At 64.2% G+C, this 56,715-nt stretch carries 57 protein-coding genes (1 of these 57 only partly in view); 29 read left to right on the top strand and 28 right to left on the bottom strand.

Annotation, left to right across the window (positions count from 1 at the left end):
* The 5 genes in view from GOPIP_RS22845 to GOPIP_RS22825 are tightly spaced (at most 25 nt apart) and all read left to right on the top strand, a layout consistent with a single transcriptional unit that may run on beyond the window.
* On the top strand, window positions 1–141 hold the 3' end of the coding sequence (locus GOPIP_RS22845; RefSeq protein ID WP_006372197.1) for an enoyl-CoA hydratase/isomerase family protein. The gene continues 669 nt to the left of window position 1, outside the view; only the last 141 of its 810 coding nucleotides appear in the window; its start codon lies beyond the left edge, outside the window; it ends in the stop codon at window positions 139–141.
* Between the two features lie 25 nt (window positions 142–166).
* Window positions 167–967, top strand: a complete 801-nt coding sequence (locus tag GOPIP_RS22840) for an SDR family NAD(P)-dependent oxidoreductase (protein ID WP_006372196.1) — start codon at window positions 167–169, stop codon at window positions 965–967.
* Window positions 964–1,968, top strand: coding sequence for a phosphotransferase family protein (locus tag GOPIP_RS22835; RefSeq protein ID WP_231386703.1), 1,005 nt, complete (start codon window positions 964–966; stop codon window positions 1,966–1,968). Before GOPIP_RS22840 ends, GOPIP_RS22835 begins: the two co-directional genes overlap by 4 nt.
* On the top strand, window positions 1,965–2,414 hold the full coding sequence (locus GOPIP_RS22830; RefSeq protein ID WP_006372194.1) for a hypothetical protein: 450 nt from the start codon (window positions 1,965–1,967) through the stop codon (window positions 2,412–2,414). Before GOPIP_RS22835 ends, GOPIP_RS22830 begins: the two co-directional genes overlap by 4 nt.
* The gene (locus tag GOPIP_RS22825; RefSeq protein WP_006372193.1) at window positions 2,411–3,349 is read left to right on the top strand and encodes a PDR/VanB family oxidoreductase; all 939 of its coding nucleotides are present in this window, start codon (window positions 2,411–2,413) and stop codon (window positions 3,347–3,349) included. Before GOPIP_RS22830 ends, GOPIP_RS22825 begins: the two co-directional genes overlap by 4 nt.
* A 375-nt stretch (window positions 3,350–3,724) precedes the next feature.
* On the opposite strand, the gene GOPIP_RS22815 is transcribed toward GOPIP_RS22825, so the two are convergent.
* The 5 genes from GOPIP_RS22815 to GOPIP_RS22795 all read right to left on the bottom strand — a co-directional run bounded on the left by GOPIP_RS22815 (window position 3,725) and on the right by GOPIP_RS22795 (window position 8,383).
* Window positions 3,725–4,762 carry an Rv3169 family protein gene (locus GOPIP_RS22815; RefSeq protein WP_006372191.1) on the bottom strand — a complete coding sequence of 346 codons (1,038 nt, stop codon included), beginning with the start codon at window positions 4,760–4,762 and terminating at the stop codon, window positions 3,725–3,727.
* A 20-nt stretch (window positions 4,763–4,782) separates the two neighbouring features.
* Window positions 4,783–5,853 (bottom strand): phosphotransferase family protein, encoded by a 1,071-nt coding sequence (locus GOPIP_RS22810; RefSeq protein WP_006372190.1) that lies wholly within the window; start codon window positions 5,851–5,853, stop codon window positions 4,783–4,785.
* A 3-nt stretch (window positions 5,854–5,856) separates the two neighbouring features.
* A complete protein-coding gene (locus GOPIP_RS22805) occupies window positions 5,857–6,669 on the bottom strand; it encodes an enoyl-CoA hydratase/isomerase family protein (RefSeq protein WP_006372189.1) in 813 nt (270 codons plus the stop codon).
* 49 nt (window positions 6,670–6,718) lie between these two features.
* Complete coding sequence (locus GOPIP_RS22800) at window positions 6,719–7,531, bottom strand: enoyl-CoA hydratase/isomerase family protein (protein ID WP_006372188.1); 813 nt, start codon at window positions 7,529–7,531, stop codon at window positions 6,719–6,721.
* Window positions 7,532–7,600: 69 nt separating this feature from the next.
* Window positions 7,601–8,383, bottom strand: a complete 783-nt coding sequence (locus GOPIP_RS22795; protein ID WP_006372187.1) for an enoyl-CoA hydratase/isomerase family protein — start codon at window positions 8,381–8,383, stop codon at window positions 7,601–7,603.
* A 206-nt stretch (window positions 8,384–8,589) separates the two neighbouring features.
* On the opposite strand from GOPIP_RS22795, the gene GOPIP_RS22790 reads away from it, so the two are divergent.
* Window positions 8,590–9,351, top strand: coding sequence for a FadR/GntR family transcriptional regulator (locus tag GOPIP_RS22790; protein WP_006372186.1), 762 nt, complete (start codon window positions 8,590–8,592; stop codon window positions 9,349–9,351).
* A 57-nt stretch (window positions 9,352–9,408) separates the two neighbouring features.
* Here GOPIP_RS22790 and GOPIP_RS22785 read toward each other — a convergent pair whose 3' ends face one another.
* The 10 genes from GOPIP_RS22785 to GOPIP_RS22740 all read right to left on the bottom strand — a co-directional run bounded on the left by GOPIP_RS22785 (window position 9,409) and on the right by GOPIP_RS22740 (window position 20,874).
* Entirely contained in the window at window positions 9,409–10,458 is a 1,050-nt protein-coding gene (locus tag GOPIP_RS22785) for an LLM class flavin-dependent oxidoreductase (RefSeq protein ID WP_006372185.1), read from the bottom strand.
* Between the two features lie 23 nt (window positions 10,459–10,481).
* Window positions 10,482–11,324 carry a 1,4-dihydroxy-2-naphthoyl-CoA synthase gene (gene menB, locus GOPIP_RS22780; RefSeq protein ID WP_006372184.1) on the bottom strand — a complete coding sequence of 281 codons (843 nt, stop codon included), beginning with the start codon at window positions 11,322–11,324 and terminating at the stop codon, window positions 10,482–10,484.
* Window positions 11,325–11,326: 2 nt separating this feature from the next.
* Window positions 11,327–12,085: an SDR family NAD(P)-dependent oxidoreductase gene (locus GOPIP_RS22775; protein WP_006372181.1), complete on the bottom strand. Its 759-nt coding sequence runs from the start codon at window positions 12,083–12,085 to the stop codon at window positions 11,327–11,329.
* 47 nt (window positions 12,086–12,132) lie between these two features.
* Window positions 12,133–13,359, bottom strand: coding sequence for an acetyl-CoA hydrolase/transferase family protein (locus GOPIP_RS22770; protein ID WP_006372179.1), 1,227 nt, complete (start codon window positions 13,357–13,359; stop codon window positions 12,133–12,135).
* Window positions 13,359–14,555: a thiolase family protein gene (locus GOPIP_RS22765; protein ID WP_006372178.1), complete on the bottom strand. Its 1,197-nt coding sequence runs from the start codon at window positions 14,553–14,555 to the stop codon at window positions 13,359–13,361. Before GOPIP_RS22765 ends, GOPIP_RS22770 begins: the two co-directional genes overlap by 1 nt.
* 1 nt (window position 14,556) lies before the next feature.
* A complete protein-coding gene (locus tag GOPIP_RS22760) occupies window positions 14,557–15,354 on the bottom strand; it encodes an SDR family NAD(P)-dependent oxidoreductase (RefSeq protein ID WP_006372176.1) in 798 nt (265 codons plus the stop codon).
* The gene (locus GOPIP_RS22755; RefSeq protein ID WP_006372175.1) at window positions 15,354–16,520 is read right to left on the bottom strand and encodes an acyl-CoA dehydrogenase family protein; all 1,167 of its coding nucleotides are present in this window, start codon (window positions 16,518–16,520) and stop codon (window positions 15,354–15,356) included. Before GOPIP_RS22755 ends, GOPIP_RS22760 begins: the two co-directional genes overlap by 1 nt.
* A 67-nt stretch (window positions 16,521–16,587) precedes the next feature.
* The gene (locus GOPIP_RS22750; protein WP_006372174.1) at window positions 16,588–17,664 is read right to left on the bottom strand and encodes an acyl-CoA dehydrogenase family protein; all 1,077 of its coding nucleotides are present in this window, start codon (window positions 17,662–17,664) and stop codon (window positions 16,588–16,590) included.
* 11 nt (window positions 17,665–17,675) lie between these two features.
* Window positions 17,676–19,664, bottom strand: a complete 1,989-nt coding sequence (locus GOPIP_RS22745) for an AMP-binding protein (RefSeq protein WP_006372173.1) — start codon at window positions 19,662–19,664, stop codon at window positions 17,676–17,678.
* Window positions 19,665–19,677: 13 nt separating this feature from the next.
* Entirely contained in the window at window positions 19,678–20,874 is a 1,197-nt protein-coding gene (locus GOPIP_RS22740; RefSeq protein WP_006372172.1) for an acyl-CoA dehydrogenase family protein, read from the bottom strand.
* Window positions 20,875–20,942: 68 nt separating this feature from the next.
* On the opposite strand from GOPIP_RS22740, the gene GOPIP_RS22735 reads away from it, so the two are divergent.
* Both GOPIP_RS22735 and GOPIP_RS22730 read left to right on the top strand, forming a co-directional pair.
* The gene (locus GOPIP_RS22735) at window positions 20,943–21,407 is read left to right on the top strand and encodes an FAS1-like dehydratase domain-containing protein (RefSeq protein ID WP_006372171.1); all 465 of its coding nucleotides are present in this window, start codon (window positions 20,943–20,945) and stop codon (window positions 21,405–21,407) included.
* Window positions 21,404–21,808, top strand: a complete 405-nt coding sequence (locus GOPIP_RS22730) for a MaoC family dehydratase (RefSeq protein WP_006372170.1) — start codon at window positions 21,404–21,406, stop codon at window positions 21,806–21,808. Before GOPIP_RS22735 ends, GOPIP_RS22730 begins: the two co-directional genes overlap by 4 nt.
* 5 nt (window positions 21,809–21,813) lie before the next feature.
* Here the strand turns inward: GOPIP_RS22730 and GOPIP_RS22725 are convergent, their stop codons facing one another.
* From GOPIP_RS22725 to GOPIP_RS29290, 4 genes are all read right to left on the bottom strand, one after another.
* A complete protein-coding gene (locus GOPIP_RS22725; RefSeq protein WP_006372169.1) occupies window positions 21,814–22,791 on the bottom strand; it encodes a quinone oxidoreductase family protein in 978 nt (325 codons plus the stop codon).
* Window positions 22,788–23,582: a PaaI family thioesterase gene (locus tag GOPIP_RS22720; RefSeq protein ID WP_006372168.1), complete on the bottom strand. Its 795-nt coding sequence runs from the start codon at window positions 23,580–23,582 to the stop codon at window positions 22,788–22,790. The genes GOPIP_RS22725 and GOPIP_RS22720 overlap by 4 nt, the downstream gene beginning before the upstream one ends.
* 7 nt (window positions 23,583–23,589) lie before the next feature.
* Entirely contained in the window at window positions 23,590–25,284 is a 1,695-nt protein-coding gene (locus tag GOPIP_RS22715) for an AMP-binding protein (RefSeq protein WP_006372167.1), read from the bottom strand.
* Window positions 25,285–25,387: 103 nt separating this feature from the next.
* The gene (locus GOPIP_RS29290; RefSeq protein WP_211602032.1) at window positions 25,388–25,540 is read right to left on the bottom strand and encodes a hypothetical protein; all 153 of its coding nucleotides are present in this window, start codon (window positions 25,538–25,540) and stop codon (window positions 25,388–25,390) included.
* Between GOPIP_RS29290 and GOPIP_RS22710 the strand changes: the two genes are divergently transcribed.
* The 3 genes from GOPIP_RS22710 (at window position 25,539) to GOPIP_RS22700 (ending at window position 28,704) form a co-directional block, all read left to right on the top strand.
* Window positions 25,539–26,993, top strand: a complete 1,455-nt coding sequence (locus tag GOPIP_RS22710) for an aldehyde dehydrogenase (RefSeq protein WP_006372166.1) — start codon at window positions 25,539–25,541, stop codon at window positions 26,991–26,993. The genes GOPIP_RS29290 and GOPIP_RS22710 overlap by 2 nt on opposite strands.
* 73 nt (window positions 26,994–27,066) lie before the next feature.
* A complete protein-coding gene (locus GOPIP_RS29755; RefSeq protein ID WP_006372165.1) occupies window positions 27,067–27,933 on the top strand; it encodes a helix-turn-helix transcriptional regulator in 867 nt (288 codons plus the stop codon).
* 9 nt (window positions 27,934–27,942) lie between these two features.
* Window positions 27,943–28,704, top strand: coding sequence for a helix-turn-helix transcriptional regulator (locus tag GOPIP_RS22700; RefSeq protein ID WP_006372164.1), 762 nt, complete (start codon window positions 27,943–27,945; stop codon window positions 28,702–28,704).
* 2 nt (window positions 28,705–28,706) lie between these two features.
* On the opposite strand, the gene GOPIP_RS22695 is transcribed toward GOPIP_RS22700, so the two are convergent.
* Window positions 28,707–29,024 carry a 2Fe-2S iron-sulfur cluster-binding protein gene (locus GOPIP_RS22695; protein WP_006372163.1) on the bottom strand — a complete coding sequence of 106 codons (318 nt, stop codon included), beginning with the start codon at window positions 29,022–29,024 and terminating at the stop codon, window positions 28,707–28,709.
* A gap of 304 nt (window positions 29,025–29,328) precedes the next feature.
* Here GOPIP_RS22695 and GOPIP_RS22690 point away from each other — a divergent pair, with 304 nt between their 5' ends.
* Genes GOPIP_RS22690 through GOPIP_RS22680 form a run of 3 tightly spaced genes read left to right on the top strand, consistent with a single transcriptional unit; the run spans window position 29,329 to window position 33,061 of the window.
* Window positions 29,329–30,669: a cytochrome P450 gene (locus GOPIP_RS22690; RefSeq protein ID WP_006372162.1), complete on the top strand. Its 1,341-nt coding sequence runs from the start codon at window positions 29,329–29,331 to the stop codon at window positions 30,667–30,669.
* Entirely contained in the window at window positions 30,666–31,907 is a 1,242-nt protein-coding gene (locus GOPIP_RS22685) for an NAD(P)/FAD-dependent oxidoreductase (RefSeq protein WP_006372161.1), read from the top strand. Before GOPIP_RS22690 ends, GOPIP_RS22685 begins: the two co-directional genes overlap by 4 nt.
* Window positions 31,908–31,960: 53 nt before the next feature.
* Window positions 31,961–33,061, top strand: coding sequence for an NAD(P)-dependent alcohol dehydrogenase (locus tag GOPIP_RS22680; protein WP_006372160.1), 1,101 nt, complete (start codon window positions 31,961–31,963; stop codon window positions 33,059–33,061).
* A 77-nt stretch (window positions 33,062–33,138) separates the two neighbouring features.
* Here GOPIP_RS22680 and GOPIP_RS22675 read toward each other — a convergent pair whose 3' ends face one another.
* The gene (locus GOPIP_RS22675) at window positions 33,139–33,405 is read right to left on the bottom strand and encodes a hypothetical protein (RefSeq protein ID WP_006372159.1); all 267 of its coding nucleotides are present in this window, start codon (window positions 33,403–33,405) and stop codon (window positions 33,139–33,141) included.
* Between the two features lie 160 nt (window positions 33,406–33,565).
* Between GOPIP_RS22675 and GOPIP_RS29750 the strand changes: the two genes are divergently transcribed.
* Both GOPIP_RS29750 and GOPIP_RS29745 read left to right on the top strand, forming a co-directional pair.
* Entirely contained in the window at window positions 33,566–34,240 is a 675-nt protein-coding gene (locus tag GOPIP_RS29750; RefSeq protein WP_006372158.1) for an AMP-binding protein, read from the top strand.
* A complete protein-coding gene (locus GOPIP_RS29745; protein WP_006372157.1) occupies window positions 34,237–35,151 on the top strand; it encodes an AMP-binding protein in 915 nt (304 codons plus the stop codon). Before GOPIP_RS29750 ends, GOPIP_RS29745 begins: the two co-directional genes overlap by 4 nt.
* On the opposite strand, the gene GOPIP_RS22665 is transcribed toward GOPIP_RS29745, so the two are convergent.
* The 4 genes from GOPIP_RS22665 to GOPIP_RS22650 all read right to left on the bottom strand — a co-directional run bounded on the left by GOPIP_RS22665 (window position 35,119) and on the right by GOPIP_RS22650 (window position 38,558).
* Window positions 35,119–35,367 (bottom strand): hypothetical protein, encoded by a 249-nt coding sequence (locus GOPIP_RS22665; RefSeq protein ID WP_006372156.1) that lies wholly within the window; start codon window positions 35,365–35,367, stop codon window positions 35,119–35,121. The two genes, GOPIP_RS29745 and GOPIP_RS22665, sit on opposite strands and share 33 nt — an antisense overlap.
* Window positions 35,368–35,426: 59 nt before the next feature.
* Complete coding sequence (locus tag GOPIP_RS22660) at window positions 35,427–36,893, bottom strand: NAD(P)/FAD-dependent oxidoreductase (RefSeq protein WP_006372155.1); 1,467 nt, start codon at window positions 36,891–36,893, stop codon at window positions 35,427–35,429.
* Between the two features lie 5 nt (window positions 36,894–36,898).
* Entirely contained in the window at window positions 36,899–37,336 is a 438-nt protein-coding gene (locus tag GOPIP_RS22655; protein ID WP_006372154.1) for an ester cyclase, read from the bottom strand.
* Window positions 37,337–37,439: 103 nt separating this feature from the next.
* Complete coding sequence (locus tag GOPIP_RS22650) at window positions 37,440–38,558, bottom strand: NDMA-dependent alcohol dehydrogenase (protein ID WP_006372153.1); 1,119 nt, start codon at window positions 38,556–38,558, stop codon at window positions 37,440–37,442.
* A 444-nt stretch (window positions 38,559–39,002) separates the two neighbouring features.
* Here GOPIP_RS22650 and GOPIP_RS22645 point away from each other — a divergent pair, with 444 nt between their 5' ends.
* Genes GOPIP_RS22645 through GOPIP_RS22600 form a run of 10 tightly spaced genes read left to right on the top strand, consistent with a single transcriptional unit; the run spans window position 39,003 to window position 48,784 of the window.
* Window positions 39,003–39,755 (top strand): MlaE family ABC transporter permease, encoded by a 753-nt coding sequence (locus tag GOPIP_RS22645; protein ID WP_006372151.1) that lies wholly within the window; start codon window positions 39,003–39,005, stop codon window positions 39,753–39,755.
* A 25-nt stretch (window positions 39,756–39,780) separates the two neighbouring features.
* The gene (locus GOPIP_RS22640; protein ID WP_006372150.1) at window positions 39,781–40,650 is read left to right on the top strand and encodes an MlaE family ABC transporter permease; all 870 of its coding nucleotides are present in this window, start codon (window positions 39,781–39,783) and stop codon (window positions 40,648–40,650) included.
* Window positions 40,650–41,816: an MCE family protein gene (locus tag GOPIP_RS22635; RefSeq protein ID WP_006372149.1), complete on the top strand. Its 1,167-nt coding sequence runs from the start codon at window positions 40,650–40,652 to the stop codon at window positions 41,814–41,816. Before GOPIP_RS22640 ends, GOPIP_RS22635 begins: the two co-directional genes overlap by 1 nt.
* The gene (locus tag GOPIP_RS22630) at window positions 41,813–42,826 is read left to right on the top strand and encodes an MlaD family protein (RefSeq protein ID WP_006372148.1); all 1,014 of its coding nucleotides are present in this window, start codon (window positions 41,813–41,815) and stop codon (window positions 42,824–42,826) included. The genes GOPIP_RS22635 and GOPIP_RS22630 overlap by 4 nt, the downstream gene beginning before the upstream one ends.
* Window positions 42,823–43,830 (top strand): MCE family protein, encoded by a 1,008-nt coding sequence (locus GOPIP_RS22625; protein WP_006372147.1) that lies wholly within the window; start codon window positions 42,823–42,825, stop codon window positions 43,828–43,830. Before GOPIP_RS22630 ends, GOPIP_RS22625 begins: the two co-directional genes overlap by 4 nt.
* Complete coding sequence (locus GOPIP_RS22620; RefSeq protein WP_006372146.1) at window positions 43,827–44,969, top strand: MCE family protein; 1,143 nt, start codon at window positions 43,827–43,829, stop codon at window positions 44,967–44,969. The genes GOPIP_RS22625 and GOPIP_RS22620 overlap by 4 nt, the downstream gene beginning before the upstream one ends.
* The gene (locus tag GOPIP_RS22615; RefSeq protein WP_006372145.1) at window positions 44,966–46,063 is read left to right on the top strand and encodes an MCE family protein; all 1,098 of its coding nucleotides are present in this window, start codon (window positions 44,966–44,968) and stop codon (window positions 46,061–46,063) included. Before GOPIP_RS22620 ends, GOPIP_RS22615 begins: the two co-directional genes overlap by 4 nt.
* The gene (locus GOPIP_RS22610; RefSeq protein ID WP_006372144.1) at window positions 46,060–47,472 is read left to right on the top strand and encodes an MCE family protein; all 1,413 of its coding nucleotides are present in this window, start codon (window positions 46,060–46,062) and stop codon (window positions 47,470–47,472) included. Before GOPIP_RS22615 ends, GOPIP_RS22610 begins: the two co-directional genes overlap by 4 nt.
* Entirely contained in the window at window positions 47,448–48,224 is a 777-nt protein-coding gene (locus tag GOPIP_RS22605; protein ID WP_006372143.1) for an Rv1363c family protein, read from the top strand. The genes GOPIP_RS22610 and GOPIP_RS22605 overlap by 25 nt, the downstream gene beginning before the upstream one ends.
* The gene (locus GOPIP_RS22600; protein ID WP_006372142.1) at window positions 48,221–48,784 is read left to right on the top strand and encodes an Rv1363c family protein; all 564 of its coding nucleotides are present in this window, start codon (window positions 48,221–48,223) and stop codon (window positions 48,782–48,784) included. Before GOPIP_RS22605 ends, GOPIP_RS22600 begins: the two co-directional genes overlap by 4 nt.
* A gap of 332 nt (window positions 48,785–49,116) precedes the next feature.
* Here GOPIP_RS22600 and GOPIP_RS22595 read toward each other — a convergent pair whose 3' ends face one another.
* Both GOPIP_RS22595 and GOPIP_RS22590 read right to left on the bottom strand, forming a co-directional pair.
* On the bottom strand, window positions 49,117–50,445 hold the full coding sequence (locus GOPIP_RS22595) for a cytochrome P450 (protein WP_006372141.1): 1,329 nt from the start codon (window positions 50,443–50,445) through the stop codon (window positions 49,117–49,119).
* Window positions 50,446–50,703: 258 nt separating this feature from the next.
* Complete coding sequence (locus tag GOPIP_RS22590) at window positions 50,704–52,155, bottom strand: aldehyde dehydrogenase (protein ID WP_006372140.1); 1,452 nt, start codon at window positions 52,153–52,155, stop codon at window positions 50,704–50,706.
* 362 nt (window positions 52,156–52,517) lie between these two features.
* On the opposite strand from GOPIP_RS22590, the gene GOPIP_RS22585 reads away from it, so the two are divergent.
* Window positions 52,518–53,660, top strand: coding sequence for a response regulator transcription factor (locus GOPIP_RS22585; RefSeq protein WP_138944166.1), 1,143 nt, complete (start codon window positions 52,518–52,520; stop codon window positions 53,658–53,660).
* A 379-nt stretch (window positions 53,661–54,039) separates the two neighbouring features.
* On the top strand, window positions 54,040–54,768 hold the full coding sequence (locus GOPIP_RS22580) for a helix-turn-helix transcriptional regulator (RefSeq protein ID WP_231386706.1): 729 nt from the start codon (window positions 54,040–54,042) through the stop codon (window positions 54,766–54,768).
* Window positions 54,769–54,832: 64 nt separating this feature from the next.
* On the opposite strand, the gene GOPIP_RS22575 is transcribed toward GOPIP_RS22580, so the two are convergent.
* Window positions 54,833–56,071 carry an NAD(P)/FAD-dependent oxidoreductase gene (locus tag GOPIP_RS22575; protein ID WP_035728767.1) on the bottom strand — a complete coding sequence of 413 codons (1,239 nt, stop codon included), beginning with the start codon at window positions 56,069–56,071 and terminating at the stop codon, window positions 54,833–54,835.
* Window positions 56,072–56,462: 391 nt separating this feature from the next.
* Here GOPIP_RS22575 and GOPIP_RS22570 point away from each other — a divergent pair.
* Window positions 56,463–56,715 (top strand): ATP-binding cassette domain-containing protein (locus GOPIP_RS22570; RefSeq protein WP_006370749.1); only part of this gene is annotated, 253 nt, incomplete at its 3' end.

The raw sequence follows: 56,715 nt of genomic DNA, 5'->3' as shown, positions 1-56,715 counted from the left end.
TGGGTACAGAGCGCATGGCCCGCATTCGAGGCGTCGCTCGCATTTGGCATTCTCGGATTCACCGGACCTGAAGCCGCAGAAGGGCTTTCAGCACTACAAGACAAGAGAGCCCCACAGTTCCCCCAACGCTCATTCATCTGATTTCCCACCACCGATCGGAGAATCCATGACCACCTTCATCGCACCACCCCGGCTCGATCTCCCCCTGGATCAGCGGACCTATATCGTCACCGGTGCCGGCGGCGGAATAGGCCGCGCAGCCGTCGCCAGACTCCTGGGGGCAGGCTCCAGGGTCGTGGGTGTCGACCTAAGCTCGCGACGCCTCGCCGAGACCGAGACCGAGACCCGAGAACTGCCGGGAACCCTGCGGACCATCAAGGTCGATGTTACCTCCGAGTCCGACGTCGCCACAGCGGTGGACTACGCGATCAGCGAGTTCGGCGCCGTGCACGGGGTGGCCAACGTCGCAGGCGGAATGGTGAATATCGACCGTGACGTCTACGACGTCAGTTTGGAATCGTTCACCTTGGACACCTGGAACCAGATGTTCGCTCTCAACGTCAACAGCGCATTCCTCATGTGCCGCGCGCTCGAAAAGCACTTCGTGGCACAGGGCTACGGCAAGATCGTCAACGTTGCATCGCTGGCCGCCTTCGCGAACCGTCTCGAGCTCGGCAACGCCGCATACAACTCTGCCAAGGCCGCCGTCGTCGCCCTCACCCAGAGCCTGAGCATGCAGATGGGCCGCCAAGGCGTTCGCGCCAACTGCATTGCGCCCGGACTGGTGCTCAGCGATCGCGTTCAGCAATGGATCGACGAGGGCTACCGGGATCGACACCTCGCTTACACCGCACTGGGTGACCTGGCAACCCCGGCCGATCTCGGCGAGGGAATCGCGTTCCTCCTCGAACCGCAGTCCGACGCGGTGACCGGAGAGACACTCCGGGTCGCTGCCGGCGTCCGATGAGCGCGGCCCTACGAGATCCGACCGACTCCGCGGCGATAGTCGACGGCGTCCGAGAAATGCTGGCCGACAGCATCCCGGATGCGGGCGAAGTGTCGATCAGCGAGCCGCAGCGGGTGTTCGGCGGTAATGCTCGGCAAGCCTGGACACTCACGGCATCGTGGACCACCGACGGCGAGCGTCGTGTCGAGGAGATGATTCTCCTCGTCCGCCAGCAGGGCTCGCAGGTACTCGCCGATCCGACGCTCGAATACCAGGTGCTCGCAGCGCTGTCCGAGCATCCGGTGCGCTCGCCACGAGTGTGGGCACAGGATCCCGATGCCCGGTGTTTCAGCGGATCGGCGGTCCTGCTGCAGCGCCTGTCCGGTCACACCGACGCCGTCTCGTTCCTCAACGCGGACCCGTCCATCGGACGCGACCGGACGCTCGACCTCGCGCACGCACTCGCCGAGCTTCATCAGGTTCCGGTACCTGAGATGACGGCCGTCGATGAACCGGTCGAGCGACTGCGACACGAGTTCCCCCAGGTTCGACGAGAGCCACTGCCCACGGTGTCATGGGCGTTGGATTGGCTCGAGGACAACCGGCCGGACATTCATCGCACCACGCTGGTGCACGGCGATTTCCGTCCTGGGAACGTCCTCTACGAAGCCGGTGCGATTGTCGGCATCCTCGACTGGGAACTGGCGCACATCGGTGACCCGCTCGAAGACATCGCCTGGGCCTATCGTGCACTGTGGAGCCCCGAGCGATTCGTCCCGTTGACCGAATTCGTTGCGGCCTATGAATCGGCCACCGGGGTCCCCGTGGATCTGACCGCGCTGCGGTGGCACCGGATACTGGCCGAGCTCAAGTACGTGATCATCAGTCTGCGCGGCGCGACGTCGTTTTCCACCGGCTCCGTGCACAACCTCCGATTGATCGACCGCACACGCACGGTGGCACCTTCACTCAGACGTTGTGTCGATTGGATCGCCGAAGCTGAAAGCGAAGTGGAGCAATGATCCTTCCCACGCCCGGCGAACTGCTGACGGGAGTACACCGTGAGCTCCGAGACCAAGTGCTTTCCGAGCTCCCTCCGGGAGTGGCGACCCGCCAGATGCGCGCTGCCCTTCACGTACTCGAGCAGGTCGCGCGCAGCTGGGATCGCCAACACGGTTACATCGTGTCCGACAACGCCGACCTGGACGAAACCCTGACCACGTTGTCCCAGTTACTGGGTCGAACCCGCGACCGGTCGCCTCACGACGCGCAGATGACAGCGCGTGCGGCCTCGACCGACTTCGACGAGGCTGTCGAAGTCAATATCGCCCTGCAGACCGAGCTCGAGAAGATCCAGCGCGAGATCCGCCACACCAGCACCCGGGATGCCCGGGCTCGCGCCACTCTCATGGCACTGCACACGCGAATGGTCCATCGCGCGGAATACGCACTCGGGGTGGCCGAATGACCACGAACGACATCCGTGAAGTACGCGTGGGCGCCCGCACCGTCGAAGCGAGTGGTGTCGCCTCCTTCGAGCTGACCGCGATCTCAGGAGCTCCGCTCCCGACGGCCGCGCCGGGATCTCATATCGACATCCATCTACCCGACAACGGGATCCGCCAGTATTCACTGTGCGGCGGCGACAACTGGACCATTGCCGTCCTCCGCGAACCAGCCGGACGCGGCGGGTCGGAGTGGATTCACGACAACCTGCACGCCGGAGATCCCATTTCCGTGAGCGGCCCCCGTAACCATTTCGACCTGGTGGACGCCGAGGATTACATCTTTGTCGCCGGTGGGATCGGTATCACCCCGATTCTGTCGATGATCCGAAACTTGGAAGCCGAACAGCGCAATCAATGGCGACTCGTCTACGGGGGGCGGACTCGAGAATCGATGGCGTTCGCGGACGAGCTCGCCGGTTTCGGCGATCGGGTGGTACTCGCGCCGCAGGACGAATGCGGACTGATCGATATCGACACCGCCTTGGGGACACCGAAATTCGGCACCGCCGTGTACGCCTGCGGTCCGGAACCCCTACTGCAGGCGATGGAGCGGGGTTGCCGTTCCTGGCCGCCTGGGAGTCTTCATGTCGAACGCTTCGTGCCGGTGCAAGTCGACAGCACAGCTGATCGATCATTCGATGTCGTCGCGCAGAAGTCGGGGTTGACCGTGACCGTCGACCCCGGCGTCAGCATACTGGAGGCCCTCGAAGCACAGGGAATCTCCGTCACGTCGTCCTGCGGCGAGGGAGTCTGCGGGACCTGCGAGACAAAGGTTCTCGCAGGAGAAGTCGATCACCGGGACGCGGTCCTCACCGAAGAAGAACGAGCGACCAACTCGTCGATGATGATCTGTTGCTCTCGCACCACGAAAGATCGGATCATCCTCGATATCTAGTGGTTCTTGTCGTCGATTCCGCAACGGCGTGGTGTGTGGGAGCGTGCCGCCATATCGCGAACTCCATCGCCGACCATCACCAGCAGCTGGCCGACACGAACCGACAGGACGCCGCCGCACGACAGGAGATGAGCGTGCGGAACAGAGTGAGGCTCTGCGCGGGTGGTCCGAGGAGCGGCGTGAGTGCGGTGTTCGACGGCTCCGTGCCGGGTCGGAAGCATGGGGGCGATCCCGCCCCCGGGCGCGCCGCGCGCGCCCACCAGGTATGGGGGGTATACCCCGGGGTCGGTGGCGACCACGAAGCACAACAACCGTCGTGCGCCCATCAGCCGATCCGACGGTGTCAGCCGGATGGCGCCGGAGCGGGATCGTCGGTCAACTCAACGTCGCCGAGTAGCTGAATCGGCGACTGCGCGTGAGGGCGAACTCGAAGATCCCGCTGCCCTGCTGCCCATTCCAGTCGAACCGGCACAGCCGATCGGTCAGTGCGGAGTCGACGGTGCTGGGATTCACGGTGCCGTCCAACGGATACCGGTCGGATTCGACGTGATCGCGGCCGAGTTGCTTTCCGTGATGCCCGCCGTAGCCGGCACCGGCCATGTAGCCGCCCCGTGCTCGGGCATCGGCGTCGACGGTGAAGACCTGACCGGACTCGGTGGTCACCTCGACCACGCCCTCGACGAGGTCGCGGTTGTCGTCGAAGGTGAGACGATGACGAACGTCGGTGACGTCATCGACCAGGCCGTTCTCGTGCATCACCGCTCCCTCGAGGAGCAGCCGCTGATGATCCCGGGTTTCGACGAGCAGGAATCCAATGGACAGATCCGGGAACTGCGCCTGGTACCAGATGTGGAGACCTTGGCCGCCGGACATCGTGCGCACTCCCCGCGAACGGTCGCGTTGTCCGTACCAACCGTCGACGGCGTGAGTCGTGCCGTCGATGGTCAGGGTGCCCTCGTAGCGACCGGACTGGAAGAGATGCTCGAAGGAGGTCGACTCGCCACCGGCATTGTCGACCGCAACTGTGCCGAACCACGCAGGTGTGCGGGCGCGCCAGGTGAGATCGAAGGCGACCCCGATGGGGTTGTCCGCCAACGTCAGCCGCCAGACCCGGTTCGGCTCGACAACGGCGAAACGGAACGGCCCCCCACCGTCGCCGTCGGTGTCGGAGAGTTCGGTGGAGAATCGGAGGTTGCGCTGATCGGTCTCGTCGGACACGACGACGAATCCGTCGACGGTGTTCTTGGTCGGGTACATCCCGAACCCCATGAGTATCGACGGCACGGTCGCCGATTCGGGGTGCAGGTTGAACACGAAGCGGTCGAAGAACTTGTCCGGCAGGTCGGTTCGTGTCGGGTCCACGAGCGGGTCGTGAAACTCGCGCTGCGTCATGGTGTTCGACTGTTCGGCCATGAGATCTCCTTCTGGTGCGGTCATGTGCGTCGGCTGTCGGAAGCACCGGCGTGCAGACCGGTGGTCCCGCTCAAACCTGCTGCGCGGCGTGCGTCGGCGAGAAATGCCGTCACCAGTGACGGGTCGGCGTAGTACGGGTCGCCGATGCCGTTGAGCACTCGGCGACGGCTGTACTCGTAGAGCACGGCCAGTTTCCACAGCGCGAGGGTCGTGTACCACGCGAGGGTGCTCAGGTCGCGTCCGCTGCGATCCGCGTAGCGCTCCAGGAGCTCGGCGCGGGTGGGAAATCCGGCTTCGAGCATCGCTGTGCCCAGGGCTGCGGTCGGATTCGGGTCGTGCCCGGGCTCGGGGATGGTCGCGGCGAGGTATCCGACGTCGAGCAGCGGGTCGCCGAGGGTGCACAGTTCCCAGTCGAGCACGGCCGCGACGCGGCCCGGTGGGTCCGGCTCGAGTACCACGTTGCCGATCCGGAAGTCACAGTGCACCAGGGTCGCACCGGATTCGGGCGGCGTGTGAGCCAGGAGCCAGTCGTCGATGTCGGCGAACTCGGCCGGCGCATTTCCCTCGGCGTCGGCGACCAGTCGCCGCATCCGTGAGACGTGGCGTGCGTTGAATCCCTCAGGTCGCCCCAGGTCGCCCAAACCGATTGCGTGCCAATCAACATCGTGGAGCGCTGCCAGGGTGTCGGCCATCGCCAAACCGATCTCCCGCCGTGTCTGCGTGGTGCTCAGCGAGTGCGGTGTCTCGGTGGTCACCACCGGGCCTTTCGCGAAGGTCATCACATAAAGGGGCACATCGATGACCTCCCCCTCGCCGGCGGTGGCCAACACCCGCGGTACCGGGACGTCGGTGGTGCTCAGGGCCGACATGATCCGCGCCTCGCGCAACATGTCGTTGGCGCCCGGCGGAATCGGAGGCGGTGGCGGACGCCGGACGACGACGGTGTCGGTACCGTCGGTCACCAGATACGTGAGGTTCGAGTGGCCGTCACCGATCCGCCGAGTGCTGATCGGGCCGGACATCAGCCCTCGCTCGGCCAGGAATGCTTGCAGTTGCGCGAGCTCCTGGCGGCTCCAGTCCCAGTCGGTCACTGCTCAGTTCCCGTGGAAGACCGGTGCGCGCTTCTCTTTGAAGGCGGCAAGGGCTTCGGGCATGTCGGCGGTGCGGGTGAGCAGTGCTTGGCCACGGTTCTCCAATTCCAGAGCGGCCTCATACGAACCGATTTCGGCGTTGCGCTGAATGGCGCGTTTGGACATGCGTACCCCACCCGGCGAGTTCTGCGCGATCTGGCGTGCCATCGCCAAAGCCTCGTCCAGCAAATCCTCGGACGGAACGACGGCGTTGACCAAACCGATGCGCAGGGCTTCCTCTGCCTCGACGACCCGTGCGGTGAAACCGATATCGGCCGCGCGGGCCGGGCCGACCAGCCTGGTCAGGTTGAACGACGTGCCGAGTTCACCGCAGGAGAGTCCAACCTTCACGAACGCGGCGCTCATCTTGACGGTCGGAGCGGCGAGCCGGATATCGGCAGCGAGGGCGAGCGAGAATCCGCCACCCGTCGCCGGCCCGTGAATCGCCGCGATCACCGGGAACGGTAGATGTCGGATGGATTGGATTCCGCCGGTGGCGGTTTCCTGGAACTTGAGGAACTCCCGCACCCCCATGTCGGCGATGACATGGATCTCGTCGAGATCGAAACCCGGGCAGAAGGCCCGGCTCCCGGCTCCGGTGACGATCAATGCCCGCAATCCGCTGTCGCGCAGCGCCCGGCCCGCCGCGAGGAACTCCGAGAACATCTCCACCGTTTGCGAGTTCATCCGCTCGGGGCGATTGATGCGGAGTATGCCGATGCCGGGCTCGGCCTCCTCGAACGTCAGGGTTTCGAGGTCGGGGAATGGAATGGACATCCGGTGACACCTTGCCTTGTGAGATGGTCGAGAACGATCGGTGGTCTACTCACTTGCCCTCGAACACGGGGCGACGTTTCTCCTTGAATGCGTTGAGCGCCTCGACCATGTCGGGACTGCGCGTGAGCAACGCCTGTCCACGATTCTCCAATTCGATTGCGGTGGCATAGGACCCGACCTCCAGGTTGGCCTGCAACGCACGCTTGGACAGCTGTACGCCACCGGGCGAATTGGCAACGATCTGCTCGGCGAGACCGAGTGCATCGGCGATCAGGTCGTCGGGGTCGCTGATCGAATTGATCAGTCCGAGTTCCGCGGCTTCCTCGGCGCCGACGATCCGCCCCGTGAAACAGATCTCGCTGGTCTTGGCCGGTCCGATGAGCCGGGTCAGCAACCAGGATGTGCCGAGGTCTCCTGCCGACAGTCCGATGCGAACGAACGCCGCATTGAATTTCGCAGCGGGACTGCCGATTCGGATGTCTGCGGCCAGTGCCAGGGAGAAGCCACCACCGGCCGCCGGGCCGTTGATCGCGCCGATCACCGGTACGCGCAGCGACCTGATTGCCGCGAGCGCCCGGGCTGCGCGCTCCTGCTGGTCGAGCATGCCCAACGCTCCCAGGTTCGGCAGATCGTCGGCGTCGGCGAGGTCGTAGCCGGAACAGAAGGCCTTACCTGCACCGGTGAGGATGACGACGCGGAGGTCGTCCTCACCGTCGAGACCCCATGCGAGTCGTTCCATCTCGACGAACATGGTGTTGGTCATCGCGTTGTAGCGGTCTGGACGGTTCAGCGTCACCTGCACGACGCCCGGTGTGACCTCCTCGGCGAGGAGGGTGTCAAAGTTCTCATCCAAGGTCTTCATGGCACTCCTTGCGGCGGTATGTGGTGGTGTGCGGACTCAGGAGGTGCGGCTTGGCCGGCGTGTCCGTACTCAGCGGAACCGGGGTTTGCGCTTGTCGACGAACGCCGCAATCCCCTCGGCCGCCTCGCCGTCGGTGAACAGCTTCCCGATCTCGTCGACCTCGACGCGCGCGCCCTCCGACAGCGGAAGATCGAATGCCGCGTCCACGGTCCGGACCACGGCCACCTGCGCGGGCAACGACGGGCCGACGAGCTGATCGGCCAACGACAGCGCCTCGGCGACCGCATCGCCGTCGGTGAGACGGTCCACCAATCCGATCCGATACGCCTCGTCGGCGGGTACCTGACGCGCAGTGAGCATGATGTCGAGCGCGCGACCGCGCCCGACGAGGCGCGGGAGTCGTTGTGTGCCTCCGGCACCGGGAATCAGACCGAGCTTGACCTCGGGTAGTCCGAATGCGCCGCGCGGACCCGCGACTCGCAGAGTGCAGGCCATGGCGAGTTCCAGTCCGCCACCGAGAGCGACGCCGTCGACCGCGGCGATCGACAGCAACTCCGACGCGGCGAGACGGTCGTTGATCTCACGCATCTTGTCGCCGTAGGCGGTGAAGCTCGCCGCGTCGATGGACGAGAGGTGTTTGATGTCGGCGCCGGCGGCGAAGAATCCGGGAATGGCCGAGGTGATCACCATGACCTTGACATCCCCGGCTTTCTCGGCCGCGTCCATGGCCAGGTGCAGACCGTCCAATAGCGGGATACCCAGTGCGTTGGCCGGCGGTCGCTCGAGCGTCACCGCGGTGACACCTGGCGACGCCGTCTTCCAGGTGACCACGTCCTGAGCTTGATCCGCCATGTCCATCCTCACATTTCGCCCGCACCGGACACCGGGTTCGTCGGCCACTCCGACGTCTCGACGCTATCGGCAGACCTATCTTTAGTCAACCATTATTTTGGTACGACCAAAATACCTAAGCTTGACGTCAGGGCGAGTTGAAGTCGCCCGCGCTGGCAGAGGACTGGTAAATTGGGTCCGACCATATGCACAGAAAGCAGGTACCCATGCCCGAGCCGAGCGCGGTCGCACGCCACCCGGTTCAGCTGCAGCCGATGCAGGTGCCCAAGGCCTCCGATGTTCTCGCCAACGACCTGCGGGAACGTATTCTCCGCGGTGAATTCCCGTCCGGCACTGCTCTCCCCCCGGAACGAGAACTCGTCACCCAGACCAAGATGAGTCGCACCACCGTCCGCGAGGCGTTGCGCATTCTCGAAGTCCAGGGATTGGTGGCGATCAGGACCGGGCGGTCCGGCGGCGCGTTCGTTCAGCAACCGGGCGGCGACTCGGTGGCCACCTCGGTCAATCTGCTGATCCGCGGACAACAGCTGCGTCTGACCGACCTCCTCGAAACCCGCGAGGCGATCGAACCGGCGTGTGCCGGACTCGCCGCCAAGTACCGCAACGACGAGGACATCGCAGCGCTCGAAGCGGCCAACGCCGTCATCGGCGATCTCGACAATCCGCTCGAGAAGTTCTTGCAGGCCAACGTCGATTGGCACATCGGGGTGGCCGTCGCCAGTCACAACGAGCTTCTGACCGGCTTCATGACTGCGCTGTCCAATGCGATCTACAGCTCGACCGAGAACAAGGCGTTCGTCGACGACGAGGTCCGCAAGGTCACCTTCAAGGCACACAAGACCATCACCGACGCCATCCGCGCGGGAGATTCGGCCGCGGCCACCCGGCGCATGACCAAGCATGTGCACGGTTATGCCGAGGCGGTCGTGCAGGTCGAGGAGCGCACGGAGATCGAGATCCGCGACTGAGTGCGCACCGCCATGACGGGGCCGGGCAACACAACCCGCGACCGGACGCCGATGTGCTCAGGCCTTCACCGGAGCCGACAGGTGCGTGCGCAGGCCGTCGAGGATGTGACTGTTGACAACTCTCGTCTCCACATCCGACAGCCCCCAGGGGGGCGCGATGAGGTCAAGATGATCGAAGCCCTCGCCGATGCCGGCGATCGCCTCGGCGAAATCCCCGGGAGCACAGGCAATGGTGATGGTGTCGATGATGTCGTCGGTGACGGCATTGATCACGCCCTCGCTGTCGCGGTTGCGTGCGGCGTCGCGGATACGCTCCTGTTCCGCGGTCCAGCCGTGCAGCGCGAACAGTTTGTCGTACACGCGTGAGGCCGCGTACTGACCGATCGCGTAGGCGGCCTGGCGACGGGCCCTGTCGACGTCGTCGTCGATGGCGCACATGCGGATTCCCATGATGGTCACCTCGGACGGGTCACGCTCGGCAAGCTGCGCGCCCGTGGCGATCTCCTCGGCGACCGGCCCGCGCACATACTCCGTCGTGTACATGGGATGCCCGACCAGTCCATCGGCGTATCGGCCGGCGGTCCGCAGCATCAGCTTGTTCACGCCCGCCACCCAGATCGGGATTTCCGCCCGAACCGGTTCGGGCACATCGGAGGTGGGTGCGACATGCACCTGGTAGAAGCGTCCGTCGTGATGTACCGGCCCCTCGTGCAGGCGCCAGAGTTTCTTGAGCACCACCAGCAACTCGGCCATCCGCTCCGCGGGTGCCTCACCGGTGACCCCGTGCCAGGCTTCCATCATCTTGGGGGTGCCGTTGCCGAGTCCGAGAATGACGCGACCGCCGGACAATTCGTCGAGATCACGGGCCTCGGCGGCCCACATCAGCGGACTCCGTCCAACTCCGTAGGCGATGTTGGAGCCGATCGCGATCGTCTCGGTTCCGGCAGCCAGCATCGCCATCGGGACGGTGGCCGACCGGCTGTAGAGTTCGCTCGTCCACACCGCCGCACAACCGATCTCCTCGGCGACCCTGGCGAACTCGACCATCGAGTCGAATCGCTCCCGTCCGGTTCCGATGCCGAACGCGTTGACTCCGAAGGTGGTCATGTCGATGGTCCTCTCACGTGTCGTCAGGATCGGCGCGGGAATCGGCCGAAGTCCGGAGTTCGCTTGGCCTTGAACGCCTCTCGGCCCTCTTGTGCCTCGTCGGTCGAGTAGAACAGCAGATTGGTGTCATGTGCCAATTGCTGGATTCCGGCGAGTCCGTCCTCGGCGGCGTGGAAACTCGCCTTCATCAGACGTAACGCCATCGGCGAGAGCTGGAGCATCTCTCGGCACCATTGAACCGTCTCGGTTTCCAGATCGGCCAGCGGCACCACCGTGTTCACCAGCCCCATGTCCAGCGCCTGCAGCGCGGTGTACTGGCGACACAGGAACCAGATCTCCTTCGCCTTGCGGGTGCCGACGAGGTCGGCCAGCAGTCCGGCGCCGAAGCCGCCGTCGAACGACCCGACCCGCGGACCGACCTGACCGAGGCGTGCGTTGTCGGCGGCGATGGTCAGGTCGCAGACGATCTGCAACACGTGTCCGCCGCCGATCGCATACCCGGCAACCATGGCCACCACGGGTTTCGGTAGTCGCCGGATCTGTACCTGGAGATCGGTGACGTGGAAACGCCCGACGGCCGAGGGGTTCTCCGGGTCGGTGAGATAGCCGGTGTCGCCGCGCACCCGTTGGTCACCGCCGGAACAGAACGCCTTGTCGCCTTCCCCGGTCAGCACGATGACACCGATACCCGGATCCTCGCGCGCGTGGGTGAGCGCGTCGGAGATCTCGATGAGGGTTTGTGGCCGAAAGGCGTTGTGTACCTCGGGCCGGCAGATGGTGATCTTGGCGATGCCGTCGTCGGTGCGGGAGTAGTCGACGTCGTCGTAGCGACGGACCGTCGACCAGTGCACCTGTGTGTCGCCCACCCTCAGGCCATCGTGAGGCCGCCGCTGACCGACAGCGTCTGGCCGGTGATGTAGCCGGTCTCGTCGGAGGCGAAGAAGGCGACCGCCGCTCCGATATCGGATGGCTGCCCCAGTCGCTTCATCGGCACCGATCGGGTCATGCCGCCGAGCACCTTGTCCGCGTCCTGGCCGGAATTGTTGGCGAACTTCCGCAGGGCCGGGGTGTCGGTGGGTCCGGGACAGACGGTGTTGACGGTGACGCCCTTGGTGGCGACCTCACGCGCAAGCGTCTTGGTGAAAGCGATGATGCCGCCCTTGGCACCGGAGTACACGGCCTCCAGCGACGAACCGACACGCCCTGCATCGGAACCGATGTTGATCACCCGACCGAAACCGCGCTCGATCATGCCCGGGACAACGGTGTGGTTGACGCGCAGCGCGCCCTTGAAGTTGATGTCGAGGATCTTGTTCCAGAAGTCCTCGTCGGTATCGAGGAACTTCATGAAATCGTCCCAGCCGGCGTTGTTGACCGCGACCTCCACCGGACCGAGATCCGCGGTGATCTTCTCCACGGCAGCTTTCACCGACGCGGTGTCGGTGACGTCGATGGAGACCGCGATGGCCTCTCCCCCGGCGGCGACGATCTCCTTGGCGGTCTGCTGGGCGGCGTCGAGGTTGAGGTCGGCGATCGCGACCCGGAAGCCGGCCTCGCCGAGCCTGCGCGAGATGCCTTCGCCGATGCCTTGTGCGCCGCCGGTGACGAGCGCTACGCGGTTGGTCATGGTGATCCTTTCGTGGGGTGATCGGAGTTGTTGCGGATGAGAGCAATTCAGGCGGCGAACACCGCTTTGGAGAGTTCGTCGCGGAATTCGGGCGCTGCGATCTCGATGAGTCGCCTGCGGCGTTCGGCCAGGGGCTGACCACGCAGATGGGCGATGCCGTGTTCGGTGACGACGCAGTCGACATCGGCCCGCGCCGTGGTCACCACACCCTCATCGAGGGCGAACTTGATGGACGAGCGTCCACGCATGGTGGAGCGCAACGCGACGATCGACCGTTTTCCGGTCAGCGCGGCCGCGCGGGCGAAGTCGACCTGCCCGCCGACGGCACCGAGGTAGGTGCCCCGGCTCATCTCCGCGCCGACCTGGCCGGTGAGGTCGACCTCGATCGCGAAGTTCACGGCGACCAACGACGACAACTGCGAAAGGACCTGCGGGGCATGGGTGTAGCTGGTCGGACGGAACAGCATCGGCAGGTCGGCCACCCGCGCGTACAGTTCGGCCGACCCGAGAGCCGTACCGGCGACCGCGAGTCCGACGTCGACCTGCTTGCGGGCACCGGTGATCACACCTTTGTCGATCAGACGCATCACACCGTCGGTGAGCATGCCCGAATGCACCCCGAGATCACGGTGTCCCGACAGCGCGTCGAACACCGCCGCGCCGGTGGAGCCGATACCCACCTGGACGGTGTCGCCGTCGTCGACGAGGGTCGCCACATTGGCCGCGATCGCACGATCGAGGTCACCGGGGGCGCGCACGCTCTCCTCCTGCAACGGCCGATCGGTCTCGAGGGTTGCGGCGAAGCGGGTCAGCGGGATTCGCGGTGAGCCGGGCAGCGGCGGCATCTGCGCATTGATCTCGGCGAACAACAGCGAGGTGTGTTCGGCGGCGTCGGCCATGTAGTCGACCCCGATGCCGAGCGAACACATACCGTCGACGTCGGGAGGTGAGACCTGCAGCAGGCCCGCATCACACGGGAGCCGGTGTTCGGCGAACATCCGCGGCAGCGCCGAATAGTGGCACGGGACGACGTCGAGTTGGTCGGTGGCCCCGAGTTCCCGCAGCGAGCCGAGCCCACCGTAGGACACCATCGTGTCGGTCGGTGACATCTGGTGCGCGAGTTGGTCGTTCCAGCTCAGACCGGTGAACAGGCGCAGCGGGCCGAGTTTCGGGGCCTGCGCCAGGAGTTCGTCGACGAGCGGGCGTGGTTCGGCCGCGGCCTGTGACCACCACACACCCATTCCCGGACGCAACACGCCACCGAAATCGACCATCAGTCGACCCGCTCGATCAGCGTTCCCGTACCGAGACCGCCACCGCAGCACATCGTCACCAGCCCAAGGTGGGTGTCGCGACGTTCCATCTCCGAGAGCAGGGTGGCGATCAGCCGAGAGCCGGTCGCGCCCACCGCATGTCCGAGCGCGATCGCACCGCCGTTGACGTTGACCCGGTCCTCGTCCGGCTTGAGTTCACGCTGCCACGCCAGCACCACCGACGAGAAGGCCTCGTTGACCTCGAACAGGTCGATGTCGCTGACGGTCAGGTTGTTTCGGCTCAAGATCTTGTGCGTGGCCGGGATGGGGCCGGTGAGCATGATGATCGGGTCGACGCCGACGGTGGTCTGATCGGCGATCCGGGCGCGGATGCGCAGGCCGTACTTGTCGGCTGCCTCACGCGTGCACAGCAGGACCGCGGCGGCACTGTCACAGATCGGGCTCGACGTTCCGGCGGTGACCCGACCGTTCTCCTCGCGGAACACGGTCTTGAGCTTGGCGAGACTCTCCAGCGATGTACCCGGGCGCACGGTTTGGTCGCCGATCCGGATCTCGCCGTCGAGTTCCATCTTCACCATCTCGTCGACGAAGCGACCCGCCTCGATGGCATCGGTCGCCAAAGCGTGTGAACGCACGGCGAACTCGTCCATCTCGGTGCGCGAGATATCCCATCGTTCGGCGATGAGTTCGGCGCTCTCACCCTGGGTGACGAAGTCGTAGCGTGCGCGCAGTTCGGCGGGCCACGGCTCCCCGTAGAGTTCGCTGATCTTGGCCGGGGAGTTCATCGGCACATGGCCCATGTGCTCGACGCCACCGGCGATGACGACGTCGTGTACGCCGGAAGCCACCAGCGCGGCAGCGAAATTCACCGAGGTCTGAGCCGAACCGCACCTGCGGTCCAGGGTGGTGGCCGGCACCTCGGCGGGATAGCCGGCCTGCAGCCATGCGTTGCGGCCGATGTTGCGGGACTGTTCGCCGAACGGTGCGGTACAGCCGATCACCAGATCCTCCACGACTGCCGGGTCAAGACCCGAACGCGCGATGAGGTCGGTGTAGCACGCGGCGAGCATCGCGTTGGGGTGGGTTGTGCGGAACCATCCCTTCTCCGGGTGTGACTTTCCGATCGGGGTACGTACAGCCTCGGCGATGACCACCTCGTGGCCGTTGTTGACGAATGGTCCGGATACGGTGGCCATCTCAGATCACCGTCCCGCCGTCGACCGGGAGGATCTGCCCGGTGATGTAGCCGGCGGCGTCGGAGGCGAGGAAGACGAATGTGGGCGCAATCTCGTCCGGATATGCCCAGCGCCCCAACGGGATACGAGCCAGGGTCTTGGCTGCGAGTTTCTCGTTGTTGCGAATGTTCTCGGTCATCGCGGTGGCAGCCAGCGGCGCGACCGCGTTGACCGTCACCGACTGCCTGGCAAGCTCTCGCGCCAGCGACTTGGTGAGACCGACGATCGCGGCCTTGGCTGCGCCGTAATTGGCCTGTCCGATGGTTCCGGTGAGTCCGGCAGCCGAGGTCACGTTGATGATGCGGCCGGTGCCGTCCTCGGGGAGGGCGTCGAGCGCGGCGTGGCTGCAGTGATAGCTACCCATCAGGTGGGTGTCGAGAACTTTGCGGAAGCGATCCTCGTCCATCTTGGGGAACATCGCCGGCGCGATGACGCCCGCATTGTTCACCAGGATGTTGAGGGTGCCGTTGCCCAGGGCGGCCGCCGCAGCGACCGCATCCCGTGCGTTGTCGCCGTCACACACGTCCAACGCGAAAGGCTCTGCGGTACCGCCTGCCTCGGTGATACGCGCGGCGACCGTCGCCGCGGCGTCCTTGTTGATGTCGGTGACCAGCACCGCCGCACCGGAAGCGGCGAAGGCTTCGGCGACGGCGGCACCCACGCCGCCGCCGGCGCCGGTGACCAGTGCGGTGCGTCCGTCGAGCCGGAACACGTCAGGCCCCTTGGGGCCGTGGGTCTGCTTGCTGGTGTTCTCGCTCATCAGTAGCTCCTGGGCATTCCGAGCACGTGCGATCCCAGATAGTTGAGGATCATTTCCTGGCTGATCGGCGCGATCCGGGTCAGACGTGCCTCCCGGAAGTAGCGCGAGACGTTGTACTCCTCGGAGTAGCCCATGCCGCCGTGGGTTTGCAACGCGCGGTCGGCGGCATCGAAGCCGGCGTCGGCGCAGAGGTACTTGGCGGTGTTGGCCTCACGGCCACAAGGCTTTCCGTTGTCGTAGAGCCACGTCGCCTTGCGCAGCATCAGCTCGGCGGCGTCGAGGCGGGCGAGCGAGTCGGCGAGCGGGAACTGGATTCCCTGGTTCTTGCCGATGGGCCGGCCGAAAACCTCGCGGTCGTTGCCGTAACGGACACCCGCGCGCAGTGCCGCCCGGCCTACGCCCAGGGCTTCAGCCGCCACGAGACAGCGTTCGGGGTTGAGTCCGTCGAGGATGTAGGTGAATCCCTTGCCCTCTTCGCCAACCCGATCGGCGACCGGGATCTCGAGGTTGTCGATGAACAATTCGTTGGAGGTCACCGCATTGCGTCCCATCTTCTTGATGGGTCGGATGTCGACCTTGGAGCGGTCGAGGTCCGTGAGGAACAGAGTCATACCGTCGGTCTTGCGTGGCGACTCGTCGAATTTCTGGGTGCGGGTCAGCAGCAGGATCTTCTCGGACTCGACGGCCTTGGAGATCCACACCTTGCGGCCGTTGACGATGTACTTGTCGCCGTCGCGCTTGGCGAAGGTGGTGATCCTGGTGGTGTCGAGGCCCGCACCGGGTTCGGTGACGCCGAAGCACACGTGGAGATCGCCGTTGACGATGCGCGGCAGCGTCCGCTGCTTGAGCTCATCACTGCCGTGCACGATCACCGGGTGCATACCGAAGATCGACAAGTGCATCGAACTCGCACCGTTCATCCCCGCGCCTGAGGCCGCAACCTGTTCGAGCAGGATGGATGCCTCGGTGATGCCGTAGCCGTGACCACCGTATTCCTCCGGCGTGGTGATCCCGAGCCAGCCACCTTCGGCGAAGGCATCGTAGAACTCCCGCGGGAATTCATGCTTCTCGTCTTTCTCCTGCCAGTACTGGTCGTCGAACTTGGACGCCAGCTCTGCGACCGCGTCACGGATCGTGACCTGGTCCTCGGTCAGTTCGAAATCCACGTCGGCCCTCCTTCGCACTTGTTCGTGTAACTATACATATGGACTGACCAAATAACCTAACGCCGGGTCACGACTCGGACGGTGCGGTATCGAGGACCGCAGCAGCAATGCGTTCATTCCATGTCGCCGGCGTCCCGAACAGAACGCGATCGAGCTTCGCGCGCTTGTAGAACAGATGCAGATCGTGCTCCCAGGTGTAGCCGATCGCGCCGTGCACGGTCAGTGCAGAATCGGCCAGGTCGGCCACGGGCGCGGTGACCTGTGCCTTCGCGACGGCCGCGATCGTGTCGGCGTCGGCGAGTTCGGCATCGGCGGCGGCAGCCGCATAGAGAGCGATCGAGTATGCGGACTCGACGGTCACCAGCATCTGCGCCGCCGCATGTTTGACCGCTTGGAACGACCCGATGAACTGCCCGAATTGCTTGCGCTGCTTGCTGTATTCGACGGCGAGCTCGAGCATCCGCTCGGCACTGCCGAGTGCGTCGGCGGCGATGAGCACTGCAGCGCGTCGACCGACCTGCTGCAGTGACGATCCGTCTGAGGAGACCGCCGATACCGGCGCCGCATCGAAGTCGACGGTCGCCGCCGAGCGAGAACGATCCAACAGGTGCTCGGCATGGGTGGTCGCCCCATCAGCGGGTACGCGGGCGATGGCCAAGCCCTCGGGCCTTTGCACCGGCACGAGGAACACGTCGGCGTCCGAGGCTGCGAGAACGTGCGAGACCGATCCGGTCACCGTCGATCCGTCCGCCGACAGGCGCAGCGTCCTGCCCCCGTCACCGGGCGCCCGGTCGGCGCGCACCGCGACGACGAAGAGCTTCTCCCCCGCGACCTGTGCGGCGAGCTCCTCGACCGAGAGCAACGGCGCGCTGAGCGCCGCGGCCAGCCATCGCGAGTCGGGCACCGCGGCACGGCCGAATTCGCGAGCGGCAAGCGCCAGTTCGAGGATTCCGCCACCCTGACCGTCGACGTCTTCGGCATAACCCACGCCCCACCAGCCCTCGCCGACGAGTGCCTCGGCGAATCCGGCGGTGTCGCCGGCATCGACGAGTTCGCGGACGGTGTCGGTGGGGAACTTCGCAGCAAGCCATTCCCGCAATGACGAGGCGAACAGTTCCTGCTCGTCGGACAATTCCCAATGCATCTCGACGTCTCCTAGTTCTCGGCCGCATCGCGTACGGACTCGCCGTCGGCGCCGGCGGTCACGCCGTGGACCACGAGACGAATGGCGTCGACGGCCTCCGGGTTCTCCGCACTCGACAGATCACCGGGGTCGGCGCCGATCGCCGCGGCACGCACCGCGCGACGCAGGATCTTCGCCGATCGGGTCTTGGGTAGGGCCGAAACAACCCACACCTTGGCCGGCGCGAACGGCTTGCCCACCCCGGTGGCGACCAGGGTGCGTAATTCCTCGGAGACGCCGTCGGTCTCGGCACCGGCACGCGGAACCCAGAAGGCCCACACGGTCTCGCCCTTCTTGGGGTCCGGGATTCCGACGGCCGCAGCCTCGGCGACGGCGGGGTGGGTGGTCAGGACCGACTCGACCTCGGCCGGGGCCAGACGCTTTCCGGCGACGTTCATCACGTCGTCGGAACGGCCGAGGATGTACCACTGATCATCGTCGTCGATCAGGGCGAAGTCACCGTGGCACCACATTCCGGGAAATGTGGACCAGTAGGACTCGAGATAGCGCTCGCGGTCGCGCCACACGCCGCGGGTCATGGCCGGCCACGGTTGCCGGCACACCAATTCACCGATGCTGCCGCGCAACGGTTTTCCCTCGTCGTCGACCACGTCGACGTCCATCCCGAGGGACGGCCCGCCGAGGGAACAACTCGGGATGCGCTCGACCGGATAGGGCGCGAGGAACGAGCCCCCGACCTCGGTACCGCCGGAGAAGTTGATCACCGGAACGCGTCCGCCGAACACCGTGTCGGCGAGCCAGTCGTAGGAGTCGGGATCCCAGGGTTCACCCGTCGATCCCAGCACATGCACCGACGACAGGTCGTGTGCGGTGATCTGTTCGAGCGCAGTCGATTTGAGCGCACGGATGAGCGTCGGCGAGACTCCGAGCATGGAGATCCGGTGGCGGGCCACCAGATCCCAGAGCCGAGTGGTGTCGGGGACGTCGGGTGAGCCCTCGTAAAGCACCAGGGTCGCGCCGTTGGCGTGGGTGCCGAATGCTGCGAGTGGGCCCATCACCCAGCCCATGTCGGTGATCCAGCAGAACCGGTCCCCGGCGTTGATGTCGAACGAGTAGGCCACCTCGGTGGCGACCTTGATGGTGAATCCGGCGTGGGTGTGCACCGCGCCCTTGGGTTTACCGGTCGTTCCGGAGGTGTAGCCGAGCATGAGCGTCTGCATGGCCGGGAAGGGCGTGAACTCGTGAACCGGGCGCGCGGCGTCGACGAGATCGGTCCATGCGCGCACCTCGACGGTGCCCTCGGCGATCTCGGTGGGGCCACCGATGTTGTCGACGGTGACCACCGACCGCACAGACGGCGTGAGCTCGAGGGCTTTGGCGAGTTCTCCGGCCATCCCCACCCGCCGACCGCGACGAATCGTGCCGTCGGCGACGACGACCGCCGTGACCTCGGCATCGTTGAGTCGGGAGGCGATGGCCGGCGCAGCGAACCCGGAGAACAGCGGGACGATGATCGCGCCGATCCCGGCAGCCGCATAGCAGGCGACGACGGCCTCGGGGATCATCGGCAGATAGATGGCGACTGAATCGCCCTCGCCGACACCGAGATCGAGCAGGCCCGAGGCCACCCGGCCCACCTGCTCGGAGAGTTCGGCGTAGGTCAGGGTCCGTACGTCACCGTTCTCGTCCTCGTGCACGATGGCAGGCCGGTCGGCGGCATCATCGAGCCACCGGGTCAGGCATGCATCGACGGCGTTGAACGTCCCACCGACGAACCACTCGGGGAACTCGGGGCCCGCCGAGGTGTCGAGGACCTGACGGTAGGGGGTGGCGAAGGGGATGCCGAGGTCGGCAATCGCGGCGTCCCAATACCATTGGATGTCGGCGGTCGAACGCTGCCGGAGTTCGGTGATCGTGTCGATCCCGTGCGCACGCCCCAGCCGGGTGACGTTCGCGTTCTCGATGTAGTCGGATGTGGGAGTCCACACGTATCCGCTCACCAGTGCACCTCTCTCAGCTTCGGGGCATGCCGAGAACCCGCTCGGCGGCGATGTTGCGTTGGATGAAGGTCGATCCGCCGGCGATGGCCGTGCCCCGAGCCTGGTAGGCCAGGCGCAGCCACCGCTGTTGACCGGGGTCGGCTCTGTCGGCGTCGTCGCTGTCGGGAGCGAGGCCGAACTGGCCACCGAACTCGCAGAGTTCGAGCCCGAAGTCGGCGATGTCCTCGACGAGCGGACAGAAGTACAGCTTACCGATGGAGGTCACCGGGCCGGGGGGTTGGCCGGAGGCCGCCCCGGTGATGACGCGCTGCCCGATCAGGTAGTGGGTGAGCGCGCGGCCGTAGAGGTCGGCGACCTTGTTCCGGATCGTCGGGTCCGCCGACAGCGGCGCACCGTCATCGTCGGTGGTGGCGCGAACCTGCTCAGCAAGATCGGCGACGGCCCTGGTGGTGTTGACGCGGCCGGTCGCGATCCCGACCCGCTCGAAAGCGAGGGTGCCCATCGCGACCTTCCATCCACCGTCAACCTCTCCGACAACGGCGCCATCGGGCACGAAGACGTCGTCGAGAAAGACCTCGTTGAACTCGGCCTCGCCGAGCATGTGGGCCAGCGGGCGCACGGTGATGCCCGCCGAGTCCATCGGCAGCAGGAAGTAGGTGATGCCCTTGTGCCGGTCACCGCCGCCGGTGCGCGCCAACAGGATCGCGTTGTCGGCGATCTGCGCGCGAGAGGTCCAGATCTTCTGCCCGGTGATCGTCCACCCACCGTCGACCTTCGTCGCTCTCGTCCGCAACGACGCGAGATCCGAACCCGATTCCGGCTCGGAGAACAGCTGGCACCAGATCTCGCCACCGGTCAGGATGGGCTGGAGATAGCGCTGCTTTTGCTCGTCGCTACCGAAGGCGACGATGGTGGGTCCGGCGAAGTCCTCACCGATGATGTTGAGCCGCTCCGGTGCACCGGCACGGTCCATCTCCTCGTTGAAAATCGCTTTGATCTTGGCGTCGGCACCCGCGCCGCCGAACTCCGTCGGCCAGGACAGGCCGGCGAACCCGGCGTCGAACAGGGCACGCTGCCACACCGACCAGAAGGCACGCTTGTCCTCCAGTCGCGCGGGCTCGGGCCAAGGCAGCGTGGGCACAGTGACTGCCAACCACTCACGAACGCGAGTACGGAACTTCGCCTCCTCGGGCGAATCGCTCAGATCCATCGAAGAACCTCCACATCGTTACGGCCCAACGCTACAATAGGTCAGACCAAAAAACTAGGAGGTAGTCAATGCCGGGTCACGCAGTGCGCGAGATACCGACCGGAACAGTGCTCGACGAGGTGTCGTTCGGGGTCGAGGCCGGAAAAGTACGAGAATTCGCGGTTGCCACCCACGCTGCCGACCCGGTCCACACCGACATCGAGGCCGCAACGGCCACCGGATTCGCAGCCATCCCCGCGACTCCTACGCATGTGGTGGTCGCGGGCCATCACCGCAACCAGCAACAGTTTGTCCGCGACCTCGGCCTGGCCATCGAGCGGATCGTGGTGGGCTCGGTGGAATGGGAGTACCACCGTCCACTGCTGGTCGGCGACCACGTGACCGGTACCCGGCGGGTCGTCGACGACACCACCCGCGAGGGCAAACGTGGTGGGGCGATGCGTCTGGTGACGCTGCAGACCGAGTGGGTCGATCAGCACGGTGACACCGTGATCACCCAACGCGAGGTTCTGATCGAGAGGAGCGCACGATGACCCGCGCACAGGTGGCGCTCGACGCCGGACAACAACTCGAGACACGCACGATCGGACCGATCACGCAGACCGACATCGTCCGGTTCGCCGGTGCCGGTGGCGATTTCAATCCGCTGCATCATGACCCGGACTATGCGCGCGCTGCGGGATTACCGGGCGTGATCGCGATGGGTCAGATGCAGGCCGGCATGCTCGCCGCGTGGATCGCCGACCTCGTCGGCGTCGAGAATCTCGTGTCGTATTCGGTGCGTTTCGCCTCACCACTGGCCATCGGCGAGACGCTGGAACTCGGCGGCACCGTGGCCTCGACCGACGACGACACCGCCGAGGTGACAGTCCAGGCGACGGTCGGCGATCGGGTCGTGATCTCCGGTACCGCTCGGGTTCGGATATCGGGCTAGCCGGCCTACGGCATCAACACGACCTTGCCGAACTCGCCACCGGCCTCGATCAGTCGATGCGCCTCGGCGGCGTCGGCGAGCGGTAAGGTGTGCGAGATCGGCGGCGCCTCAACATTTCCGCCCGCCACGAGGTCGAGCAATCCGTGGAAGTCCTGCGGGCTGCCCATCGTCGTTCCGAGCAGGCTGTACTGTCCGAAGAAGTAGGGCCGCACCGAAAGCGTGGCCTGCTCGGCCACATTCGCGCCGAGGACCACCAACCGCCCACCCGGGCGCAACGCGCCGAGCGATTTCTCCCAGAGCCCGACCGGATCGAGGATCACATCGAATCCCTCGCCACCGGGTGACTCACGCTTGGCCAGCTGCGGCCAGTTGTCGTCGGTGTGCAGCACACCGCCGCGGGCACCACCGGCTTGCGCGCGTTCGAGTTTCGCCGTCGAGGACGCTGTCACATATGTGCTCGCCCCAGCAGCAGAAGACAAGGACTGCGCCATGGTAGACACGCCACCACCCGCTCCGATGATCAGCAGCGACTCCCCCGCCATCAGAGCGGCGCGGGTGAACAGCGCCCGGTAGGTGGTGACGCCGACCAATCCGAGGGCTGCGGCCTGTTCCCATGAGTAGCCGGGTGGTCTGGGCGCCAGGCATTCCTCGGGGACGCTCACATACTCCGCGTAGGTACCCGGGGTGGTGTCGCCGAGGATCTCGAAGTCGTTGCCCGGCGCCGCGGCGCGATCGCCCCAGAACAGCGACGGCAGGATGACCACCTCGGCACCGGTGTCCGTGCGTATTCCGGCACCGTCGGCGCCTGGGGTGTGCGGAAGCGGAGAGCGATACTGTCCGCGCCGCACCAGGACGTCGTGCCAATTCAGGGCGCTGGCAGCAAGTTTCACCACGACCCACCCGTCGCGGCTGACCGGTTCGGCGATCTCGGTGGCGACCAGCTGGCCCGGCTCACCGAACTGTGACATCACGATGGCCTTCATGTACTCCTCCGTTGAACGACGACGGTGGCAATCGAACACGGTTTCCCCGATGAGTTCGATGCCGTCACCGTGACCACCGCCACCGATCGTCCGCTGTGGCGCACCTCGGCACCGAACGTCGTGGCCTCCCGACCGTTACCGGGTCGCACGTAGGCGATGTCGATACTGGTGGTGCGGAAGTCTCCGGCGGCCTCGACCGCCGACATCGCGGCGAGCTCCGATCCGATGATCAACACACCGCCGTGCAGGTTACCCATCCCGTTGACGGCCAACTGGTTGGGTGGCATCTCGACGACGCCGGGCGCGAGATCCCGAAATCCCAGAGCCGCACGGATCGGCACATCGGCGGCGGGGACATCGAACGAGATATCGGGTGTGGTGGGAGTCGCGTCCACGCCGACCAGATGGGAACGCTGGGTCACCAATGCGAGGACGTTGCCATCGCTGTCGACAACGCTGCCATGGGTGGTTCCGCTCGTGTCGTCGCGCGCGATCAGCTCCCCGGTCACCGAGAGCGGGTCGCCGGCGGTCGGAATGTCGGCCAAGAAATCCACTCGGATACCGAGACTCACCGGCCAGCGTCCCGACGGTGCACCACACGCGACGACGTAACCGGTGACGTCGTCGAGCGGTACACCCAACGCCGAGCGACAACTTCCGGCGACCGGATCGGCAAAGCGCTGCCCGGCGGGAACCATCAATTCGGCTCGTTGGGCCGACAAACTCACGGCGCTGACCTGCAACAGCGCCTCGGCCCCCGAGACGACGAAGTCAGGGGGAGACTGCGTCACCGCCAACTCAGCGGGCCCCGGCGGCGGCAGGCTGGTTCAATTCCTCGGCCACCTGTTTGCGCAGAACGTGCTTCTGGATCTTTCCGGTGGCGGTCATCGGCAGTTCGTCGATCGCTATCACTCGCTCCGGGGTCTTCTGGATCGCCACTCCACGATCCGTCAGGTAGGTACGCAACGCCTCGACGGTCGGTGCGGTGTGACCCTCCTTGACGACGACGTAGCAGCACACCTTTTCCCCCAGCTTCTCGTCGGGCATGCCGACCACGGCCAACGCCAGGAGGTCGGGATGGTTGGCAAGCTTGTCCTCGATCTCGCGCACGCTGATGTTCATCCCACCGCGGATGACGATGTCCTTGGTGCGTCCGGTGACGCGCACGAATCCGTCGGGATCCATCACGCCGAGGTCACCCGATCGCGAAAAGCCGTCCGGCGTATAGAGATCCTCGGTATCCTGCGGGCGGTTGAGGTACTCGATCATGTGGGACGGACCGCGATAGGCCACGTCGCCCTCTGTGCCGCGGGGTACCTCGAGTCCGTCGGGTCCGACGACTTTCACCTCGGCGCCCGGCAGAGCCGAGCCGTCCGAGGTGATGGCGCGTTCCGGCGAGTCGGTGATGGCACAAGTCGTCGTGGTGAGATTCTCGCTGCGACCGTACAGCGACAGGATCGCAGCGGTGGGCAACTTGGCCTTCGCGTTCTCCACCACCGCGGACGGGATGGGCGAACCGGCGCAGGTCCAGACCCGCAACGACGACAGATCTGCGTGCGGATCGTCCTCCGCTGCCGCGATCAGCGTCTGAAGGAAGGTCGTGGCGGTGACCGCGGCGGTGCAGCCATACTTTTCGATGTCGGCGAGTCCGGCGGCCGGACTCCATTCGGGCATCACGTGCGTGGCCGCCCCGGCAAGCAGCGGAATCAGCACGCTGGTCACCAGACCTGTGGTGTGCGTGATCGGCGATGGACCGAACTGCACGTCGTTCTCGGTGTGGCCGAACGCGACCGTCAGAGCACGGGCGCCTGACGCGTAGGTGTTGAAGGTGTGCAGACAACCCTTCGGGCGCGACGTCGTCCCGGACGTGTAGACGATGACGAACGGGTCGTCGGGATGCACGCGCACGTCGAGTTCGGCGTCGATCGCGTCGTTGTCGATGCCCCCGACCAGGAAATCCTCGAAGATCTCGATCTCACGCGCGGCGAGGTCGGCACGGGAATCCTGCGCCGCTCGTACGGCGACGATCGTCTGCAACGTCGCCGAGTCACGTCGGATCTCGTCGAACATCGACACGTAGTCAAAGCCCCTGAATTGGGCAGGCGCGATCGCCAGCTTGATCTCGGCATCGGAAACCACATGAGACACTTCGTCTTTGCGGTAGATCGGCATGATGGGCACCATGACGGCCCCGATCCGCGCCAGCGCACCGGCAGCAACCACGAAGGCGGCCCAGTTCGGCAGTTGGACAGCGACCCGATCGCCCTGTCGCAACCCCTTTCGATGCAGACCCAGCGCGAGACTCTGCGTGGCGTCGTACAACTCGGTGAACGTGAGAGCGTTGTCGCCGTCGGTGATGAAGACCTTGCTTGCGTGGGACACGGCTCGTTCGCGCAGCAGCTCGGTGAAGTTCTGATCGGACCACTGCCCGGTTGCGTAGTAGTCGTCAATCTGTTCTTGGGTGTAACGACCAAGGTTTCGCCCACTCGCCATTGTCAGCCTCCATGCTCACGCGACCTTCGTTTGTCCAAAGATTAAAATGGTCTGACCGCAAAAGCAAGGGAAACCGCAGGATCCGTACCCGCGGTCCGCGACGTCACCCCATCGGATGATGCGCCCCCTCCGACTGGGTGACTTTTTTGGTATGACCAAAGTAACCATTGAAAAACTTGTAGAGTCGACCCATCATTTCAGTGATGCCGTTCACACTGCGGCAACGGCGGCGATACACGCCAGACAGGAGCATCATGACCACCATCGACTACCCGGAGCTCTACATCGGCGGCGGTTGGAGCCGGCCGGCCACCAGCGACCGAATCCAGGTGACCTCACCCACGACAGAGGAGGTCATCGGCTCGGTTCCCGCCGGTTCCACGCAGGACGTCGATCGCGCGGTGGCCGCCGCCCGGGCGGCCTTCGACGACCCCCAGGGGTGGTCGACCTGGGAACCGAAGCAGCGCGCCGAGGTCCTCGAGCGGTTCGCCTCCGAGTTGGAGGCCCGCGCCGGTGAGCTCTCTCGCCGCGTCAGCATGCAGAACGGCATGCCCATCTGGCTGGCCGAGCAGTTCGAGGGCGGGTTCCCGCCGGTCCTGCTCCGCTACTTCAGCGATCTGATGGTCAACGCACCCGATGTCGATTCCCGCCCGGGCATGCTCGGTGGGACCGCACTCGTCCGCCGCCGCCCGATCGGAGTGGTCGGTGCGATCGTGCCGTGGAATGTGCCACAAGCGATTTCGTTCCTCAAGCTGGCGCCGGCATTGGCCGCTGGGTGCACCGTCGTGATCAAACCTGCCGAAGAAACGGTGCTCGACGCGTTCCTCACCGCCGAGGCCGCAGCCGCCGCCGGCCTGCCCGACGGTGTTCTCAACATCGTTCCGGGCGGTCGCGACACCGGCGCATACCTCGTCGAGCATCCCGACATCGACAAGGTGTCGTTCACCGGGTCCACAGCCGCGGGACGCAAGATCGCCGAGACCTGCGGGCGCCTGCTGCGGCCGGTGACATTGGAGCTCGGCGGCAAGTCGGCCGCCATCCTTCTCGATGACGTCGACCTATCCGCGTCGATGGAGTCGCTGTTCGGTGCCACGCTGCTCAACAATGGCCAGATCTGCTGGCTCAACACCCGCGTACTCGCACCGACGTCGCGATACGACGAGGTGGTCGACGCCCTCACCGGGCTCGCCTCGTCACTAACCGTCGGCGACCCGCTCGACCCCGAGACGAAGATCGGTCCGCTCGTCTCGTCCCGGCAACGCGACCGGGTCGAGGGGTATATCGCCAAGGGCAAGGCGGAGGGCGGACGGATGACCACCGGCGGCAAACGCCCGTCGTCGGTCGACGCCGGATGGTTCGTGGAACCCACGATCTTCGCCGACGTCGACAACAACGCAACCATCTCCCGCGAGGAGATCTTCGGCCCGGTGCTCTCGGTGATTCCCTTCCGTGACGAGGCCGAGGCTCTGGCGATCGCCAATGACAGCGAGTACGGACTCGGCGGCACCGTATGGTCGGCCGATGTCGATCACGCCGCCGACATCGCCGCCAAGGTGAAGTCGGGGACCGTTGGTGTGAACCACTACTCCAACGAGCCCGTGGCCCCCTTCGGTGGCATCAAGAACAGCGGGATGGGTCGCGAACTCGGCCCGGAGGGTCTGCACGCCTTCCAGCACCTACACACCGTGTACCTGCCACCGGCAGGCTGAGCGCGGGATCGGTCGACGTAACACCACGGAGTAGAGTGTGTGCCGGATCACATCGGACACGAGTGAGGCATCGATGGCGAATTCGCAGGTGAGCGCATCCCGGACCGAAGGGCTCCGCTCGTTCCTTCACAAGCTCCGGGAGTCGTCGCCCGAGGAATTCGCGTCGACCGCAACCTCGGGAGCCTGTGTCGACCTCGGCTTCACCAAGGCCATGTTCTCCTGGGTGGACGGCACCTCGTGGCGTCCGGAATCGGTGTACATCTCACCCGATCTCGACGATCGATTCGACGCGCTCATCGACGCCGTCGACGGATCGGCGGTACCGCTGCTTCGGGCCCCGCGTGAAGCGGACCTGGTGCGGTACCGCCGACCCTACGTCCTCGGCAAAGAGAGCTACCGTCAGGCGTATCGACCACTCATCGACCTTTCCCGTCCGAGCGCCTACGCCGCTGCACCGATACTCGCCGGCGGACGCACCGTGGCGATCCTCCACGTGGACCGCCATACGCAACAGATCACCGACGACGACCTGGAGTTGCTGTTCCAGGGAGCGCATCTCTGCGGACTCACCTATGCGACCCTCGATGCGCGTCGGCGGCTCCTCGATCAGCGGAGGGCATTCGCTGCGGCCCTTGATCTCTCATCGAGCTCATCGTCCACAGCCGATGCCCGAGACCATTTTTCACCGTTCACCGGCATCCATGACGCACCCGGGTTCGACACAGCCACGCACCGGCTGACCGAGCGTGAGGAGGCGGTGCTCGGTCTCCTCGCGTCCGGTGCGTCCAATCGCATCATCGGGGAGCAGTTGTTCATCTCCGAGGGAACCGTCAAAACCCATGTGCGACACCTTTTTCGCAAACTCGGCGTGCGCACCCGCGCCGAGGCCGCCGCGTACGCTCACAGCCGGCGTCCTGCCCGCGCCGCTTGCGCTGTGTGATCACCGGACGTGAGCGGCAAGAAACTCGACGCAGCGATCGGTGCGTTCACCACAGCGTCCACGACGGTCGCTGTGGCACAGGAACTCACGCGGCATGCACTGAGCATGTCGGCAACCGCACAGCAGGCGTGGGTCGTCGAAATTGACAGCGATCCCCCGCAGGTCGTCGCGAGCTGTGTCCGCGGGGAATCGTCGGATTCACCACACGCCGGGGTACCCGTATCCGACTCACTGAGCCTGAGAGCCGTAACCGCCGCCTTGGCAGGCGAGAACCCGGCGTCGGTGGAGATACCACAGACCCCGTCCGCGAACCGCGTTGTCGCCTTGGCCATCCGGCGTAACGATCCAGCACTGGCGCTCGTCATCACCGGACTGGAGAATTCGGCATCACGCGAGCCACTCGCACTTCTCGTCGAGATCGCCTCGGCCGTTCTCGAACGCATGTCGGCCGAACGTGCACTCACCCGGCACGCAGAGCACATCCGCGCGCTCGGCGAAAGACTTCTCACACTCGGGACCAGTTCCCTCGAACGCACCTTTCCGGCCGACGCCACGACGGTCGGTTCCCCACCGGACACCGAGGCACTCACCGCGCGCGAACGCGAGATCTTCGAGATCGTGGCATCCGGTGCGTCCAATGCCGAGATCGCCGACCAGCTGACTCTGTCGATCGAAACCGTCAAGACCCATGTCAAGCGGATTCTCCGAAAGATGAATGCGGCCAATCGTTCCCAGCTGATAGCGATGTTCGCCGACAACGCCGGCGACTGAGCTCACACGCTCGAATCCACAACCTCCACGTGGACCTCGTCCTGGTCTTCAATGATCAACTGGCACGAGAGGCGAGAGTTGGGCTGCGCGCCGTCGAGGAACTCGACCAGCTCGGCCTCCTCGTCGCTGGGCTCTGGGAACAGCCCCGCGCTACCGTCGGGCAGCAGCACGTGACATGTTGCGCACGAACAACTCCCGCCGCATTCGGCGACGATCCCGGGCAAGTTGTTGCGTACCGACCCGTCCATCACGCTTTGTCCGGGTGGAACGTCGACCGTGCTGACGGTGCCGTCGGGCAGGTGGTAGACGACCTGGGCCATGGCTGACTCCTCGCATCGGGGTGAGATACCAGTGTTGACACCTCACGGGAATGGGTTCGTGCACAACCGAAGCCGCGCGTGTAGACGATTGTGCGGACCTCGATGCTCATTCGTCATCCCCAAAACGGGGTACAACCCGGCCTCATCGGGGTGATTCATCACCGTTGGGATATACAGCGGCATTCATAAGCGCTGTCATATACCTCTGATGGCCCCGCGCGTTCTACCCCCAGGGTGACGCGCATCACTGTCTTTGTCGCGAGACTGAGGCTGTCACAGCCCACGACCGACGGAGAGAGTTCACATGCCCTCAACCATTCACCTCGGCGCCAACACCACCGTCCCCGACGACGTCGCAGCACAGATCGTCCTGCCCGAGGGGCACCGTGACAACAACCGGCTGTTCGAGGCCTACCGGTCGTTGCGTGACAACGCCCCTCTCGGGCTCGCTCGGGTCGACGGGTACACACCGCTGTACCTGGTGAGCAAGCACGCCGACATCATGGAGATCGAACGGCAGCCGGAGATCTTCACCAGCGCCGGCGGGGAGAACAAGGGATCGGTCAATCCGATCCTGGCCAACGAGGCGGGTGACGCATTCACCAAGTCCATCAACAACGGCAGTCTGCGCATCCTGGAGACCCTCACCTACCTCGATCCGCCCGAACACACCATCGTCAAAGACATCGCGTCGGACTGGTTCCGCCCCAACAATCTCAAGCAGTGGGAGGACACGATTCGTGTTCTCGCGCGCGAATCGGTGGATCGGCTCCTCGCCGGTGAGCGGGACATCGACTTCGTGAAGGACTTCGCCCTGCAGTATCCCCTGCACGTCATCATGAGCCTGTTCGGCGTCCCCGAGTCAGACGAGCCGCGGATGATGGCCTTGACGCAGGAGTTCTTCGGGACCGCCGATCCCGATGCCGCGCGAGCCGACGTCGAGCCGATGACACCCGACGCCGCCGCCAAGCAGTGGGTGGCCACCATTCAGGACTTCTACGCCTATTTCGATGTCCTGCTGCAGGACCGGCGCGCCAACCCCACCTCCGATCTCGCGTCGATCATCGCCACCGCGAAGAATCCCGACGGCGACTACTTCGCGCCGGAGGTGGCTTACGGCTACTTCATCGCCATCGCCACCGCGGGACACGACACCACCTCGTCGACCCTTGCGGGTGGAATCCATGCGTTGTCGCAGAATCCGGAATTGCTCGCGAGGGTTCGAGCCGACCTCTCGTTGGTTCCGAACCTCGTCAACGAATCCCTTCGCTGGGCGTCGCCGGTCAAGCACTTCATGCGAACCGCGCTGTCGGACTACACCCTTCGCGGAGTCGACCTTCATCCGGGTGACCGGTTCATGCTGCTCTACCAGTCGGGCAATCGCGACGCCGACGTCTTCGACGAGCCGGACGTGTTCAACATCGACCGCCGCCCCAACAAGCACATCGCCTTCGGCTACGGACCGCACATGTGCATCGGCCAGCATCTGGCCAAGTTGGAACTCAAGATCATGTTCGAGACCCTGCTCCCCCACCTCGAGGCCGTTGACATCGCCGACGATCCCCGCTTCATCCAGACCAACTTCGTCGGCGGCCTCAAGAACATGCCGGTGCGACTCACCCTCACTCCGGACGCACCACGGTGACAACACAGCCACGCTCCGTCGTCATCATCGGCGCCGGGCACGGTGGAGCCGGACTCGCCGCACAGTTGCGGCAGTCCGGCTTCGCCGGTTCGGTCACGATGATCGGCAGCGAACCACATCTGCCCTACCATCGGCCGCCGCTGTCGAAGAAGTTCGACGGTGCCGGCGTCGAACAACTCCTACGGCCGGCAGAGTTCTACGCCGACATGGCCATCGAACTGCGAACCGGTGTGAGCGCGACCGCCATCGACCGGGAACGCACAACGGTTCACCTCGATGACGGCAACGAGATCGGCTACGACATCCTGGTGCTGGCAACCGGCTCGAAGCCCCGATCTCTGCCGGGTTCTACTGTCGACAACGACTCGGTCCTGACCTTGCGTACGCTCGACGACGCACGCCGCCTCGGCGCATCACTGTCGCACGGAAATAATCTTGCCATCGTGGGTGGCGGATACGTCGGTATGGAGGTCGCCGCGGTCGCCCGCAGCCGGGGAGTCGGCGTGACCGTCATCGAACGCGAGGACCGGATACTCGCCCGAGTGGCCAGTGCCGAACTCTCGGCGTTGCTCACCGACTATCACCGCGCTCGTGGAACCGAGGTCCTGAGCCGACGGTCGGTCGTCGGTGTGCGCACCGCCGGCACCATCGTCACCGGCATCCGCCTCACCGACGGTTCGGTGATCGACTGCGGCACAGTCCTCGTCGGCATCGGCGCGGTGCCGGACCAGAGCCTTGCCGTCGACGCCGGACTCGTGTGCGACGACGGGGTGATCACCGACGGCGACGGCCGCACGAGTGACCCGTCGATCTTCGCGATCGGCGACGTCGCCCGTCGGCCACTGGACGGGCACGACGAGTTACGACGACTCGAGTCGATCCCGGCCGCGACCGAACAAGCCGCCCGCGCGGCGGCGGTGATCCTGGGCCTCGAGCCTCATCAACACGAGGTCCCGTGGTTCTGGTCGGATCAGTTCGACCTCAAGCTGAAGATCGCGGGACTGTCGACACCCGAAGCGCGCGTGATCACCCGACGGGTGCCGGGCAAAGACGCGGTGTCGTTCTTTCATCTCGCGCCCGACGATTCGGTGGTTGCGGTCGAAACCATCAGTGCTCCGGCCGATTTCATGGCCGGAAAGAAACTCATCAATCGTCGGACACCGGTGAACCCTACAGCGCTGGCCGATCCGGCGGTGCCGCTGAAGACGATTGTCGCCGAGTCGGGCGTCCCCGCCTGACTCACCACCTGTGTCGCGAGAACTCCGTCGACACATCACCACAAGGAGTACAGATGAAATCCACCGCCGCACTGCTGACCGGTATCGGCAGCGAGTTCACGATAGAGGAGATCGACATCGAAGGCCCACGGGCCGGAGAGGTCCTGGTACAGATCGTCGCCGCCGGCCTCTGCCACACCGATCTCGCCGCACGCGACGGCATCCTGCCGATCGAATACCCCGGGGTCGTCGGGCACGAGGGCGCCGGGACAGTCATCGCCATCGGCGAGGGCGTCACCAAGGTGGCGATAGGCGACAAGGTGAGCATGACCTTCAACAGTTGCGGGCACTGCCGTACCTGCACGACCGGCCGGCAATCATATTGTGAGAACTTCAACGCCGAGAACTACGGCGGCGTCCGCGCGGACGGTTCCAAGCCGTTGAGCAAGGACGGTCAGCCGGTCGGCGGCATGTTCTTCGGGCAGTCTTCATTCGGATCTGTGGCGTTGGGTAATGAGCGCAATGTGGTCAAAATCGACGCCGACATCCCGTTCGAATTCCTCGCCCCGCTCGGTTGCGGAGTGCAGACCGGTGTCGGTGCCGTCACGCGATCGCTCAAGGCACAGAAGGGTTCTGCGATCGCCATCGCCGGCGGCGGATCGGTCGGACTGTCGGCGGTCATGGGCGCGGTATTGCAGGAGTGTGCCACGATCATCGTCGTCGAACCCACCGCCGCGCGACGGGAACTGGCCATCGAACTCGGCGCCACCCACGCCATCGATCCCGCCGCGGGCGATGTGACCGAGCAGGTCCGGGCGATCGTCGAGCGGGGCGTCGACTACGTCGTCGATACGACCGGCATCGGCGCCGTGGTCGAGAGCCTCATCGCCGCCAGCGCCGTGCGCGGAACAGTAGGGCTGATCGGGGTCCCGTCCGATCCGGCGGGCGCGGTGAACCTCAACATCATCGCAACACTCACCCTGGGACTCACCGTTACCGGCATCATCGAAGGTGATTCCACGCCCGACGACTTCATCCCAGAACTCGTCGACCACTACCTCAACGGTCGGCTGCCCGTCGACAAGCTGGTGACGACGTTCCCGTTCGCGGAGATCAACTCCGCGGTGAAGGTCCAACACGATGGTGGCGCCGTCAAGCCGGTTCTCATGCTCTGACCGTTGACGCGACGTGACTGCGGTCGGGCCCCAACCCTCGGCGAACGGGGCCCGATCGCTTTCATACGTGCGTCGTTCTACGCGACGGACCGAGACGGCGATGCCCGCAGTGCGTTCAGGCGCAAGCGGTCCCGACAGTGCTCGACGAGTGCCACCGACTCGGCGACGTCGAGTCGTGCATGTCCGGTGGTGAGCAATGCCAGAACTCTTTCGTAGAAGACCGAGGAACTCATGCCGAACGTCACAAAGATCTCGTCGGCAGGATCCTCGAACGGTGCCCAGGCCAACGCGAACCGAATCAGTTCCGTCGGGGTGGCCGCGCCGAACGATGCTGATGCGCGCATGATCTGACTCCTCACTCGAGTAATGGTCTGACCATACCTATCCGATCACGCTTTCGCTAGAGCACATCACGTCCACGTGTCGCGTATCTCGGCGAATCCCGCTTGTCGCCAAGTACATTGGACTTAAATGCGGGTGACTCCGATCGAAAGGAACCCTCACGTGTATCCACCGATCCATGCAGCGAGCCACCCGAGCCGGCCGGCGATGGTGATGGCCGGGTCGGGCGATCAGGTCACCTATGCGCAGCTCGATGCGCGATCGCGCCGACTCGTGCACGTCCTGCATCGGGCCGGACTCACCGAAGACTCGACCGTGGCGATGATCGCCGAGAACCGCATCGAATGGTGTGAGGTGATCTGGGCGGTGTTGCGCTCGGGCATGACGATCGCTCCCGTCGCCCGGGGACTGACGGGCCAGTCCCTCCGATCGGTGATCCTCTCCTCGGGCGTGCAAGCCGTCATCACGACTCCGCAACACGCCGAAGCCGTTCGGGCAGCGACGGCGGATGTCGAGAGCATCGTCGTGCGGCTGTGCACCGGCAGCACAGCCGGTTTCGACGAGTACGAGGACGCGTTGTCCTCGGTCGACGATGCCCTGCCGGTGCGGGAGACGCTCGGCACCCGGATGACTTACAGTTCCGGGACCACCGGACGGCCCAAGGGGATCCGGCATGCGCGCACCCCCGTCCACCCCGCCGACGCACCGCCGCACCTGGGCCCGTACACGGACCTGTTGAGCCTGGACGCCGACACGGTGTATCGGTCGCCGGCGCCGATGTATCACACCACCCCGCTGAGTTCGGTATCGCCGTCGTCCAGCAGGGCGGCACGGTGATCTGCCAGGAACGGTTCGACGCCGAGGACGCCCTGGCCGCGATCGAGCGCCACGAGGTCACCCACGCGCAGTTCGTGCCGACGATGCTCACACGGATGCTGGCGCTGCCCCGCACCGTCCGTGGACGCTACGACTTGTCGTCACTTCGGGTGGCAATCACCGGCGCGGCATCGTGCCCGCCGGAGGTGAAGGATCGGATCGAACAGTGGTGGGGGCCGATCCTTCACGAATATTATGGCGCCTCAGAGGGATACGGAAACACCCACATCGGACCCGAGGAAGCTCGACTGCGACGCGGCTCGGTCGGCCGGGCACTGCGCGGCACCATCCACATTTTGCATCCCGATACCCCCGACGGATCAGATCTTGCCATCGGCGACATCGGGCAGATCTGGTTCGAGGGAACGACTCCCGTTGTGTACGAGGGCGATCCCGAGAAATCGGCGGCAGCCACAAACGCCGCGGGCTGGGTCACCGTCGGTGATCTCGGCAGAATCGACGACGACGGCTACCTCTATCTGACCGGACGCGGCGATCACGTGATCGTCTCGGGTGGGGTCAACGTGCACCCGCAGCCGATCGAGGACCGATTGCTCGGCCACCCATGGGTCGCCGACGCCGCAGTCATCGGCGTACCCGACGAGGACCTGGGACAGCGACTCCACGCGGTGGTGGTCGTCGAACGAAATGCATATCCCGATGGCGACCTGGCGTCCGAACTGTTGGACTTTGTGCGCGAACACATTCCCAAGCCGCAGGCACCGCGCACCCTGGAATTCCGGGATCGATTGCCCCGTGCGGAGAATGGGAAGCTGTACAAGCGGCAGATCGACATGGGTGACATGACGACGGGAAGCGGGAGAGCAGCGCAGGCGCTCTCACGACGCGACGACGATTCCCGCCTTACGTAGGCAATACGTGCGCAACACTGCGGCTCTCGGACCAGCAAGCTCGGGATCGGTGTCGATCAGCCGAGCCATCCGTATGTAGAACACGCGTGGCTCGACTCCGAAGGTCGGCAGTATCTCATCGTCTCCATCATCGAACGGCGACCATCGGATCAAGAATCGAAGCATGTCCTGCACCAGGTCATCGGCCCCGGATCGGGGGTCCATCGTCTGAGTCATCTTCGGTCCTCTCGCTTGCGTGTGGATGCATGGCTCCCGCACCGTGGCGGGACGACTGGCTAACCTGCGGTTGCGCCGGCGTGCCGACGAACATCCTGACCGGCACCGGACGAGGGAGCGCTGCCTACCGACCAGCCCGGTCTCTCGGTAGACATGACCCTCGTCGAACGGAATCCTCCGAGAAGCCTGTGCCGACGGATGTCCAGCTCATGTGGCAACTCCGTGAGTATTTCGGCAACCAGCGCGCGCCGGTCGACACCGGGAGTGCACAGTGCCTGGATCAGGCCCGTAGCGAGACGTCGCGGATTGAGAACGTGTTCCACCGGCCGTACCCGATTGAAGGTGTCGGAGAACCGCGGTTCCTCACCGGGGTTGTCGGCAAAGCCACTGATCACACACTTCACCAACGTCGAGGAAGCGACCGGACGCGTCTCGCGGTTACCCCAGTGATAAGTGGACACCGTGTCACGATCCCGGTTCCGCTCCCACTGTCGCAGTGCGTGATCCAGGCGCGTCGGATCATTGATGGTGGTGGCGATCGCTTCGCCCAGTAGCCGTCCGTGTTTGAGCGCGTCACGTTGCCCGTTGCCGGTGACCGGATCCTTGAAGTGCCCGGCATCCCCGACCAGCGCCCACCCGGGCCCGGACGAGGCACGGTAGTAGGACGACAGATTGTCGGTGGCTCTTATCGCGGACAGGTTCGTGGCTCCGCCAATGCGTTCGCCCCAGGCTCGATCGGCATCGATCTTGCTACGCCACATATTCTCCGGATCTGAACGGAACTCCGGGATCTCAGAGGCGTCACACATGTGCACCGCGAGCGCACGACCGCGCGGACAACTCGGCAAGATCAGTGAGATCGTGGTTCCGTAGCGATACAGACCGTACTCCTCCTGGCCATCCGGTCCGAGTGGATCGTCGAGGTAGCGAAACGCGAAGCCCCGTCCGTTCTTCGAACCGCGGTACGGCTCCCACACCCCGAATTCAGCTGCCATTCGCGACTTTCGACCATCGGCACCGACAATCACGCGCGCTTGGATCGCCCGCCGCGATCCACCGGATCGGTAGACCACGCCGACTGGCCGGTCGTTCTCCCAGAGCACCTGCTCGGCGCCGCATCGCTCGCGAACGTCCACGCCCGAGGAACGCGCCGCGTCCACCAGCTCCTTGTCGAGCAGATTACGCGGAACACAGAGCCCGTAGTCGATCCCCAGAAACGGCGTGAAACGCTCCCGGAAACGGACCCCGTCCTCGTGGATCGCAAGAAAGCGTGACCTGGCGGGATCGAGGGCAAGCACTCGATCGAGCGCTCCCATCAACAGAAGCTCCTGAACAGCGCTCGGCACCATCGCATGCGTGCTCATGGTGTCCGAGGGAAAGCTCACCTTGTCGAGAACGACGACCTTCAATCCCGCGCGTACCAATGGAACGGCCGTCGCGGTGCCCGCCAGTCTCGCGCCGACAATCACGACATCCGCGTGCTCGAGATCATCCGTCTCGAGCTCTCGCTCACGTCCCTTCGCCACCGACTTCAGCTCACACCGAGTTGCCTGGCAAACGACGCCGCGTCATAGTACGCGGTGACGGAAGTGGCGGTGAGATCTGCTGTCACCACCCACATGTCCATTCCCAGAACCTCGAACTCGTTACCGCTGGGACCGTGGCCCGGGATGAAACCGACACCCGAATCCGTGCCGGTCATCCGCCACTCCTGCGCCACACGCCCTGTCGTTGCGTCGGTCAGCGGTAACCCGATGGCCTCGAACGTCAAGTCCGGAAACGCCGCCCAGGAGCCTTCGAAGAATCCCCTCGCACCATCGAGAGTGGTGATCGTCGCGGGCAGCGACGGATCGTTCCACGTCACCGTGGATGCGAATGCCTGCAGGGCTGCCTCGATGTCGCGCCCATTCCACGCCGCGAAATATCGGGCCGGGTAATCGCTGACATCAACGGTAGGACTGGTCGTCATGATGCGCTCCTTTTGTGTTCCGCCGAGTCTTTGTGTTGGTCGAATCCCACGGACGGGACGGCCGGGCCGATCAACAACCAGGCCCGGTCGGCCCCGCTACCGGTCAGAACCTGATGACCCCGCGAATGTTGTTCCCCGCGTGCATGTCCTCGTAGCCCTGGTTGATATCGTCGAGTGAGTACTCGGCGGTGATCATCTCGTCGAGCTTCAGATATCCGGCGTTGTAGAGGTCGAGGAGCTTGGGGATATCGGCACGGGGATTCGACGAACCGAACAGCGACCCCTTGATCTTCTTCTCGTACAGGGTGAGCTCGAGGATCGAGATCGGTAGGCCGACTGCGGTCGCGTCGCCGAGTGCGGTCACGACGACTGTGCCCTGCTTACGAATTCCGGAAAATGCCTGTGCCACATGCTCACCGGTGATCACGCCAACGGTCACGATGGCAACATCGGCGCCCTGCCCGTTGGTGAAGGACTGAGCCAGTTCGATTCCTTCCTCAGCACTTGCGACCGCATGCGTTGCACCCAGTGTCAGCGACTGGTCGCGTTTGAAGGCCGCCGGATCCACCACGATGACACGCGCGGCTCCGGCGTGGGCCGCACCCTGTACCGCCGCCGAGCCGATCCCGCCTGCACCGAAGATCAGGACGGTGTCGCCGGCCTCGACCTCTCCGGTACGCACCGCCGATCCCCAACCGGTACCGATGGCACATCCGAGCAGACAGGCTTTATCCAGGGGAGTGTCATCGGGCACCTTGATCGCTGAATCAACAGCCACCGTTGTGTATTCGGAAAACGTCGATATTCCCAGTGCCTGCCCGACCGGCGTACCGTCCTCCAGTTGCAAGCGGAAACTGGTGGGGTCTTCCCATCGTGAGCCGACGAGCACGTTGGCGCCGAGATCACACAGGTTCTGATGTCCCGATGAGCACCACCGACACTTACCGCACGCCGGGAGGAAAGAGAAGATGACCTTGTCACCGGGGGAAAATCCAGGAGTGTTGGGACCCACTGATTCGACGATGCCCGCACCTTCATGGCCACCGCAGACCGGGTAGACGGCGACCGGGAGGTCGCCGGTCGCCATGTGGTCGTCGGAGTGGCACAGGCCAGAGGCGACCATCTTGACCCGGATCTCGTTCTGCCGGGGCTCATCGACGATCAGGTCGGTGATCTCGAACTTTCCTGGGGCCTGCCGTAGCACCGCTCCACGTGTCTTCATTCAAATCTCCCTGTGTTGTGACGATTGCGCGCGACCGGCGCCAGCGGACCGATGCGTGACATTGCCTGCCTCATGATGGCAACCCTGGACGTGACGCACATCACCCCATTGGGGGTGATGTGCTCCCCCCGCGCGGTGCGTACCGGGATCGACATCGTCGAGATCGGTAGACCACTGCAGCAGAAACTGATCGTCCCTCTGCGGGGGGGTCGCCGATATCCCCAGTGAGGGGGTTTCCGCCGATATGTGGCGATGGTTAGCGTGATGAACCGCCGGTTCATATGTGATCCGGCTCATTCACTCCGGTCCGACTCGCGTCGATCACGTCCACGTCGTGCGAGTCACGGCTCTTGCCGCTCTGACCCGCTCTTCGTCGACCCCGGAGCAGAACAGAAGAGGTTTCGTGTGACAGTGGTAGATCCGGCGTCCCGGACAGTACGTGCGTTGTGTAGCGGCAGCACCGTGCTACCGAAAGCGGTGGGGGGCTTCTACGCCACGTCCCTGGAGACATTCCGATACCTCGTGACATCGAGATTCCAGACCAAAGAATTTCTTGCCCAGGCCTGGTTCATCGCCTCCATCTCCATCTTTCCTGCCTTGGCGATGTCCATTCCGTTCTGCATGATGTTCGTCTACGAGATAAACATCCTGCTCGCGCAGGTTGGCGCGGTCGACCTCAGCGGTGCCGGCGCCGGGGTGGCAATCATCCGCGAGATCGGCCCGGTGATCACGGTTCTCGTCGTCGCCGGTGCCGGATCGACGGCGATCTGCGCGGACCTCGGTTCACGCACCATCCGTGAAGAGATCGACGCGATGCGAGTCCTCGGTATTGATCCCATCCAACGTCTCTGCGTGCCAAGGGTTGTCGCTTCGACGCTGGTCGCTATTCTGCTCAATGGTCTGGTGTCTGCGGTGGGCATCGTCGGCGGTTACGTGTCCACCGTGTATCTCGAGGGAGCCTCCCCCGGCCAATACATCACCAGCATCTCGGTGATCACCGGATTGCCCGACTTCTTCGTCAGTGAGATCAAGGCCGGCGTATTCGGACTGCTCGCCGGACTCGTCGCCTGCCATCTCGGACTGAATGTCAAGGGCGGACCCAAGGGGGTCGGCGACGCAGTCAACCAAACGGTCGTCTTCGCCTTCTTGCTCCTGTTCCTGGCCAATTCGGTCATCACCACCATCGCTCTGCACTGAGTCGAATCGACAACGGAGAATCACGATGACAACGATCCACAGCCGTCCCTCACGCGGCCGAATTGTCGAGGCGAGCCAGAAAGCGACCGAGATTCCGGTCGGTGTACTCGACGGCATGGGCATGCAGCTCTCGTTCTACGCGCAGACCGTCGCCGCCGTCCCCCGAACAATTCGCCGATACCGCATCGAAGTCCTACGGTTACTCGCCGAGGTCTCCATGGGCAGTGGAGCACTCGCGGTCATCGGCGGAACCGTCGTGATCGTCGCAATGCTCTCGACCGCGGTCGGTTACGAGGTAGGACAGCAGGGTGCGTCGTCACTCGGCCGCATCGGCCTCGGAGCTTTCGCGGGCTTCATCTCGGCCTTCTTCAACACCCGCGAAGCCATCCCGGCCATCGCCGGTATCGCGTTGACCGCCACTGTGGGCGCGGGTTTCACCGCACAACTCGGAGCAATGCGGGTGAGTGAGGAGATCGACGCACTCGAGACCATGTCGATTCCGTCGTTGCCCTTCCTGGTGACCACTCGGCTCATCGCCGGCACGATCGCGGTGATCCCGCTTTATGCCGTCTCGTTGCTGGTGGGTTACACCGCAACCCAATTCGTCACCGTCGTCCTCTACGGCCAGGCCAGTGGCACCTACGCCCACTACTTCAGCGTCTTCCTGATCCCCAAAGACGTCTTGTGGTCGGCGGTGAAGGTCCTACTGATGGCGATCGTGGTCATGTGTGTCCACTGTTACCACGGGTACAACGCTCACGGTGGGCCGGCCGGCGTCGGCGTCGCGGTGGGACGAGCGGTTCGGACATCGCTGATCGCGGTCATGCTGATCGATCTACTGGTGGGTCTGGCAGTCTACGGCGGCCCCTCGGGCGCAGTGCGGGTGTCGGGCTGATGAACCATTTCGCCGAACTCAGCCGCCGCGCCAATGTGGCGCTCGGCCTCTTGTTGATCGTCGCGATCATCGGAGCCGTCGCTCTGTCGATCAGCTTGTACAAGGGCTCATTCAACGACACCACCGACGTCACCCTGGTCACCGACCGCACCGGGTTGATGCTCGAGAAGGGCAGCGACGTCAAGCTGAACGGCGTCGTTGTCGGACAGGTTGGCCGAATCACATTTCAGGACAACACGGTTCACATTGCCTTGGCGATGGACACAGACCAGGCGGCTCACATCCCCGCCAATGTGACCGCGGCCATCGACCCGACCACCCTGCTCGGTCCGAAGTTCGTCACCCTAGTCCCTCCCGTGAGCTCCGACCCCGAGCATCTGTCCGGGGGTGACGTCATCTCTGCCACCAGGGTGACGACCGAAGTCAACGACCTGTTGGCGTCCCTGGTCGAGGTGATGAAAGAGATCGACCCACAACGGGTCAGTACGGTGACCACCAATCTGTCCACCGCTTTGGCCGGAACCGGCAACCGGGTGGGTACCTTGGTCGATCAGCTCAACGAGTACCTCGGCGATTTCAATCCTTATCTCGGAGCGCTGCGTTCAGATCTGCGGGTCGGCGCAAGTGTGGCCGACCGGTTATCCTCTGCCGCACCGGAACTGCTGTTCACGGTGCGACAGGCGTCGGTGACCGCACGCACTCTGTCCCGCAATCAAGCGCAGTTCACCGCATTCGTCCTCAGCTTCAGCGACTTCGGCCAGGCCGGCCGGGATCTCTTCGTCCGGGGCGGCATCCCTCTCGAGCGAGCGGCGGGCTCCCTCAATGCACCACTCAACCTGCTCAACGAATTCAGCCCGATCTACCCGTGCTTCCTGTCGAATCTCGCACTGACGAACCAGTATCTCGAGCGAACAGTCGGAGGCAGCGCGCGACCGGGTCTCAACGTGGTGAGCACACTTCTGATGGGTAATCCGCCGTACACCTATCCCGACAACCTCCCGAAGGTCGGTCTATCCGGCACCGCGCCGAGCTGTTATGCGAGTTCAGCCTCGCCGACTCCGCACATCGCCTTCGACGACGGCAGCGATGCCTACCGCCCCATCAACAGTCCCGACGACCTGGTCGGAAATCCCTTGGCCACGATGCTGTACGGAGTGGGCCGATGAAGATCACCGCCACCTTGCTCAAACTCGGTGCATTCCTCGTCATCACCCTCATCTCCGGTGCATTCGTCGCAGTGCTTGCGGGCAATCTGCGCTTCGGACCGTCTGAAAGCTATCGTGCCGTATTCGCCTCGGCATCGGGTATCTCCGACGGCTCGGAGGTCCGCATCGCGGGCGTACCGGTCGGCAGCGTCAGCGGAGTCGAACTCGACGGTGCCGGCCACGCCATCGTCACATTCACCGTCGACAAGGACCACCGTTTGACCCGGGGAACCCTGGCCCTGATCCGCTACAAGAATCTCATCGGGGACAGATTCCTCGAGTTACGCCAAGGCGCAGGAGACATGATCTGGCTCGATCCCGGTGGGGAGATACCGCTGGCCGACACGACCCCGGCGCTCGACATCGATCAGGTGGTCAACGGATTCAAACCGCTTCTGCAGGGCCTGGACCCGAATCAGGCCAACAGCCTGGCGACTTCGTTGATCGCCGTGCTCAACGGCCAGGAGACCGCGGTCTCGACACTTGTCGACCAACTGACCGTGCTCACCACGTCCCTGTCCGACCGCGACCAGGCGATCGGCAAGATCATCGACAACTTCAACGAGGTGCTCCAGACGATCAACAATCGCCATCAGAAGTTCGACGATTTGATCGACGGACTGGCCAACCTGGTGCGCGGTCTCTCTCAAGACCGTGGTTCGATCAGCGGCTCACTGGTGAAGATCGATGACCTCACCGTGGCTCTCGGCGACGTCGTCACCTCGGTGCGGCCGGATCTGGCCAACAGCATCGGTCAGCTCGGTCGGCTGTCGGGCAACCTGAATGCCAACGCTGACACCCTGTCGACGATCCTGGCGGATCTACCCGAAACCTACCGGCTGACCGGACGGGCGTCCTCCTACGGCAGCTTCGTCAACTTCTTCGTCTGCGGGCTCGCGATCAAGTACGGCCCCGGAAAGGCCGACCAGACTCCGATGTTCACAGCTCCCGCATCGAGGTGCCAACCATGATCGACATCCACAAGTCGATGACCGAACGCAACCCCATCACCCTCGGCATCGTCGGAACGCTGCTTGTCGTCGCCGTGCTGGTGCTCGCCTTCAATTTCCGCTCGATCCCGGTGATCAACAGCCACGACAAGATCGTCGGCGAGTTCGGTGACGCCAGCGGCCTGATGACCGACGACCCGGTGATGATCGCCGGAGTGCAGGTCGGCACCGTCAAGAAGATCGAACTCAGCGGAGATCGGGTGCGTGTGACGATGGACGTGGAGACCGACAAGCAGAATCTCGGAACCGACACGACTGCTGCCATCAAGGTGAAAACAGCTCTCGGACAGCGCTTTGTCGATCTCACTCCGAGCGGAGCGGGTTCCCTGTCGGACGGCGCCGTCATCCCGTTGACCCGCACCACTTCTGGTTATGACATCACCAACAGTCTCCAAGAGCTCACCCAGCGGGTGGCGCACACCGACAAGCCCACGCTGTCGGCCGCACTCGACCAGCTCACCGACATCCAGAACGCGTTACCCGACGACCTGCGGAGCTCGCTGGAGGGAGTGACGCGGCTGTCGACCACCATCGCCTCTCGTGATCAACAATTACGCAGCCTGCTGACGAACTCTGCAGAGACCACCCAGATTCTGGCCGACCGCAACAACCAGATCTCGGCAATGATGGGTCAGGGTGCGGCGCTGTTCTCGGCGCTGAACCAGCGTGCGACGACCATCCATCAGGTCATCGTGCAGGCTCAACAGATTTCCGACGCACTGTCCGGATTGTCGCAGGACGTCCGCACCACGATGAAACCGACTCTCGATCAGTTGAACTCGGTACTCGATCTCCTCAATCGCAACTACCAGAACATCGATCAATCGATCTCGGGACTCAAGACTTTCACCTATCAGCTCGGTGAAGCGGTGGGCACCGGCCCCTTCTTCAACGTCCTTCTCCAGAACATCGTGCCCGCCACCCTCCCCGGGCAGACACCCCTGAGCCCAGGAGCCCCTCGATGAGCGCACGCCGACGAGCCGCCCGCGCGAGGCGATCGGCCACCTCGGTGGCCACGACCATCCCCGGCAGGATCCTCATCGTACTGGTGGCGATGATCGTCGTCGCCGGCGTCACAGCGATGTATATCGCCCGTTCCGGTGCCACCCGCCTGTCGGTCAATTTCCGCAACTCGGCCGGCCTTTACGTCGGCGACCGGGTGATGATCCTCGGTGTTCCCGTGGGAAAGGTCGACAAGATCACACCGGGCGCCGGTGCCGTCAGCGTCGACGTGACCCTCGACAAGGGATATGCCGTCCCGGCCCAGGCCCAGGCTGCGATCATTGCTCCCACCCTCGTCTCGGGCCGATATGTGCAGCTGGCACCCGCCTACACGGGTGGCCCGCAGATGGCTGACGGTGGTTCGATCCCGATCGATCGCACCGCAACCCCGGTGGAGTTCGACGAGATCAAACAGCAACTGGTGCAACTGTCCGACGATCTCGGTCCCTCGAATCAGGACCAGCAAGGCTCACTCAACCGATTCCTCAACGCCAGCGCGTCAACGGTGCGCGGCAATGGAACTCTGCTCCGCGAGGCGCTCACCCAGCTGTCCAAGGCGACGACCACTCTCAACGACGGAGGCAACGACCTGTTCGCCACGGTACGCAACCTCTCCACCGTCACCTCCTCACTGGCCGAATCCGATCAGCAGATCGGCGCTTTCACCACTCAACTCGCAGGCTTCTCAGAAGTACTCTCCGACAATCGCACGCAACTCGACTCGTTACTCACCAGCCTCAACACCACCTTCGATCAGGTCAAGACGTTCCTCGACACCAATCGCGCCGCGCTCGTCGGTGACGTCGGCAAGGCCAACACCATCACTGGACTGCTTGTCAACCGGATGGACACACTGGCAGAGATACTCCACGGGCTACCCACCGCATTGTCGGACTTCTACAACATCTACGACCCCAAGGCGAACTCCCTGACCGGGGCCCTGGGCATACCCGACATCCCCGACCCGCGCTCGCTGATCTGCGCACTGCTCACAACGGTGAATGCTCCGGCCGACCAATGCCGCACCACCATCACACAATTGCAGCGCAACGCTGCGACGGCCACTGCACAGACCAACGCTCAAGGAGGTGGACACCGGTGAAGCCGTCACTGCACAGACTGCGGGCCTCGGTGTGCGCGCTACTGGCCGTCAGCGCCTGTGGGGCATGTTCGTTCAACGGGATCAATTCCTTTGCCCTCCCGGGCAACACGTCGTCGTCGCACACCTACCGGGTCAACGTGCAGTTCTCCGATGTGCAGAATCTCGTCGGAAATTCACCTGTCAAGTTCGACAACGCCACGGTGGGCAACATCCGATCGATCTCACTCAACGGTTGGATCGCCCAAGCCGTCCTGGAGATCGACGACGACGCACATGTCCCCGCCAATGTCGATGCGTCGCTGGCCCAGACGAGCCTATTCGGATCGCAATACGTCGAACTCGTTCTCCCCCAGGACCAACCGGGCCGCGGCCAGCTACGCGACGGCATGAGCATTCCACTCAAGGACACCACCGAGTACCCCGCCGTCGAAGAGGTGCTGTCGTCGCTGTCGTTGATTCTCAACGGGTCGGGCCTACAGCTGGTGCGTACCATCACCGGCCAACTCAATCGCGTCGTCAACGGTCGTGAGGACGCTTCCCGCAGTCTTGTCACCCGGCTCAACACCTTTGTCGCGAATCTGTCCAACCAGCGCCATGACATTCAGCGTGCACTCGACAGCCTGGCGCAACTCAGTGACGAGCTAAGGACACAGACCGACACCATCGCCACCGGCATCGACTCGATCCAACCCGCCCTGGACATCCTCAACGAACAGGAAGGCCAACTGGTCCAGATGCTCACCTCGCTCGGCCAGTTCGGAGACGCGGCGACCGGGGTACTCGGTCGCAGTCGTGACAACCTGGTCGGTGACATCTCCGACCTGCCCCCGATCCTCGGGCAACTGGCCAACTCCGGAAAGAACCTCACCGAGGCACTCAAGATCGCACTGACGATCCCCTTCCCGGTCACCACAGCATCCCGGGGACTGCGTGGGGATTACATGAATCTCTTTCTCACCCTGGATATCAGCGCCGACAAACTAGCGAAGGTCGTCATCCCGAGCATCACCCGCGCCCCGAACCAGGCACCGGCACGCGGCAATGCCGACCCGCTGCGCGCTCCGCTGAGTACACAGAACGGCACACATCGATGAGATCTCGTCTGGTACAAGTGCAACTCGCCGTTTTCGCGATCGTCGCGATTTGCGCCGTCGGATACACCGGGTATGCCTACGGCGGATTCCAACGCTATACCGGCATCGGAACCTACACCGTCACCGCAGATCTGGCCGACGCCGGCGGGCTGTATCCGAATGCGCTCGTCACCTACCGTGGCGTCGACGTGGGCGTCGTCACCGGCCTCGATGCCGGGGTCAACGGCGCCACCGCACGCTTGCAGATCAAGTCCGACAATCACATTCCGGCCAACAGCCAGGCGTACGTCCGAAGCGTCTCGGCCGCCGGCGAGCAGTTCATCGACCTGGTGCCCACCAACGCAAGCGGACCGAACCTGGCCGACGGCTCCCGTATTCAGCAGAGCAACACCAACATTCCGATCCCGGCCACCCAGGTCATCGAGAAAGTCTACGGGCTCCTCCAAGCGGTCCCGAAGGACTCGCTGCGCACTGTTGTCGACGAGTCGTCGGTGGCGTTGAACGATGTCGGTCCGGATCTGAATAAAGCTCTGGTCGCGGCCAGTCAATTGGTCGGTCAGGCCCAGCGCAACCTCGGCGCTACGACCAGCCTGATCACCGACGCCAATCCGGTTCTGTCCCAACTCGACGACACCGGCCCCCAGATCTCGGCGATTGCCACCAACCTCGACACCTTCACCCGTCAGCTGGCACTCAGCGACAACACCATTCAGACGACGCTGCGCACCGGTGCCCCCTTCTTCGACACGTTCAGCGGCACACTCCGCGACCTGACTCCGTCGCTACCGATTCTGCTGGCCAATTTGCAGTCGACCGGAGAGGTCTTGCGCGTCAACGTTCCCGGTTTGCGACACATCCTGGTCGTCTACCCCGCGGTTGCCACCGCGGTCAACGCGATGGAACGGGGTATGCAGAGTCCCGGCGACCTGCTCTCCGGGCAAGGCAATCTCGACGTCAAACTATTTAACAGCAGCAACCCCCCGTCCTGTACACAGGGATACCAGGACACCCAACGCCGTGATCCCAGCGATCTCAGTCCGGTGAATCCGTCGGCCACCGAATACTGCACACTGCCCAAGGACGATCCACGGGTGGTCCGCGGTATCCGAAATGCTCCGTGCGCCACCGATCCCAGCGTGCGCACCGCCGATCTGGCCCAGTGCCCGGACGGCCTACCGTCCACCTGGCCACAGATGTTGGCCCGCCTGACCGGTGCAGCGCCGGTGGCCGGTGGCTCACCCACGCCGGGCGAACGGCCGACATCGGGATCGACCATCGCTGTTCCCTACGACCCGCAGACCGGACGTTTTCGGACACCTGACGGAACCACGCTTCAGATCGGGAATCTGATCATGGCACCGAATGACAAAGGAGTGATCACCCAATGGCAACAACTCTTCCCGCGTTAGCCACCGATTCCGACACCGTCGAGACCGCAACCACAGAACCCGTGACTTCTCGCACCGGCCCGGACACCGATACCGAGTCGAGCGCCGACGAGAACACCACGGCGCGTGCCGACTCCGAATCGGTCATCGATGATGACGATCCGGTCGGCGACGAAACCAGTTCGGCCACCGACGAAGACGGCCCGCCCGACGGCGGCTCAGACGACGAGTCGAATGAAGGCGAGTCCGCGGAATCCGCCGAGGCCACCGAATCCGACTCCGCTACACACGGTTCGCGTCGAGCCGTCTACTTTGTGGGCAGCCTCGTCATCGCCATCGCTGCCATCACCGCCGCAGTGCTCCTCGGCAGGTCCTACATGGCCGATAACGCCGCCACCGCACGCGACAACGAGATCACCGCTGCCGCAACCCAGGAGGTCGCCAACCTCGTGACGCTGCGCTACGGTAGCGCCGACGCAGATGTGCAGCGCATCCGGGACGGCGCGACCGGAGAGTTCCTGAACCAGATCGGGGACTCCACCGGCGGATTCGCCGCCGTACTCAAACAGGGGCAGGTCGATTCGACCGGCGAGGCCAGCGCGATCTCGATCCTGTCCTCCAGCGATGACACGGCCACCGTGATCGCGGCGGTGACCTCGCAGGTCAAGAATTCCGAGGCGCCCGAAGGCCAGCCGCGGGTTTACCGGATGAAGCTCCAACTCGCACACGTCGGCGACCGTTGGCTGGTTTCGGATGTGGAGTTCGTGTCATGAGTAAGCTCACCCCGCTCTTCGCGCCACTGCGACGTGGCGGCACGGCCCTGGCCCGCTCGATCAACCGCGTGTCCACCGTACGCGCTCGGATCGTCTTCGCCACGCTCTGCGTCGTCGCTGTCGCGGCACTCGCGGTCACCGGCTACTTCACCTACCAGGTCCGCACTCAGGACCAGCAGCGCGACGATCGCGCCCAGGCACTCGCGGCCATGCGCGCCGGAGTACCGAACCTGCTGTCCTACAACGGCAATGGCGATCTGAAGAAGGAGTTCGCCGCGAAGTACGATTTGCTCACCGGCAAGTTCCGCGACGATTTCACCAACCTGACGACCTCGTCGATCATTCCCGCGGCGACCCAGCATCACATCGTCACGAATGCGAAGATCGCCGAAGCCGGCGTCATCTCGTCCACCGATGACGCCGTCAGCGTCCTGATGTTCATCAACCAGACAACGACGAGCACCGACGATCCGACTCCGAAGATCGACGGAAGTCGCATCAAGATCACTGCCGTCCGCTCGGGCGATCAGTGGAAGATCGGCGGACTCCAGCCGGTGTGATCGTCACTCTTCGATAGCCGACGGCCCGGACGCACATTTCGCGCCCGGGCCCGTTACCCGTCACCAGCGGCTCGGCACGCCCCGATCATGCGAATGAGTGGGACTCGCGAGCCGGTTGTCCGAACACCATCGAGAACGCATCGACGTCGAGAAGAGGGCAGTCGGTGTCCATCAGAACGACAGCGCGGGCGATGGCCGAAGAACGCCGATGACGAGATGGCAGATTCCGCCAAAGGAGTGAGAAGCACCGTGCACGCCGTGCTCGGGCACGACGAACAGCGGCGACCGGGCGACTATCGCCCGACCGCCGCTGTTGGGGGTGGCTACCGGTATCAGCTGACGAAGTCGATCGCCACCGGCATGTTTTTCAGACCGCCGACGAAGTTGGTCTGAATGACCTTGGTGTCACCGGTGACCTCAACTTTGCCGATCTTGGGCAGCAATTCCTCGAACATGATCCGCAGCTCGATCTTGGCCAGGTGCTGGCCGATGCACATGTGCGGACCGTAGCCGAACGCAATGTGTTTGTTGGGCCTGCGGTCAATGTTGAAGGTGTCGGGCTCGTCGAACACATCGCTGTCACGATTACCCGACTGATACAGCAGCATGAAGCGGTCACCCGGTTCGATTCGGCGGCCCCGAAGCTCGTACGGCTCCAACGCCGTGCGCATGAAATGCTTGACCGGCGACGCCCAGCGCAGGGATTCATTGACCAGGTTGGGCACCAGCGAGAGATCGCCCTTGACCCGCTCGAGCAATGCCGGGTTCTGCGAGAGTGCGTGAACACCGCCGGCCAGCGTCGAGGAGGTTGTGTCGTGCCCTGCGGTCGCGATCGCGATGAAGTAGCCGTAAGCGACCTGCGGCGGGAAGTATTCGCCGTCCTCATTACGCGCGGTGGCGATCAAGGTGGCGAGGTCGTCTCGCGGCGTCGCACGCCGATCCTGCAGCAGGCCCTCGAAATACGCGAAGAAGTCACCGATCGTTGCTGCCCATTGCTGGGCTGCCGCCTCCGGTGTCATGGGTGCAACGTCCTCGCGGACGGCGTCGGGGTCGGCGGTCCCGAAGAACTCCTGGGTCAGGGTCATCATGCGCGGCTCGTCGGACTCGGGCACTCCGAACAAACTCATGATGACGTGCAACGGGTAGGAGATGGCGAAGTCCTTGACGAAGTCGATGCGCCCGTCACCTGCCACCAGGGTGCTCACCGACTCCTGGGCCAGCGCGCGGATGGTGTTCTCCCACTGCTTGAGGTTGTTCGGACGAAACCAGTCCGCGGCAATGTCTTTGATCACGGTGTGCTCGGGCGGATCGAGATAGGTCAGCGTTTCCAGGATGCGCAGACTTCCGTTGTTGATCGACTTGGTGAACTCGTCACCGGCGATATTCGTCAGGATCGGGTTTTCCGATCCCTTGTTCTCGCCGCCGCCGCTGGAGAAGATCTGCGGCTGTCGTTCGATCTCCATGATGTCGGCGTGCTTGCTGACTAGGTGGATCGGCTGGTATCCGTCGACCTCGCCGACACCCAACGGATTGTTCTCACGCAGCCACCGATACGCATTGAACAGCGCTACCTCGTCTCGATGCCCCTCCGGCAGAATGATCTGCTCGGCGATCTCCCGGGGAACCGTGGTCGCGCGCGCCGCACTCGTCGTTGACGTCATACCTACTCCTCTTAAGCTGTCGAAAGTTTCAGGCCAAGGCCCTACCTACATTCTTGTCAGTCCAGCGGTGATGCGCATCACCCGTGCTGGGTACATCACGGCCCCTCGCAGGGGGAATCGCATCGGCCGACGGTCGGGAAACGGCAGGTGATTACCATTGCCGCACAACGACATTGCTGCGCAACGACAACGGCCGACGCACCCGAGTAGGATGCGCCAGCCGTCGTCGCAGTCAGCCTCATAGAGTTGAAGGCCGTGTCACAGGTAGATCGACTTCTTGACCAAGTACGCCGCCAAACCTTCGGGGCCGAGTTCACGCCCCATACCCGAAGCCTTGATGCCACCGAACGGGGCGGTGGGGTCGGGCAGGTAAGCGTTGATACCCACTGTGCCCGAGGCGATTCTACGGGCAACTGCTACACCGTGATCATGGTCTGAGGTCCATACCGAGCCGCCGAGCCCGTAGTCGCTGGCGTTGGCGATCGCGACGGCATCGTCATCACCGTCGTAGGAAATGATCGACAGCACTGGCCCGAAGATCTCTTCCTGGGCGATCGCGTAGTTGTTGTCGACGTCGGCGAAGATGGTGGGCTCGACGAACCAGCCCTGCTCGGTGAACTCCGGTCGCCCGCCACCGGTGGTCAGCCGTGCGCCGTCGCCCTTGCCCTTGGCGATGTAGGACTCCACCCGCTCGCGCTGACGCGAGGTCGCCATCGGCCCGATCTGCGTGGCCGGATCGAGCGCGTCACCCACCTGAAGCGAGGCCGCGAGCCCGGTGAGGGTGTCGACCACCTCCGAGTACCGCGCGGCAGGCGCGAGAATTCGGGTACTGAGAAAGCACGTCTGCCCGTTGTTGAGCAAGGTGGCGCCGAAGATCTGCTCACCGATCTTCGCGAGATCGAGATCGGCATCGTCGAGAATGATGGCCGCGGACTTACCGCCGAGTTCCAGCGTGACCGGGCGGAACAAACGTCCACAAACCTCGGAGATACTCCGGCCGGCGGCACTCGATCCGGTGAACGCCACTTTGTCGATCCCCGGGTGCGCCACCAGGTAGGCGCCCAGCTCCCGACCACCCGGGACGATGTTGATCACCCCGTCCGGGATTCCGGCTGCAGCGACAGCCTCGGCGAAGACGTAGCTGTCGAACACCGTCTCCGGCGAGGGCTTCAGGACGAACGTCGCACCCGCCGCGAGTCCTGGCGCGTACTTGAATGCCGCCAGCGCCTGCGGGAAGTTCCAGGGCACGATGGCACCAACCACACCAACCGCCTCGGCGGTGACCAGGGTGGATCCACCCAGCAGACCCGGACGGGTCTCCTCGAACGGGTATTCCCGGGCGAGCCCGGCGTAGTACCGCAGCAGCAACTGCGGGAACACTGCCTCGAGCTGCTGTGCGATCGCGATCGGCATGCCGTTCTGGCTACTGACCGCTCGAGCCAGTTCGGCAGACCGCTTGTCGAGTTCATCGGCCAGCCGCTCCATCGCATCAGCACGCTGCGCCGCCGTCCACCCGCCCCAACCAGACCGATCGCTGAATGCGGCACGAGCCGCGGCAACCGCAGCATCGATATCACCCTCGGCACCCTCAGGAACCGAACCCAGGGCCTGTTCGGTGTTGGGCGAGATCACCGTGATCCGCCCGCCGCCCTCCGGCGACCTCCAGCCACCACCAATGAACAGGCTGTCTCGTTCGATTGCATTCGTCATGGAGTCCTTCGTCCTCCGGTCGGCGATGATGAGGCGGCAGGCGCAGAGCGACCACCGGCAATGTCGGTCACGAATCACAGAATCGGCGAAACATGCACACCTGCCCGGGTTCTCACCTCGGCACTGACCGACCCGGTAGCCGTGTCCCGATATCGAGCAGCGTAGGAACCGCCGCGCGGCTGTGACGAGGTTTCGTAGCCCGATTCCCTCGAACATCCCCCGCCGACTCCCGCGGACGAGGGAGGTTGACGTTTTTCTTGGTCTAACCATTTGATTACGGGTGCGCCGTGAGGCATATTAAGCATCTATAGTGATGTAGGTCTCAACGAGAGAGGATAGACGTGAACCGTGAACCTTCCGTCGTGGCGCAGACCGTGGAGCATCGCCCCGAGGTTCGTGCCGATCGGCGAATCGTTGAGGTCGCTTGGGGGCACGTCCATGCCTGCCTGGAATTCCTCGGGCCGCAGGCGCCCCTGCCGAGCAGCGAACTCGACGGAATGTTGACCAATGTTCGAACTCGTCTCGAGCAATTCGTCACCCGATCGCAGATCACCACCGACCAGCGACTGGACGCATGTCGGCTCCTCTTCACCATCCACAACGACCAGTCGGCCCTCCTGGACCTCGACGTACGCCGAGCCGTCGAGGCCCTCGGTGAGATCCGTCATGTGGTGGGAGATCTGCTCGAATCCAGCACCGAGGAGTTGATCGCGGCAATACCGATCCGAATGTGCCGCAACCTGATGTTCGGCCGCGCAATGATCTCCTCCGTCCGCTCCGCCGTGTGGATGCCCCGACACCTGCACATCGAGGACGACGACAGCCCGGAGAACGACGACTTCCTCTCCTACGTCGACGGGGCACGCATCCCGTTGTCACACGCGCCACTCGAAACCGAGATCGTCCGTGGGCGCACCCCGACCATGAGTGAACGTGCATCGAACGACAAACGGACGTTCAAAGAAATTGTGGCAGTGGCGCAGTCCCACGGTTACGTCGCGGCACCCATCGTGTCGCGGGGTCGGGTGATCGGTATTCTGCACGCCGACCGGCCGCACGGACGTTCGGAGGTGTCAGGCGGCGACCTCACCGTCGTCAGCACTCTGGGTGAATGCCTCTCGTCGGTCTTCGAACGCGCCATCCTGCAGGAGCGCATCCAACTCAGTTCCGAGCATGTCGACCGGGTCTTCGGTGACATCGTGTCGCAGTTCTCAGACGTCGCAACCTTCCCGAAGCAGCGCGCTACGGCCGGACGCACGGTTCCCGAGACCGGGAATGCCCCCACCGCCACAGGTGGTGGCATGGGCTTCTTGACCCCTCGCGAGCGAGAAGTGCTCGCGCACATCACCACCGGTGCAACCAACGCGCAGATCGCCCGCTCGCTGGTGATCTCCGAGGAGACAGTGAAATCACACTTGAAGCAGATCTCCAAGAAGCTTGGTACCACCACTCGTTCTGCTGCGGTGGCCCGATTCGCACAGTTGTCGCACAATTCCCCCGCATAGAGGCATGAACCTCAGCGGAGCGACACGTGCCTGCGTTCTCCTGACCGATGTCGACGCCACTCTGCGCGCCTCACTCGACCTCGCCTCACCCAACTCCTCTCCACCGCAATCGCTCCAGTCAGTGGTGCGTAGAGCACGCGATACCACCGAGCGTGCGATGGCCAAGAGCCCGGGATCCGGTCAGGCCACGCCTGAGCCAGAGTTGATCTCACAGTCGTTGTCACTGCAATTGACACTCCAGAGATTCATGTCCGAACGACGGGCGCAGATCATCCGGTCGCTGCCATTCTCGATACGGCGCTTGACGGGTACCGAAGACAAGACGATCGCCCGCCAAATCTGTCTGGAGTTGATCTCCTCGGGCGGATTCGGGCGGGCGGTGTACTCCGACGTCGAGGGCCTCATCGTCCGCCCGGCGCACGCGGCTCGCGCATCCGACGATGGGATCACGGACTCCGATTTCTCTGGCGATCACGACTTCGATGCCGGCCCCGGATCGGTGGAATACACATGCCTGACAGCCGCCGGCCCGCCACTTCTGGCAGACGATGCCCACGCCCACCCGGCGATGGCCGACATGTTGGACAGTACTGACTACGTTGTCGCACCGATCCTCGCGTCTTCCACGGTGATCGGGATGCTCCACGTCGCGGCGCGTGCACCGTTGGCGATCGATGGCCGCGACCTCGAGTGCCTCGGGGTCTACCAAGGAGCCGCCGGCGCTGCTTTCTCGCGCGACGCGTGGTCAGAGGTGGCCGTCGGCCACTACACTGCGGTCCGCCAGGCCGTCACCGCGGTCGTCGAAGATGCCGGACGAATCATCAGCGCAGACTTCGAGATCGGCGGAGTAACGTCCAGCGACGCACAGGTTCCGCGCCTGCAATCACCGGCGATCAATTTCGCGATCGAGGAGTCGCTGACAAAGCGAGAAACCGAGGTCATGCGCTTGATCGCTCAAGGAATGTCCAACGCGGAAATCGCCGAACGCCTGTTCATCGGGGTCGAGACGGTGAAATCTCATGTGAAGAAAGTGCTGAGGAAAATCGGTGCGGTCAACAGATCCGAAGCAATCTCGCTGTACCTCGACAACGGAAACCGGTCGCGCTGACTGAATCGGTCCGGGTTTTCCCTCCCTTGGAGTCGGCAGAGATTACCTTCCCTATACCCAGCGGTCAGCGGACGACGCACGCGCGCAGGTCACACTCGGGGTCGGCCAATGCATCGGGATCCAGCACATCGGCTCCGCCGATGAACTTCTTGCCCGCCATGAAATACGCTGACGCATTGACAGTTTCGACAGCAACCAGTCGATGAGACTCGTCGAGGTGAAAGATCCCGAATTTCCCACCATTGACATCGTGACGCACATGCGAGCTGTGCCCCAGGTGTACGTGCCCTGCGATCTTCAATTTCAGATCGAACTGGTCCGACCAGAACCAGGGCACCTCCGGATGCGGTGAACGCGCACCGGAAATGATAGCGGCCACCCGCTTCGCCTGCTCCAGCGCACTCGGAATGCTCTCGAAGCGCATGAAGCCGTCACCCATCGGTCGGCGAGTCACATCGCCAATTGCGAAGACACCCGGCACCCCGGTCGATCCGTTGCCGTCGACGAGAATCCCACCATCACAAGCAATCCCGGCGCCCGCAGCAATGTCGTCATTCGGTATCGCCCCCACGCCGACAAGGACCGATCCACACTCGATCCGCTCGCCGTCCGCCAGATCGATCGCCGCCACCGAGCCGGACTTCTCAACGACCTCCGTGACATCAACGGAAGTGCGGATAACAGTTCCCTGATTGCGGTGATGGCAAGTGAGGAACTCAGAGAATTCCTGGCTCGCCACACGGGCCAACACACGCTTTTCTCGTTCGAGAACCGTCACGTCGACGCCATGAGTACGCGCCTGTGCCGCAACCTCGAGCCCGATGTAACCGCCGCCGACGATCGCCAGCCGTCCGTGGTGCTCGATCGCCGTTCGTAGTCGGGCGGCGTCGTCAATTGTCCTCAGCGACAGCACGCCATCAGAACCCATTCCAGGCGTGGAAAGTTGCCGAGGACGAGAACCGGTGGCAATGACGAGGTACGCATACCCGACCTCTTCTCCGTCTGCCGTGGTGACTGTGCAAGCCTGCGGATCGATCGTTGTCACCACTGCACCAAGACGCAGATCGATCCCGTTCTCGCCATAGAACGCCTCGGGACGAAGATACTGACGGAGCAAGTCGTCATCCATGAATTTCTTTGACAACGGAGGTCGATGGTATGGCAGATGACGCTCATCGCCGAACATCACAATCTCACCGGAGAAACCCTCCTGCCTCAATAGCGCAACGAGATTGGCTCCTCCGTGTCCGGCACCGACGACGACGACCGGACCCTCCGACGATCTCTGTCCGCTCTGTGACATGTCCACCTATCCACTGATCTCGACCATAAGTGACCCGACACTCGCTTTCCACACCGAGAAATTGCGTGAGAGACGGCCATAGGCGTGTCAGGATCTCTGTAATTCTCGACCCAGGACAGGATCTGCGCGTCACCACGGTGAGTGATTGTGTCTCCCGATCGCGAGGCACCAGCGCACCACCTCAAGTCTTCCGCTTGCCACGACAACACCTGTGACCAGGCTTCTTTCCGCGATCATCGTTACCTTTCGAGCCCGTGTGCGCAAAATGCGACATCTTCCCGCGCAACGGCTCGACTGCTAGTCTCTCCAAGCACCATCATCTTGCGAATCGCGTTCTGCGCCGACAACAATGCCGGCAGTACCGACTGCCTGCCACTGGAGGACTTAGCCCATGGGTGTCGAAGTGAGTGTGGCGAATCTGACGAAGTCGTTTGGTTCGCAGAATATTTGGCGTGATGTGTCGTTGACCTTGCCCGAGGGTGAGGTGTCGGCGTTGTTGGGTCCGTCGGGTACCGGTAAATCGGTGTTCTTGAAGACGTTGATCGGTTTGCTGCATCCGGAGCAGGGGTCGGTGATCATCGACGGCACCGACATCACCCAGTGTTCGGCCAAGGAACTGTATGAGATCCGCAAGCTGTTCGGGG

Origin of the sequence: Gordonia polyisoprenivorans NBRC 16320 = JCM 10675, assembly GCF_000241325.1 — a bacterium.
In the GTDB taxonomy this organism is placed as follows: Bacteria; Actinomycetota; Actinomycetes; order Mycobacteriales; family Mycobacteriaceae; genus Gordonia; species Gordonia polyisoprenivorans.
This window is presented reverse-complemented; position numbering and strand designations above follow the sequence as displayed.

Bases quoted from the DNA above. Each gene is read 5' to 3' on its own strand.
- GOPIP_RS22730 (WP_006372170.1), top strand. From the start codon at position 21,404: ATGACCCGCGCACAGGTGGCGCTCGACGCCGGACAACAACTCGAGACA.
- GOPIP_RS22800 (WP_006372188.1), bottom strand. From the start codon at position 7,531: ATGAAGACCTTGGATGAGAACTTTGACACCCTCCTCGCCGAGGAGGTC.
- GOPIP_RS22635 (WP_006372149.1), top strand. From the start codon at position 40,650: ATGAACCATTTCGCCGAACTCAGCCGCCGCGCCAATGTGGCGCTCGGC.
- GOPIP_RS22805 (WP_006372189.1), bottom strand. From the start codon at position 6,669: ATGTCCATTCCATTCCCCGACCTCGAAACCCTGACGTTCGAGGAGGCC.
- GOPIP_RS29290 (WP_211602032.1), bottom strand. From the start codon at position 25,540: ATGATGCTCCTGTCTGGCGTGTATCGCCGCCGTTGCCGCAGTGTGAAC.
- GOPIP_RS22760 (WP_006372176.1), bottom strand. From the start codon at position 15,354: ATGAGCGAGAACACCAGCAAGCAGACCCACGGCCCCAAGGGGCCTGAC.
- GOPIP_RS22695 (WP_006372163.1), bottom strand. From the start codon at position 29,024: ATGGCCCAGGTCGTCTACCACCTGCCCGACGGCACCGTCAGCACGGTC.
- GOPIP_RS22575 (WP_035728767.1), bottom strand. From the start codon at position 56,071: ATGTCACAGAGCGGACAGAGATCGTCGGAGGGTCCGGTCGTCGTCGTC.
- GOPIP_RS22650 (WP_006372153.1), bottom strand. From the start codon at position 38,558: ATGAAGACACGTGGAGCGGTGCTACGGCAGGCCCCAGGAAAGTTCGAG.
- GOPIP_RS22830 (WP_006372194.1), top strand. From the start codon at position 1,965: ATGATCCTTCCCACGCCCGGCGAACTGCTGACGGGAGTACACCGTGAG.
- GOPIP_RS22675 (WP_006372159.1), bottom strand. From the start codon at position 33,405: ATGCGCGCATCAGCATCGTTCGGCGCGGCCACCCCGACGGAACTGATT.
- GOPIP_RS22815 (WP_006372191.1), bottom strand. From the start codon at position 4,762: ATGGCCGAACAGTCGAACACCATGACGCAGCGCGAGTTTCACGACCCG.
- GOPIP_RS22725 (WP_006372169.1), bottom strand. From the start codon at position 22,791: ATGAAGGCCATCGTGATGTCACAGTTCGGTGAGCCGGGCCAGCTGGTC.
- GOPIP_RS22610 (WP_006372144.1), top strand. From the start codon at position 46,060: ATGAGATCTCGTCTGGTACAAGTGCAACTCGCCGTTTTCGCGATCGTC.
- GOPIP_RS22715 (WP_006372167.1), bottom strand. From the start codon at position 25,284: ATGGCGAGTGGGCGAAACCTTGGTCGTTACACCCAAGAACAGATTGAC.
- GOPIP_RS22835 (WP_231386703.1), top strand. From the start codon at position 964: ATGAGCGCGGCCCTACGAGATCCGACCGACTCCGCGGCGATAGTCGAC.
- GOPIP_RS22770 (WP_006372179.1), bottom strand. From the start codon at position 13,359: ATGGTCGATTTCGGTGGCGTGTTGCGTCCGGGAATGGGTGTGTGGTGG.
- GOPIP_RS22710 (WP_006372166.1), top strand. From the start codon at position 25,539: ATGACCACCATCGACTACCCGGAGCTCTACATCGGCGGCGGTTGGAGC.
- GOPIP_RS22735 (WP_006372171.1), top strand. From the start codon at position 20,943: ATGCCGGGTCACGCAGTGCGCGAGATACCGACCGGAACAGTGCTCGAC.
- GOPIP_RS22840 (WP_006372196.1), top strand. From the start codon at position 167: ATGACCACCTTCATCGCACCACCCCGGCTCGATCTCCCCCTGGATCAG.
- GOPIP_RS22590 (WP_006372140.1), bottom strand. From the start codon at position 52,155: ATGACGAATGCAATCGAACGAGACAGCCTGTTCATTGGTGGTGGCTGG.
- GOPIP_RS22785 (WP_006372185.1), bottom strand. From the start codon at position 10,458: ATGACCACCTTCGGAGTCAACGCGTTCGGCATCGGAACCGGACGGGAG.
- GOPIP_RS22765 (WP_006372178.1), bottom strand. From the start codon at position 14,555: ATGGCCACCGTATCCGGACCATTCGTCAACAACGGCCACGAGGTGGTC.
- GOPIP_RS22595 (WP_006372141.1), bottom strand. From the start codon at position 50,445: ATGACGTCAACGACGAGTGCGGCGCGCGCGACCACGGTTCCCCGGGAG.
- GOPIP_RS22750 (WP_006372174.1), bottom strand. From the start codon at position 17,664: ATGCATTGGGAATTGTCCGACGAGCAGGAACTGTTCGCCTCGTCATTG.
- GOPIP_RS22665 (WP_006372156.1), bottom strand. From the start codon at position 35,367: ATGACTCAGACGATGGACCCCCGATCCGGGGCCGATGACCTGGTGCAG.
- GOPIP_RS22620 (WP_006372146.1), top strand. From the start codon at position 43,827: ATGAGCGCACGCCGACGAGCCGCCCGCGCGAGGCGATCGGCCACCTCG.
- GOPIP_RS22605 (WP_006372143.1), top strand. From the start codon at position 47,448: ATGGCAACAACTCTTCCCGCGTTAGCCACCGATTCCGACACCGTCGAG.
- GOPIP_RS22655 (WP_006372154.1), bottom strand. From the start codon at position 37,336: ATGACGACCAGTCCTACCGTTGATGTCAGCGATTACCCGGCCCGATAT.
- GOPIP_RS22630 (WP_006372148.1), top strand. From the start codon at position 41,813: ATGAAGATCACCGCCACCTTGCTCAAACTCGGTGCATTCCTCGTCATC.
- GOPIP_RS22625 (WP_006372147.1), top strand. From the start codon at position 42,823: ATGATCGACATCCACAAGTCGATGACCGAACGCAACCCCATCACCCTC.
- GOPIP_RS22640 (WP_006372150.1), top strand. From the start codon at position 39,781: ATGACAACGATCCACAGCCGTCCCTCACGCGGCCGAATTGTCGAGGCG.
- GOPIP_RS22740 (WP_006372172.1), bottom strand. From the start codon at position 20,874: ATGGATCTGAGCGATTCGCCCGAGGAGGCGAAGTTCCGTACTCGCGTT.
- GOPIP_RS22790 (WP_006372186.1), top strand. From the start codon at position 8,590: ATGCCCGAGCCGAGCGCGGTCGCACGCCACCCGGTTCAGCTGCAGCCG.
- GOPIP_RS22600 (WP_006372142.1), top strand. From the start codon at position 48,221: ATGAGTAAGCTCACCCCGCTCTTCGCGCCACTGCGACGTGGCGGCACG.
- GOPIP_RS29755 (WP_006372165.1), top strand. From the start codon at position 27,067: ATGGCGAATTCGCAGGTGAGCGCATCCCGGACCGAAGGGCTCCGCTCG.
- GOPIP_RS22680 (WP_006372160.1), top strand. From the start codon at position 31,961: ATGAAATCCACCGCCGCACTGCTGACCGGTATCGGCAGCGAGTTCACG.
- GOPIP_RS22690 (WP_006372162.1), top strand. From the start codon at position 29,329: ATGCCCTCAACCATTCACCTCGGCGCCAACACCACCGTCCCCGACGAC.
- GOPIP_RS22775 (WP_006372181.1), bottom strand. From the start codon at position 12,085: ATGACCAACCGCGTAGCGCTCGTCACCGGCGGCGCACAAGGCATCGGC.
- GOPIP_RS22825 (WP_006372193.1), top strand. From the start codon at position 2,411: ATGACCACGAACGACATCCGTGAAGTACGCGTGGGCGCCCGCACCGTC.
- GOPIP_RS22795 (WP_006372187.1), bottom strand. From the start codon at position 8,383: ATGGCGGATCAAGCTCAGGACGTGGTCACCTGGAAGACGGCGTCGCCA.